Origin of the sequence: Leisingera sp. ANG59 (assembly GCF_013317235.1) — a bacterium.
Taxonomy (GTDB): domain Bacteria; phylum Pseudomonadota; class Alphaproteobacteria; order Rhodobacterales; family Rhodobacteraceae; genus Leisingera.
In genome coordinates, this window is sequence record NZ_WLCM01000004.1 from 1 (window position 1) to 55,737 (window position 55,737).

53 protein-coding genes and 1 tRNA gene (1 of these 54 only partly in view) are annotated in these 55,737 nt (G+C 62.0%); 28 read left to right on the top strand and 26 right to left on the bottom strand.

Annotated features, from left to right (window positions below; genetic code table 11):
• Positions 1 to 213: 213 nt before the first annotated feature.
• On the bottom strand, positions 214 to 864 hold the full coding sequence (locus GKC28_RS04340; protein ID WP_174145383.1) for a PRC-barrel domain-containing protein: 651 nt from the start codon (positions 862 to 864) through the stop codon (positions 214 to 216).
• A gap of 228 nt (positions 865 to 1,092) precedes the next feature.
• Between GKC28_RS04340 and GKC28_RS04345 the strand changes: the two genes are divergently transcribed.
• Complete coding sequence (locus GKC28_RS04345) at positions 1,093 to 2,736, top strand: SulP family inorganic anion transporter (RefSeq protein ID WP_174145385.1); 1,644 nt, start codon at positions 1,093 to 1,095, stop codon at positions 2,734 to 2,736.
• 275 nt (positions 2,737 to 3,011) lie between these two features.
• Here GKC28_RS04345 and GKC28_RS04350 read toward each other — a convergent pair whose 3' ends face one another.
• The gene (locus GKC28_RS04350; RefSeq protein WP_174145387.1) at positions 3,012 to 3,653 is read right to left on the bottom strand and encodes a CatB-related O-acetyltransferase; all 642 of its coding nucleotides are present in this window, start codon (positions 3,651 to 3,653) and stop codon (positions 3,012 to 3,014) included.
• An 8-nt stretch (positions 3,654 to 3,661) separates the two neighbouring features.
• Positions 3,662 to 4,267, bottom strand: a complete 606-nt coding sequence (locus GKC28_RS04355) for a flavin reductase family protein (protein WP_174145389.1) — start codon at positions 4,265 to 4,267, stop codon at positions 3,662 to 3,664.
• 98 nt (positions 4,268 to 4,365) lie between these two features.
• On the opposite strand from GKC28_RS04355, the gene GKC28_RS04360 reads away from it, so the two are divergent.
• From GKC28_RS04360 to GKC28_RS04375, 4 genes are all read left to right on the top strand, one after another.
• Positions 4,366 to 4,854 carry a GNAT family N-acetyltransferase gene (locus GKC28_RS04360; protein WP_174145391.1) on the top strand — a complete coding sequence of 163 codons (489 nt, stop codon included), beginning with the start codon at positions 4,366 to 4,368 and terminating at the stop codon, positions 4,852 to 4,854.
• Positions 4,855 to 4,915: 61 nt separating this feature from the next.
• The gene (locus GKC28_RS04365; RefSeq protein ID WP_174145393.1) at positions 4,916 to 5,689 is read left to right on the top strand and encodes an EcsC family protein; all 774 of its coding nucleotides are present in this window, start codon (positions 4,916 to 4,918) and stop codon (positions 5,687 to 5,689) included.
• A gap of 78 nt (positions 5,690 to 5,767) precedes the next feature.
• Entirely contained in the window at positions 5,768 to 6,274 is a 507-nt protein-coding gene (locus tag GKC28_RS04370) for a DUF1178 family protein (protein ID WP_174145396.1), read from the top strand.
• 28 nt (positions 6,275 to 6,302) lie between these two features.
• Positions 6,303 to 6,944 carry an SDR family oxidoreductase gene (locus GKC28_RS04375; protein ID WP_174145398.1) on the top strand — a complete coding sequence of 214 codons (642 nt, stop codon included), beginning with the start codon at positions 6,303 to 6,305 and terminating at the stop codon, positions 6,942 to 6,944.
• 257 nt (positions 6,945 to 7,201) lie between these two features.
• Here GKC28_RS04375 and GKC28_RS04380 read toward each other — a convergent pair whose 3' ends face one another.
• A complete protein-coding gene (locus GKC28_RS04380; RefSeq protein WP_174145400.1) occupies positions 7,202 to 8,974 on the bottom strand; it encodes a trypsin-like peptidase domain-containing protein in 1,773 nt (590 codons plus the stop codon).
• Between the two features lie 256 nt (positions 8,975 to 9,230).
• On the opposite strand from GKC28_RS04380, the gene GKC28_RS04385 reads away from it, so the two are divergent.
• The 8 genes from GKC28_RS04385 (at position 9,231) to glmM (ending at position 19,966) form a co-directional block, all read left to right on the top strand.
• Positions 9,231 to 10,172 carry a glycine--tRNA ligase subunit alpha gene (locus GKC28_RS04385; RefSeq protein ID WP_174145402.1) on the top strand — a complete coding sequence of 314 codons (942 nt, stop codon included), beginning with the start codon at positions 9,231 to 9,233 and terminating at the stop codon, positions 10,170 to 10,172.
• Positions 10,173 to 10,189: 17 nt separating this feature from the next.
• Positions 10,190 to 10,723: a DUF6446 family protein gene (locus GKC28_RS04390; RefSeq protein ID WP_174145404.1), complete on the top strand. Its 534-nt coding sequence runs from the start codon at positions 10,190 to 10,192 to the stop codon at positions 10,721 to 10,723.
• A 76-nt stretch (positions 10,724 to 10,799) separates the two neighbouring features.
• Positions 10,800 to 12,971 (top strand): glycine--tRNA ligase subunit beta, encoded by a 2,172-nt coding sequence (gene glyS / locus GKC28_RS04395; protein WP_174145406.1) that lies wholly within the window; start codon positions 10,800 to 10,802, stop codon positions 12,969 to 12,971.
• 178 nt (positions 12,972 to 13,149) lie between these two features.
• A complete protein-coding gene (locus tag GKC28_RS04400; RefSeq protein WP_174145408.1) occupies positions 13,150 to 15,726 on the top strand; it encodes a pyruvate, phosphate dikinase in 2,577 nt (858 codons plus the stop codon).
• A gap of 172 nt (positions 15,727 to 15,898) precedes the next feature.
• Positions 15,899 to 16,555 (top strand): cell wall hydrolase, encoded by a 657-nt coding sequence (locus GKC28_RS04405; RefSeq protein ID WP_254604145.1) that lies wholly within the window; start codon positions 15,899 to 15,901, stop codon positions 16,553 to 16,555.
• Between the two features lie 128 nt (positions 16,556 to 16,683).
• A complete protein-coding gene (locus tag GKC28_RS04410; protein ID WP_174145410.1) occupies positions 16,684 to 17,604 on the top strand; it encodes a dihydroneopterin aldolase in 921 nt (306 codons plus the stop codon).
• Positions 17,601 to 18,596 (top strand): dihydropteroate synthase, encoded by a 996-nt coding sequence (folP, locus tag GKC28_RS04415; RefSeq protein ID WP_174145412.1) that lies wholly within the window; start codon positions 17,601 to 17,603, stop codon positions 18,594 to 18,596. Before GKC28_RS04410 ends, folP begins: the two co-directional genes overlap by 4 nt.
• Before the next feature lie 23 nt (positions 18,597 to 18,619).
• Positions 18,620 to 19,966 (top strand): phosphoglucosamine mutase, encoded by a 1,347-nt coding sequence (glmM, locus tag GKC28_RS04420; protein ID WP_174145414.1) that lies wholly within the window; start codon positions 18,620 to 18,622, stop codon positions 19,964 to 19,966.
• 15 nt (positions 19,967 to 19,981) lie between these two features.
• On the opposite strand, the gene GKC28_RS04425 is transcribed toward glmM, so the two are convergent.
• From GKC28_RS04425 to ilvC, 3 genes are all read right to left on the bottom strand, one after another.
• The gene (locus GKC28_RS04425; protein WP_174145416.1) at positions 19,982 to 20,887 is read right to left on the bottom strand and encodes a DMT family transporter; all 906 of its coding nucleotides are present in this window, start codon (positions 20,885 to 20,887) and stop codon (positions 19,982 to 19,984) included.
• A 92-nt stretch (positions 20,888 to 20,979) separates the two neighbouring features.
• Positions 20,980 to 21,888 (bottom strand): DMT family transporter, encoded by a 909-nt coding sequence (locus tag GKC28_RS04430; protein ID WP_174145418.1) that lies wholly within the window; start codon positions 21,886 to 21,888, stop codon positions 20,980 to 20,982.
• Positions 21,889 to 22,128: 240 nt separating this feature from the next.
• A complete protein-coding gene (gene ilvC / locus GKC28_RS04435) occupies positions 22,129 to 23,151 on the bottom strand; it encodes a ketol-acid reductoisomerase (protein WP_027236799.1) in 1,023 nt (340 codons plus the stop codon).
• Positions 23,152 to 23,283: 132 nt separating this feature from the next.
• On the opposite strand from ilvC, the gene GKC28_RS04440 reads away from it, so the two are divergent.
• The 3 genes from GKC28_RS04440 to GKC28_RS04450 all read left to right on the top strand — a co-directional run bounded on the left by GKC28_RS04440 (position 23,284) and on the right by GKC28_RS04450 (position 25,517).
• Positions 23,284 to 23,739 carry an Lrp/AsnC family transcriptional regulator gene (locus tag GKC28_RS04440; protein WP_174145420.1) on the top strand — a complete coding sequence of 152 codons (456 nt, stop codon included), beginning with the start codon at positions 23,284 to 23,286 and terminating at the stop codon, positions 23,737 to 23,739.
• Positions 23,736 to 24,194 carry an Lrp/AsnC family transcriptional regulator gene (locus tag GKC28_RS04445; RefSeq protein ID WP_174145422.1) on the top strand — a complete coding sequence of 153 codons (459 nt, stop codon included), beginning with the start codon at positions 23,736 to 23,738 and terminating at the stop codon, positions 24,192 to 24,194. Before GKC28_RS04440 ends, GKC28_RS04445 begins: the two co-directional genes overlap by 4 nt.
• A gap of 198 nt (positions 24,195 to 24,392) precedes the next feature.
• Positions 24,393 to 25,517, top strand: coding sequence for an aminotransferase class V-fold PLP-dependent enzyme (locus GKC28_RS04450; RefSeq protein WP_174145424.1), 1,125 nt, complete (start codon positions 24,393 to 24,395; stop codon positions 25,515 to 25,517).
• Here GKC28_RS04450 and GKC28_RS04455 read toward each other — a convergent pair.
• The 4 genes from GKC28_RS04455 to GKC28_RS04470 all read right to left on the bottom strand — a co-directional run bounded on the left by GKC28_RS04455 (position 25,514) and on the right by GKC28_RS04470 (position 28,552).
• Positions 25,514 to 26,218 carry a M50 family metallopeptidase gene (locus tag GKC28_RS04455; protein WP_174145426.1) on the bottom strand — a complete coding sequence of 235 codons (705 nt, stop codon included), beginning with the start codon at positions 26,216 to 26,218 and terminating at the stop codon, positions 25,514 to 25,516. The two genes, GKC28_RS04450 and GKC28_RS04455, sit on opposite strands and share 4 nt — an antisense overlap.
• Position 26,219: 1 nt before the next feature.
• Positions 26,220 to 27,416 (bottom strand): UbiH/UbiF family hydroxylase, encoded by a 1,197-nt coding sequence (locus GKC28_RS04460; protein WP_174145428.1) that lies wholly within the window; start codon positions 27,414 to 27,416, stop codon positions 26,220 to 26,222.
• Positions 27,417 to 27,494: 78 nt separating this feature from the next.
• Positions 27,495 to 27,743: a hypothetical protein gene (locus GKC28_RS04465; RefSeq protein WP_174145430.1), complete on the bottom strand. Its 249-nt coding sequence runs from the start codon at positions 27,741 to 27,743 to the stop codon at positions 27,495 to 27,497.
• Positions 27,744 to 27,907: 164 nt separating this feature from the next.
• Positions 27,908 to 28,552: a pyrimidine 5'-nucleotidase gene (locus GKC28_RS04470; protein ID WP_174145432.1), complete on the bottom strand. Its 645-nt coding sequence runs from the start codon at positions 28,550 to 28,552 to the stop codon at positions 27,908 to 27,910.
• Between the two features lie 142 nt (positions 28,553 to 28,694).
• On the opposite strand from GKC28_RS04470, the gene GKC28_RS04475 reads away from it, so the two are divergent.
• Complete coding sequence (locus tag GKC28_RS04475) at positions 28,695 to 29,339, top strand: GntR family transcriptional regulator (RefSeq protein WP_174145435.1); 645 nt, start codon at positions 28,695 to 28,697, stop codon at positions 29,337 to 29,339.
• On the opposite strand, the gene GKC28_RS04480 is transcribed toward GKC28_RS04475, so the two are convergent.
• Positions 29,299 to 31,122, bottom strand: a complete 1,824-nt coding sequence (locus GKC28_RS04480; RefSeq protein ID WP_368041085.1) for a glycosyltransferase — start codon at positions 31,120 to 31,122, stop codon at positions 29,299 to 29,301. The genes GKC28_RS04475 and GKC28_RS04480 overlap by 41 nt on opposite strands.
• A gap of 218 nt (positions 31,123 to 31,340) precedes the next feature.
• Positions 31,341 to 32,501: a glutamine-hydrolyzing carbamoyl-phosphate synthase small subunit gene (gene carA / locus GKC28_RS04485; RefSeq protein ID WP_174145439.1), complete on the bottom strand. Its 1,161-nt coding sequence runs from the start codon at positions 32,499 to 32,501 to the stop codon at positions 31,341 to 31,343.
• A 182-nt stretch (positions 32,502 to 32,683) separates the two neighbouring features.
• Between carA and GKC28_RS04490 the strand changes: the two genes are divergently transcribed.
• Complete coding sequence (locus GKC28_RS04490) at positions 32,684 to 33,157, top strand: GatB/YqeY domain-containing protein (protein WP_174145441.1); 474 nt, start codon at positions 32,684 to 32,686, stop codon at positions 33,155 to 33,157.
• 107 nt (positions 33,158 to 33,264) lie between these two features.
• On the opposite strand, the gene GKC28_RS04495 is transcribed toward GKC28_RS04490, so the two are convergent.
• Both GKC28_RS04495 and ctaD read right to left on the bottom strand, forming a co-directional pair.
• Positions 33,265 to 33,747 carry a DUF2244 domain-containing protein gene (locus tag GKC28_RS04495; RefSeq protein WP_174145443.1) on the bottom strand — a complete coding sequence of 161 codons (483 nt, stop codon included), beginning with the start codon at positions 33,745 to 33,747 and terminating at the stop codon, positions 33,265 to 33,267.
• A 149-nt stretch (positions 33,748 to 33,896) separates the two neighbouring features.
• Positions 33,897 to 35,570, bottom strand: a complete 1,674-nt coding sequence (gene ctaD / locus GKC28_RS04500) for a cytochrome c oxidase subunit I (RefSeq protein ID WP_174145445.1) — start codon at positions 35,568 to 35,570, stop codon at positions 33,897 to 33,899.
• Between the two features lie 235 nt (positions 35,571 to 35,805).
• On the opposite strand from ctaD, the gene GKC28_RS04505 reads away from it, so the two are divergent.
• Both GKC28_RS04505 and GKC28_RS04510 read left to right on the top strand, forming a co-directional pair.
• A complete protein-coding gene (locus GKC28_RS04505; protein WP_174145447.1) occupies positions 35,806 to 36,231 on the top strand; it encodes an HIT family protein in 426 nt (141 codons plus the stop codon).
• A 415-nt stretch (positions 36,232 to 36,646) separates the two neighbouring features.
• Complete coding sequence (locus GKC28_RS04510; protein ID WP_368041086.1) at positions 36,647 to 38,281, top strand: alpha/beta fold hydrolase; 1,635 nt, start codon at positions 36,647 to 36,649, stop codon at positions 38,279 to 38,281.
• Between the two features lie 2 nt (positions 38,282 to 38,283).
• On the opposite strand, the gene lipB is transcribed toward GKC28_RS04510, so the two are convergent.
• On the bottom strand, positions 38,284 to 38,934 hold the full coding sequence (gene lipB / locus GKC28_RS04515) for a lipoyl(octanoyl) transferase LipB (protein WP_174145449.1): 651 nt from the start codon (positions 38,932 to 38,934) through the stop codon (positions 38,284 to 38,286).
• 126 nt (positions 38,935 to 39,060) lie between these two features.
• Between lipB and GKC28_RS04520 the strand changes: the two genes are divergently transcribed.
• From GKC28_RS04520 to GKC28_RS04540, 5 genes are all read left to right on the top strand, one after another.
• A complete protein-coding gene (locus GKC28_RS04520; protein ID WP_174145451.1) occupies positions 39,061 to 40,674 on the top strand; it encodes a peptidoglycan-binding domain-containing protein in 1,614 nt (537 codons plus the stop codon).
• Positions 40,675 to 40,884: 210 nt separating this feature from the next.
• A complete protein-coding gene (locus GKC28_RS04525) occupies positions 40,885 to 42,426 on the top strand; it encodes a caspase family protein (RefSeq protein WP_174145453.1) in 1,542 nt (513 codons plus the stop codon).
• A gap of 170 nt (positions 42,427 to 42,596) precedes the next feature.
• Positions 42,597 to 42,683: transfer RNA gene (locus GKC28_RS04530), tRNA-Leu, on the top strand.
• A 205-nt stretch (positions 42,684 to 42,888) separates the two neighbouring features.
• Positions 42,889 to 43,065, top strand: coding sequence for an AlpA family transcriptional regulator (locus GKC28_RS04535; protein WP_174145455.1), 177 nt, complete (start codon positions 42,889 to 42,891; stop codon positions 43,063 to 43,065).
• 464 nt (positions 43,066 to 43,529) lie between these two features.
• Complete coding sequence (locus GKC28_RS04540) at positions 43,530 to 43,790, top strand: hypothetical protein (protein ID WP_174145457.1); 261 nt, start codon at positions 43,530 to 43,532, stop codon at positions 43,788 to 43,790.
• Positions 43,791 to 44,008: 218 nt separating this feature from the next.
• Here GKC28_RS04540 and GKC28_RS04545 read toward each other — a convergent pair whose 3' ends face one another.
• Positions 44,009 to 44,458 (bottom strand): hypothetical protein, encoded by a 450-nt coding sequence (locus GKC28_RS04545; RefSeq protein WP_174145459.1) that lies wholly within the window; start codon positions 44,456 to 44,458, stop codon positions 44,009 to 44,011.
• A gap of 11 nt (positions 44,459 to 44,469) precedes the next feature.
• On the opposite strand from GKC28_RS04545, the gene GKC28_RS04550 reads away from it, so the two are divergent.
• Together GKC28_RS04550 and GKC28_RS04555 are read left to right on the top strand one after the other, a co-directional pair.
• Complete coding sequence (locus GKC28_RS04550) at positions 44,470 to 45,093, top strand: hypothetical protein (RefSeq protein ID WP_174145461.1); 624 nt, start codon at positions 44,470 to 44,472, stop codon at positions 45,091 to 45,093.
• Between the two features lie 355 nt (positions 45,094 to 45,448).
• Positions 45,449 to 46,681, top strand: a complete 1,233-nt coding sequence (locus tag GKC28_RS04555) for a hypothetical protein (RefSeq protein WP_174145463.1) — start codon at positions 45,449 to 45,451, stop codon at positions 46,679 to 46,681.
• A gap of 220 nt (positions 46,682 to 46,901) precedes the next feature.
• Here GKC28_RS04555 and GKC28_RS04560 read toward each other — a convergent pair whose 3' ends face one another.
• The 6 genes from GKC28_RS04560 to GKC28_RS26810 form a co-directional block, all read right to left on the bottom strand.
• Positions 46,902 to 47,801 carry a replication-relaxation family protein gene (locus tag GKC28_RS04560; protein WP_174145465.1) on the bottom strand — a complete coding sequence of 300 codons (900 nt, stop codon included), beginning with the start codon at positions 47,799 to 47,801 and terminating at the stop codon, positions 46,902 to 46,904.
• Positions 47,802 to 47,820: 19 nt separating this feature from the next.
• Positions 47,821 to 49,896 (bottom strand): type IV secretory system conjugative DNA transfer family protein, encoded by a 2,076-nt coding sequence (locus GKC28_RS04565; protein ID WP_174145467.1) that lies wholly within the window; start codon positions 49,894 to 49,896, stop codon positions 47,821 to 47,823.
• Complete coding sequence (locus GKC28_RS04570; RefSeq protein WP_174145469.1) at positions 49,896 to 50,255, bottom strand: hypothetical protein; 360 nt, start codon at positions 50,253 to 50,255, stop codon at positions 49,896 to 49,898. Before GKC28_RS04570 ends, GKC28_RS04565 begins: the two co-directional genes overlap by 1 nt.
• A 194-nt stretch (positions 50,256 to 50,449) precedes the next feature.
• A complete protein-coding gene (locus tag GKC28_RS04575) occupies positions 50,450 to 51,067 on the bottom strand; it encodes a hypothetical protein (protein WP_174145471.1) in 618 nt (205 codons plus the stop codon).
• 145 nt (positions 51,068 to 51,212) lie between these two features.
• Complete coding sequence (locus tag GKC28_RS04580; RefSeq protein WP_174145473.1) at positions 51,213 to 51,533, bottom strand: H-NS family nucleoid-associated regulatory protein; 321 nt, start codon at positions 51,531 to 51,533, stop codon at positions 51,213 to 51,215.
• 887 nt (positions 51,534 to 52,420) lie between these two features.
• Positions 52,421 to 53,056 carry a Hint domain-containing protein gene (locus GKC28_RS26810; RefSeq protein WP_174145475.1) on the bottom strand — a complete coding sequence of 212 codons (636 nt, stop codon included), beginning with the start codon at positions 53,054 to 53,056 and terminating at the stop codon, positions 52,421 to 52,423.
• Positions 53,057 to 53,577: 521 nt separating this feature from the next.
• Here GKC28_RS26810 and GKC28_RS04590 point away from each other — a divergent pair.
• On the top strand, positions 53,578 to 53,886 hold the full coding sequence (locus GKC28_RS04590; RefSeq protein WP_174145477.1) for a hypothetical protein: 309 nt from the start codon (positions 53,578 to 53,580) through the stop codon (positions 53,884 to 53,886).
• Positions 53,887 to 54,086: 200 nt separating this feature from the next.
• Here the strand turns inward: GKC28_RS04590 and GKC28_RS04595 are convergent, their stop codons facing one another.
• The 3 genes from GKC28_RS04595 to GKC28_RS04605 form a co-directional block, all read right to left on the bottom strand.
• The gene (locus GKC28_RS04595; RefSeq protein WP_174145479.1) at positions 54,087 to 54,488 is read right to left on the bottom strand and encodes a hypothetical protein; all 402 of its coding nucleotides are present in this window, start codon (positions 54,486 to 54,488) and stop codon (positions 54,087 to 54,089) included.
• A gap of 46 nt (positions 54,489 to 54,534) precedes the next feature.
• Positions 54,535 to 54,885, bottom strand: a complete 351-nt coding sequence (locus GKC28_RS04600) for a helix-turn-helix transcriptional regulator (RefSeq protein ID WP_174145481.1) — start codon at positions 54,883 to 54,885, stop codon at positions 54,535 to 54,537.
• A 358-nt stretch (positions 54,886 to 55,243) separates the two neighbouring features.
• Positions 55,244 to 55,737, bottom strand: partial view of a hypothetical protein gene (locus tag GKC28_RS04605; RefSeq protein ID WP_174145483.1) — the 3' portion only. The gene runs 133 nt beyond the window's last position; only the last 494 of its 627 coding nucleotides appear in the window; the start codon falls outside the window, past its right edge; the stop codon is at positions 55,244 to 55,246.

The window sequence follows — 55,737 nt, forward strand, 5'->3', positions numbered from 1 at the left end:
CACCATATGTGCAGCGGATGGGTGCCGGGGGCGGGGGAGCCTCCGCTCTCGGCGGCAAAGCCGCCTGCCGGGCAATGGGACGCGAGTATTTGGGGGAAGATGAAGGGGCAAGGGGGCTGTTCGCGCCGGAGGGACGTGGTCAGCGCCGCCGCACCGGGCGGAAAAAAGAACCCGCCATGCGGCGGGTTCCTTGGATTTACGCTTGTGCAAGGGTCAGCCCTCGTAGTCGGGCATTGCCTTCAGTTCTTCCTCGGTCATCGGGATGTAGACGCGCAGGTCGGAGCCGTCGTCGGCGCGCAGGATGTCGATCTTGGTGAGGTCCAGCTCAACCGGCTTTTCGCCAAGGCCCAGGAAACCGCCGACGTCGATGACTGCGGATTTGACCTTGCCTTCGTCGGTCAGCAGCAGTTCGGAGACCTCGCCGATCCATTCGTCGTTGGCGTCATAGGCGGCGGCGCCGGTCAGTTTATCGGCGGTCAGGTCGGTTTCTTCCGCGGTCATGTAACCGTCGCGCTCAACCGGGGCGCGGGGCTGCATGGCGGCTGTGGTTCCGGTGCCGGACATGGTTTCGGCTGAGCCGGCATCTGCGGTGGCGCTTGCCTCAGCTTCCGCCTCGGCCGCTGCTTCGGCCTCTGCGGCTTCCTGGGCGACCTCTTCAGCAGCCGCTTCGGCTGCCGCTGCCGCTTCGCTGGTTTCTTCGGCAATCGCCTCACCGGCTTGTTCAGCCGCATTTGCCGCGTCGGACGCCAGTTCCGCGCCCTGTTCAGCGGCTGCCTCGGCGGTTTCCTCGATCGTGCTATCGGAGGCAAAGGCGGGGAAGGCGGTCACGGCGGCAAGCGCGGTGGAAAGTAGCAGCTTTTTCATAGCGTTCACTCCTCAGTTATCTGGTTGCTTGTGCGTGAGTACTCATCGGGGAAACGCCCTGCGCGGGGTTCGGTTCCCGCGGGATCTGAGAAAATGCCGCTGCCGGCGGCCAGGCAGAGGCCTGCGGGGCCGCAAAGGCCTGCATGCGCCCCGTGCCCTTGCCCCGTTGGCGGTTTTCCGCTAGGGGCGGGCAGCGAACACTCCTCCTCCCGAGCACAGGTACCTGACATGAGACGCGCAGCCGTGGCTTTGCTGGCCAAGCAGATTTCCCCGCCCAATCTTTCGATCATGCAGGACGAGGGCTTTACCGTGGGCCGCGTGCGCACCGAGCTGCTCTCCGGCCTGACGGTGGCGCTGGCGCTGGTGCCGGAGGCCGTCGCCTTTGCCTTTGTCGCGGGGGTGCACCCGCTGGTCGGGCTTTATGCGGCCTTCATGGTGGGGCTGATCACCGCTGTGTTCGGCGGGCGTCCGGGGATGATCTCGGGCGCGACCGGCGCGCTGGCGGTTGTGATGGTGGCGCTGGTGGCGCAGCACGGGGTGGAGTACCTGTTTGCCACCGTGGTGCTGATGGGGATTTTGCAGATCTTTGCCGGTGTGATGCACTGGGGCAAGTTCATCCGGCTGGTGCCGCATCCGGTGATGCTGGGCTTTGTGAACGGCCTGGCGATCGTGATCTTCCTAGCGCAGCTGACGCAGTTCAAGGTGCCGGGGACGGGCGGTGCGGAATGGCTGAGCGGGATGCAGCTGTATATGATGCTGGGGCTGGTTGGCCTCACCATGCTGATCATCTGGGGGATGCCGAAGATCACCAGCGTTATCCCGGCGCCGCTGGCGGGGATCGGCGTTGTGGCGGTTCTGGTCATTGCGCTGAACATCGACGTGCCGACCGTTGGCGATATGGCCTCCATCAAGGGCGGGTTCCCGAGCTTCCACAACCCGTTTGGCACCGGTGAGGGGCTTTATGGCACAGCGCTGGCGCCGTTCACGCTGGAGACGCTGTGGATCATCCTCCCCTATGCGGTGATCCTGGCCGCCATCGGTTTGATCGAGAGCCTGCTGACGCTGAACCTGGTGGGGGAGATCACCGGCAAGCGCGGCGGTGCTTCGCAGGAATGCATCGCGCAGGGCGCGTCCAACGTGGTGACCGGCTTCTTTGGCGGCATGGGCGGCTGTGCGATGATCGGCCAGTCGATGATCAACGTGAAATCCGGGGGCCGGACGCGGATTGCGGGCATTGCCGCGGCGCTGTTCCTGTTGCTGTTCATCGTGGTGGCTTCGCCGCTGATCGAGCAGATCCCATTGGCGGCGCTGGTGGGTGTGATGTTCATGGTGGTGATCGGGACGTTCGCGTGGAACAGCCTGAAGATCATGACCAAGGTGCCGCTGATGGATGCCTTTGTGATCGTGCTGGTGACGGTTGTGACGGTGATGTCGGACCTGGCGGTTGCGGTGGTTGTGGGCGTCATCGTCTCGGCCCTGGCCTATGCCTGGAACAACGCGCGCCGCATCCATGCCTATACCCGCGAGTCCGAAAGCGACAAGGGCGCCAAGGTCTATGAGATCGAGGGGCCGCTGTTCTTCGGCTCCACCGACGGGTTCATCGAGCTGTTTGACGTGGCGGGCGACCCGGACCATGTGATCGTGGACTTTGCCCGCAGCCGGGTGGTGGACCAGTCGGCGCTGCAGGCGATCGAGGCGGTGGCCGGGAAGTATGAGGCTGAAGGCAAGAAGCTGGTGCTGCGGTATCTGAGCCGCGACTGCCACCAGCTGCTGACCAAGGCGGGCCACCTGATGGTCGATAGCGACGATGACCCGGAATACGAGGTCGCGGTGGATTACTCGGTCAGGACCGGTATCCTGGGCGGCCACTGAGCTTTGACATAATGAACAATGAGGCCCGCGGTTCTGGTGAACCGCGGGCCTTTGATTTGAAGAGGGGGCTTCCGGCTCACCATACCAGCAAACGCTGGCCCGGATCCTCCATCCCCTGATCCGTGCCTGCCACCGGTCCTCGCGCCGCGCCGGCACAATGGCCGTATCCACGCCTGGCGGCGCGGAGCCTCGGCAATTCTGCTGGCCCGCCGCTGCGGGCGGTGCCCGTCCGGTCTCAGGCGGCGGCTCCGGACCAGCAAGTGCCGGGCAGGGTGTCAGTCGGGGGCGATGCTTTCCAGCATGTCGAGGTCGCCGGACAGCAGCGCCGGTTCGGCGCGGGTGATGAGGTCGGCGGGCCAGTCCCACCATTTGAGCGCCAGCAGCCGGGCGATCTGGGGTTTGGAGAAGCGGTAGCTTTGCACCGCGCCGGGATTGCCGGTGACGATGGCATAGGGCGGCACCGTGCCGCGCACCACGGCGCCGGCGCCGATGATGGCGCCGTCACCGATGCGGGCGCCGGGCAGGATCAGCGCGCCGTAGCCGATCCAGACGTCATTGCCCACGATGGTGTCGCGGGTGTCGGGCTGGAAGCCGGCCATCTGATCCGGGTCGAACACCGGGAAGGGGTAGCAGCTGAGGCCGTCCTGGGCGTGGTTGGCGGAGGCGGTGATGAAACGCGCGCCATGGGCGATCTGGCAGAAACGGCCGATCACGAGCCGCTCGCGGGCGCCGGGGAAGAGGTAGGGCGCCAGATGCTGCGCCCAGTCCTGCGGCGGGTCGAAATCCGAGGCATAGGAGTAATCTCCTGCCTTGATGTTCGGATGCTCCAGCACCCGGTTCAGCATCACCGTGCCCGCGTGGGGCGTGCCGTCCGGCAGGCTGATCGGGTTGCGCTTGCGGGGATCGGGCAGGGGCATGGCAGGCCTTATTCTCCGGGGCGGGACAGGGAAAACAGGTCGCGCACCACCGAATAGTCGCGGTAGCCGAGGCGGGCCAGCGGCTGGAACGCGGTGACGTCGAAGGCGCCGTCGCGCAGGCAGTCGTCGCGCATGTGCACGCCGGTCACTTCGCCGAACACCACCTTGTTGGCCTCGCCCGGCAGGGTGACGATTCGGGTGAGTTTGCACTCCAGCGCTGCCGGGGCTGCGGCGACGCGGGAACAGGCGATGGTTTCGCACTCCGCGGCCTCAAGACCGGCATGGTCGAATTCGTCCACGTCCTTGGGCAGCGCGCCGGAGCTGGCGTTCATTGCATCGCGCAGCGCGTAGGAGACCACGTTGACGCAAAAGACGCCGGTGGCTTCGATATTGGCGACCGAATCCTTGGTGCCCTGCTGGTCCGGCTTGCTGCTGGTGGAGGCAAACATCACCTGCGGCGGCGTGTAGGCCACGGCGTTGAAGAAGGAGTAGGGGGCCAGGTTGTTCACCCCGTCGGCGGACCGGCTGGAGATCCAGCCGATCGGGCGCGGGGTGACGATGGCGTTGAAGGGATTGTGGGGGAGGCCGTGGCCGTCCTCGGGCCGGTAGAACATTTCTGTTTCCTGCTCTGGTCATAGATGTTTGCCCAAGGCTTACGCTCATGCTAGGCCAAACGCCAGCCTGCAGGGAAGAATGCGGAGGCAGGGGCGGCGTGATCGAATTGAGGGCAGAGCAGCCGGACGACCGGTGGGAGGTCGAGGCGCTGTACGACCTGTGCTTTGCGCCCGGGCGCGAGGCGCTGTCGTCCTACCGCCTGCGCGAGGGGGTGCCGCCGGTCGAGGGCCTGAGCGAGGTGGCGCGCGACAGCGACGGCATTCTGGCCGCGGCGATCCGTTATTGGCCGGTTCTGGTCGGCGGCGCGTCTGCGCTGCTGCTGGGGCCGGTGGCGGTGCATCCGACGCGGCAGGGCGAGGGGCTGGGCGGGTCTTTGATTCGCGACAGCCTGGCCAAGGCAGAGGAAAGCGGCTGGGCCAGGGTGATGCTGGTGGGCGATGCGCCCTATTACCAGCGGTTCGGGTTCACCAGGCTGACAGGGGTGGAGATGCCGCCGCCGACCAACCCGGAGCGGGTTCTGGGGCTGGCGCTGCAGGCCGGAGCCTGGGACGGCGTGCAGGGGCAGGTGAGCCGCTGGCAGGCTTGAAATTGTGCCTTTCGCTGCCGATCTTTAGGGTCCTGGCCCCAAGAAGGCGGAGGAGACGCATGTGGCAGATGTTCTGACAAACGCGCGGGTCTACACCCCGCAGGAGATCGAGGCCGAGCTGGACGCGCTGGCTGCGCGTTACCGGGCGGCGGGCGGGGTTGGCGTCGACCTGCTGAACCGGCTGGGCAGCAGCGGCGAGAGCCTGCTGGAACGGCTGCCACAACCGGTGCGGGCCGGGCTGACCGGCGCCACTGAGACCGCCCTGCGCCTTGCCATGAAGGGCGCCAGCCGCTCGCGCCGCCTGGTGCCGGATCAGAAACCCGGTGTCGACCGGATGGTGAGCGCGGCCATGGGGGCTGCGGGCGGTGCCGCGGGGCTGCCGGGCGCGCTGGTGGAGCTGCCGGCCACCACCGCCTTTCTGCTGCGCACGATCCAGAGCGCCGCGGCGGCGGAAGGGTTTGATCCCGAGGCCGAAAGCGTGACCTTCGACTGCATCCGGGTCTTTGCCGCGGCAGGGCCGCTGGCAGAGGATGACGGCGCGGATCTGGGCTTTGTCTCCGTCCGGCTGGGGCTGCCCGGGGGGGTGCACAAGCTGATCGCGCAGGTGGCGCCGAAGCTGGGCGCGGTGCTGGGGCAGAAACTGGCGGCGCAGGCGGTGCCGATTGCCGGCGCGGTGGCGGGGGCGGCGGTGAACTATGTGTTTTCCGGCTATTACCGGGAGATGGCGCATGTGCATTTCGGCCTCAGGCGGCTGGCGGTCGAGGCGGATGTGGCGCCGGAGGAGCTGACTGCACGGCTGCTGCAGCGGCTGCAGCGCCCGGATGCGGCACGGTAGCTGCGCGGTGGACACAGAGACCTCTTGCGCTTGCCGGAAAGGCAGATTTAATCAGCTTTTCCTGCTAAGAGAGAAAGCATGATTCAATACAGCCTCAAATGTGCTGACGGCCATGAGTTTGACAGCTGGTTCCAGTCGGCGGCGGCTTTTGACAAGCTGGCGGCGGCCGGGATGGTGTCCTGTGCTGTCTGCGGCGGCACGCAGGTGAAAAAAGCCATCATGGCGCCGCGGGTGCGCCCGGGCCGCAAGGCGGTGTCCGGTGTCGGCGAGCCTGAACCTCAGGCTGCGCCTGCGCCTCGGCCTGCCCCGGCATCTGTTCCTGCATCCGCGGCGCCGGGGCCGGGCATGCTGAGCCGCCCGTCCGGCGAAGTGGAGAAGGCGCTGGCCGAGCTGCGCAGGAAGGTCGAGGAGAACTCCGACTATGTGGGGGACAGTTTCGTGCGGGAGGCCCGTGCGATGCATCTGGGCGAGGCGCCGGAGCGGGCGATCCATGGCGAGGCCAGGCTGGAAGACGCGCGGGAGCTGATCGAGGAAGGCGTGCCGGTGATGCCGCTGCCGTTCCGCCCGGGCCGGAAATCCAACTGACGAATATCAAGCTGAAGGGCAGGGCAGAATGCATGCAGTTGTAACGGGGACCAGCCGCGGGATCGGCAAGGAGCTGGTGAAGCAGCTGCGGGAAGCGGGCCATGAGGTGACGGGCACCTCGCGCGACCATTCCTCGGGCGTCAAGCTGGATGTCTCCGATCCCGGCCAGCAGGCGCGGTTTGCCGCCCAGATCAAGGGCCGCCCGGTGGACCTGCTGGTCTGCAACGCAGGCGTCTATATCGACAAGGCGATGGGGCTGGAGGATTACTCCGCGGAGGTCTGGACCAAGACAATGGCGGCCAATGTGACCGGCGTGTTCCTGACCGTGCAGGCGATGCTGCCGAACCTGCGGCTGGCGGAAGAGCCGAAGATTGCCATCCTGTCGTCGCAGATGGCCAGCCACAGCCGGGCGCCGGGCGGCAGCTATGCCTACCGCGCGTCAAAGGCCGCGGCGCTGAATATCGGGCGCAATCTGGCCACCGACCTGAAGCCGGAAGGGATTGCCGTCGGCATCTACCATCCCGGCTGGGTGCAGACCGACATGGGCGGCTATGACGGCGATATCACGGTGCAGGAGTCGGTCGCCGGGCTGATCAATGAATTTGATGTCCTTACCGTGGACACCACCGGCTGCTTTCATACATGGGACGGCCGCATCCACCCTTACTGAGCGGAGGCTGTCAGGCAGCGGAGCGCTCCCGCGCCCGCAGCGGCCTGGCCCTGCCAGCCCCCTTGGGGGCCTTGCGCGGCGCGGCACCGTGCGCAGGCACGGTGCCATGACCAACGGGCTGAGGGCCCGGCAGGGACCGGTGCCGGGCGGGAGTGCGCCGCTACCTGGGAGATTGCGGGTGCTGCAAAAAGGAAAGCCGGCGCGAAAGCCGCGCCGGCTGTTTTGTGTCAGCAGTTTGCCTGCAAGCGGGGCAGGGGTTACTCCCAGCAGCTGACCAGAACGGTCATGCCGGAGGCCAGCCGGGTGATTGCCGCGTTGGGCAGGCTGCCGCCGGAGGCGGGCTGTGCGGCGGGGCTGAGGCCTGCGTCATTCAAGGCGCCGCGGATCACCTCGGCGTTCACGGCAAAGCTGACGCCTTCGGGCAGCTGCTTGCCGCCGGACTGCTGCGGCAGCAGCATCCCCAGCACCGCGCCGGTTGCATCCAGCACCGGGCCGCCGGCATCGCCGGGCTGCGCCGCCAGCTCAAGGCGCGCGACATTGGTGTTGCCGTCCAGGCTTTTCACGTCAGCAATCTTGCCCCAGGTCAGGCTGGGGGCGCCAAGCACGCCCTCGTAGGAGAAGCCGGAGACCGCGACCTCTGACTGCAGCCGCGGCGAAGCGGTGCTGAGGCCGCCCACAGCGGCAGGCGCCAGAGGCTGTGCGGGTTTCAGCACCGCGATGCCGTCGGCGGCGTTATTGGCGGCGACGGTGGCTTCATAGCCGTGATCCAGGGTGATCCGGGTGCAGCCGGCCACCACGTCCGAGGTGGTCAGAACGCTGCCGTTGCCATCCACGAAGAAGCCGCTGCGCGACAGTTTCGGCTTGCGGATCTCCAGGCCGGAGACCAGATCGACGTTTTGCACCGCGTCGCCGCCCTCAGCCGGGTCCAGAACCCCGTCTAGACGGGTGAAGCTGGACTGCATCGCGGCCAGAACGCGGGCGTGGCGGTCTTCATCGCCGGCGGGCCAGACCAGGGTGAAGCCCTTGATCTCGCCGTTCTTCAGGCTGGCCTGGGTGAAGGAGACGATTTGATTGCTGCGGCCTTCGATGGTGAAGCTGTTGGCGCCGCGTTCGCGCGGGCCGTCCAGCGGCACGATTTCCAGCGTTTGCAGGATGTCGTAGAGACCGAACAGGGTGCGCTTGTCGCCGGGCTGGCTGATCAGCAGCAGCTTGGCGCCCAGATCGCCTTTGCTGGTGTAATGCGCAAAAGGCGATTCATAGCGGTCGAAGGCAACTTCATCTGCCGGGATCTGCAGCGCGATGCCGGCCTTGGCGTCCTCGGCCCGGGCCATGCCGACCGAGATCAGCGGCGCGTTGTATTCATCCATCAGCACCTGGCGCTGGGCGGTGGTCAGCACGCCGGTCGGCTCAAAGCCGCGGGCTGCCTGCCAGTCGCTCATCGAGGCGCGGGTGCCGCGGCCGAAGGCGCCGTCGATGCCGGAGTTGTAAAAGCCTGCAGCTTTCAGCGCGACCTGCAGCTCCATCCGCTGCTCACGGCTGAGCGCGCTTTCGCTGCGGCGCGCCTGGGCCGGGGTCTCATCGGGCAGGGTGGTCTGCACGGCAGTTTGCGGCTGCGGTTCGGGCTGCTGCACCGCGGGTTCCACGGGGGCGGGCGCAGGAGCAGGTTCCGCGGTCTGGGTGGCATCCGCGGCTACCGGGTAGAACTGGCTGCCCAGGTTGCGTTCAAAGGCGATGAAACTGTCGCGCGGGATCTGACCCTCGGCGCGGTAGACCTGCAGCACGCGTTCGGCGTCATCACGGGAATAGGGGCCGAGCACCACCCCGTACCAGCCGCCGCCAATAGAATAGCCGGAGACATCGGGCAGGCGGGCGGCATAGCTGCGGGCCTCGTTTTCAGCCTCGCGCAGGGAGGGGCGGGCGGCGATCTGGATCCAGACGCCATCGCGGCTGCTTTGCGCTGAAACAGGCGCCGTGAACGCAATGGCCAGCGCAATCAGCGGCAGGGCCAGAGCGGCAAACAGTTTTTTCATGGTCAGGGCCTCGTATCCCGGAAGTACTCTTATTCTTTGAGGCGGAGATTAAGCATTTTGCGGCGGCAAAGGGAACTCCTCATGACAGGGGGAATTCCCGGCCCGTTGCCGCATTCCCGCACTTTTGTTGCCGATGCGCTGCGGGCAGCATGGCGGAGGTGCGGTGCAACTGCCCGCAGGGCGTTGACCCTGCCATAAGCCTTGCATAGGAAGATCCCCGCAATTGCTGCCTTAGCTGCCCCCAAAGGGATGAGAGATGACCCAGACCAACGGCGCGCCGCGCTCCTTCCAAGAGATTATCCTGAGGCTCCAGAATTACTGGGCCGCCAAGGGCTGCGCGGTGATGCAGCCTTATGACATGGAAGTCGGCGCAGGCACCTTCCACCCGGCGACCACGCTGCGCTCGTTGGGGACCAAGGCCTGGGCCGCGGCCTATGTGCAGCCCTCGCGCCGCCCGACCGACGGGCGCTACGGCGAGAACCCGAACCGGCTGCAGCATTACTACCAGTACCAGGTGCTGATCAAACCCAGCCCGCCGGACCTGCAGGAACTGTATCTGGGCAGCCTTGAGGCGATCGGTGTTGATATGGCGATGCATGACATCCGCTTTGTCGAGGATGACTGGGAAAGCCCGACTTTGGGCGCCTGGGGCCTGGGCTGGGAAGTCTGGTGCGACGGCATGGAAGTTTCCCAGTTCACCTACTTCCAGCAGGTCGGCGGCCATGACTGCCACCCCGTGTCCGGTGAGCTGACCTATGGCTTGGAGCGTCTGGCGATGTATGTGCTGGGTGTCGATCACGTGATGGACATGCCGTTCAACGATCCGGATGCGATGATCCCGCTGACTTACGGTGATGTGTTCAAGCAGACCGAGGAAGAATACGCCCGCTGGAACTTCGATGTGGCCAACACAGAGGTTTTGCTGCGCCATTTCGAGGAGGCCGAGGCCGAATGCGCCGCGATCCTGGCGCAGGAGCATCAGGACCCGAAGACCGGCAAGCGCATCATCATGGCGCACCCGGCCTATGACCAGTGCATCAAGGCCAGCCACATCTTCAACCTGCTGGATGCGCGCGGGGTGATTTCGGTCACCGAGCGCCAGGCCTATATCGGCCGCGTCCGGGCGCTGGCCAAGCAATGCGCCGATGCCTTTGTGCTGACCGAAGCCGGAGGGTATTCGGCTGAGAATGCGGCCTGAGCAGGAGACGGCACGTTATGGGGAAACTTCTGGCCCTGATCCTGATCGCCTCCGGCCTCGCCGCCGGGGGTGCGATGTATTATCTGCAGGTCTATGGCTTCTATGATCAGGTCGCGCTGCAGCCGGGCCGCGACGTAGTGCTGGTGCCGCTGGAAGGCGGTGAAGGGCAGCCGATTGCCTACTCTGGCTTTGAGGCGATTGACGCTGACAGCTCCCCGATCCGCTACCGTGCCTGTTTCACCACCAAGGTGACGCCGGACGCGCTGGCGCAGGTCTTTACCCTGTCGGACAAGACCGAGCCGCGCAATGCGCCGGACTGGTTTGGCTGTTTCGATGCCGCCGCCATTGGCGCCAAGCTGGCCAATGGCTCTGCCAAGTCGTTCCTGTCGGTCAAGAATATCTCCTATGGGGTCGACCGGATTGTCGCTGTCACCGACGAGGGCCGCGGCTATGTCTGGCATGAGCTGAATGACTGCGGCCAGAAAGCCTATGACGGCACCGTGGTGGGCGAGGAATGCCCGCCGCGGCCTGAGGCGGGTGCAAGCGAATGATGCGCCTTCGCCCCTTGCCCTCCCTTACCAATTATTCCGCTGCGCCCGCCCGCGCGGCCACGCCCGAGGATATCTGATGCCCGATCTGCTCATTGAACTGTTTTCCGAGGAAATCCCGGCCCGCATGCAGGCGCGTGCCGCCGAGGACCTGAAGAAGCGCGTGACCGATGGTCTGGTCGAGGCGGGGCTCACCTATGCCGGAGCCGCGGCGCTGTCGACGCCGCGCCGCCTGACGCTGGCGGTGGATGGCCTGCTGGCGGAAAGCCCCACCATTCGCGAAGAGCGCAAGGGGCCGAAAGTGGGCGCGCCGGACAAGGCGATCGAGGGCTTCCTGCGCGGCGCGGGCGTCACCCGCGAGCAGCTGGAAGAACGCGAAACCCCCAAGGGGGCCGTCTATTTCGTGCAAATTGAAAAGCCCGGTCGCCCGGCGGCTGAGATCATCGCCGAGGTGCTGGAAACCACCGTCCGCAACTTCCCCTGGCCGAAATCCATGCGCTGGGGCGCGGGCTCCTTGCGCTGGGTGCGGCCGCTGCATTCGATCCTGTGCATCCTGTCGGATGAGGCAGGGACATTGGTGGTGGATCTGGACATCGACGGCATTAAGGCGGGCAACACAACCCGCGGCCACCGCTTCATGGCGCCGGACGAGATCACCGTCACGGGGTTTGACGACTATGCCGCCAAGCTGAAACGCGCCTATGTGGTGCTGGACGCCCGCGAGCGCGCCGAGGCGATCTGGCAGGAGGCCACCAACCAGGCCTTTGCCAACGGTCTGGACGTCGTCGAGGACAAGGGGCTTCTGGCCGAGGTCGCTGGTTTGGTCGAGTGGCCGGTGGTCCTGATGGGCGCCATCGACGAGGAGTTCCTGGAGCTGCCGCCGGAGGTTTTGCAGACCTCGATGAAGGAGCACCAGAAGTTCTTCTCGGTGAAGAACCCCAAGACCGGCCGGATCGAGAAATTCATCACCGTTGCCAACCGTGAGACCGCGGACAATGGCGCCACCATCCTGGCGGGCAACCAGAAGGTGCTGTCGGCGCGTCTGGCCGATGCCAAGTTCTTCTGGGAGAACGACCTGCGCACCGCCAAATCCGAGGCGGGCATGAGCGCCTGGGTAGAGAACCTCGGCAATGTGACCTTCCACAACAAGCTGGGCACCCAGGCCGCGCGCATCGACCGGATCGCGGCGCTGGCCCGCGAGATCGCGCCGGTGGTGGGCGCCGATGCGGATCTGGCCGAGCAGGCCGCTCGGGTGGCCAAGGCCGACCTGTCGTCTGAAATGGTCTACGAGTTCCCGGAACTGCAGGGCCTGATGGGCCGCTACTACGCCGAAGCCGCTGGCCTGCCGCAAGACGTGGCAAACGCTTGCGAGGCGCACTACTCGCCGTTGGGGCCGGGCGATGACGTACCGTCCGAGCCGGTGTCTGTTGCCGTCGCGCTGGCCGACAAGCTGGACACGCTGACCGGCTTCTGGGCGATCGACGAAAAGCCGACGGGGTCGAAGGACCCATTCGCGCTGCGTCGTGCAGCCTTGGGGGTAATCCGGCTGGTGCTGGAGAATGACGTAAGGATGAATCTTGCCCGCGTGTTGCTTACTGCGTTGGGGCCCCAACCCTCCGATTGGCTTAAAGAAGCGGCAAAAGGTGCGAAAGCCGAAGCAAAACTCCTGGCAACCAGGTCGTATGAAGAAACTTCGATCGAGTACGATGAGAAAGAAACGGTGCTTCAGGACCTCCTGACCTTCTTCCACGATCGCCTCAAGGTGTTCCTGCGCGATCAGGGCATTCGCCATGACGTGATCGACGCCTGCATTGCGATGGAGGGCAACGATGACCTCACGCTGCTGGTGAAACGCGCACGCGCGCTTGAGGATTTCCTCAAGACCGATGACGGTGAAAACCTGTTGCAAGGCTTCAAGCGCGCCAACAACATCCTCAGCCAGGCGGAGGAAAAGGACGGCGTGGAGTATTCGTTCGGTGCCGACCGCAAATTTGCCGAGGACGAAACCGAAACCGCGCTGTTCGATGCGCTGGAGGCGGGCGGGGCGGCGATCTCCCCGGCCATCGAGGCCGAAGATTTCGCGGCAGCCATGCGGGGCATGGCCGCCCTGCGCGCGCCGGTTGACGCGTTCTTTGAGGCAGTGCAGGTGAATGCGGAGAATGACATCATCCGCCGCAACCGCCTGAACCTGCTGGGCCAGATCCGCCAGGTCTGCGGCCAGGTTGCGGATCTCACCAAAGTCGAAGGCTGAGCACCGCCCCGGCTGCTTCTTTCTGGTCACAAATACCTGCCCCGCAGGGACCGGCCTTTCCGCCAGGGAAGGCCGGTTTTCCGTATCTGCGCCGGCGTTATCCGTCACTGCCCTGTTACAAGACTCTTGCGCCGTCGCATCTTGGCCTTATGGTGACTTGCAAAGGAGACGTGCTGCAGTGCAGAAAGATTTCGAACAGACCCCGCCGGCCTGCCTCATCACCGCCACCGCGCCGGTGGCCACGGCCACCCATGGCGGCCGGGCGAAATGCCTGCAGCGGCTGGTGCGGCTGGACTTGCCGGTGCCGCGCACGGTGGCGCTGTCGTTTGATGCGGTGCATTCCATTGCCGAAGGGCAGATGCCGGACCTGGACGTGGTGCTGGCAGAATTCGACCCGGAGGCGCTGCTGTGCGTGCGCCCGTCCTCGGAAGACCCCGACTGGGGCGGGCCGGGGGCGATCCTGAACATCGGCATGAACGATGCGCGCTATGTCGACCTCTGCGACACCCTGGGGCGGGAGGCTGCGGCGGCGCTTTATCTGCGGTTCGTGCAGTCCTATGCGGTGCATGTGGCACGGCTGGACCCGGATGTGTTCGATGATGTCGAGGACGGCGGCCCGGATGCGCTGAGCGAGATCCTGCACGCCTATGAGGCGGAAACCGACGAGCAATTCCCGCAGGACCCGGGCGAGCAGCTGGCGGCGGTGCTGCGCTCGATGGCGCGGGCGTGGGAGGGCACCTCGGCGCGGCTGCTGCGGCAGGCCAAGGGGGCGCCGGCCGATGCCGGCCTCGGGCTGGTGGTGCAGGAGATGATCCCCGGGGTGGGCCAGGGCGAATGCGGATCGGGCGTGCTGCAGCTGGTGAATTCGACCACCGGCATGCCGCAGCTGACGGGGCGCTACCTGAGCCAGAGCCAGGGGCGCGACGCGCTGGGGGCCGGAGCAAAGGCGCTGTATCTGGGCAAGGACGCCCGCGGGCTGTCGCTGGAGGAGCTGGCGCCGGAGGCCTTTGCCGATTTGAAAGCTCACGCGGCGCTGATGCGGGAGAAGCTGCGCGAGGAGATGCAGCTGGAGTTTGTCGTCGACAACGGCCGGGTGCATATCCTGGACGGGGTGCGGGTGACGCGCACGGCGCAGGCGGCGGTGCGGATTGCGGTGGCGCTGGCCGAGGATGGCGTGATCCCCAAGGAAGAAGCCCTGATGCGGGTGGATGCGCATATCCTGAACGAGCTGCTGCACCGCCAGGTGGCGCCGGAAGCCAAGCGCGATGTGATCGGCCGCGGCATTGCCGCCAGCCCCGGCGCGGCAACCGGCAAGCTGGTGTTTACCGCGGCCGGCGCACAGGCCAGCGCAGCCCGCGGCGAGCCGTGCATTCTGGTGCGCCGGGAGACCTCGCCGGAGGATGTGCGCGGCATGCACGCCGCTGCCGGCGTGCTGACCGAAAAGGGCGGCATGACCAGCCATGCGGCGGTGATCGGCCGCGGCCTGGGGCTGCCGTGCATCGTCGGCGCCTCCAACATGAAGTTCCACAGCAAGCGCAAGATGCTGGAGGCCGCCGATGGCCGGGTGTTCAACGCAGGCGACACGATCACCATCGACGGCAGCAGCGGCCAGGTGCTGGCGGGCCAGCCGCAGATGCTGGAAGCGGCTGAGGACGGGGCGCTGCTGACCCTGCTGACCTGGGCGGACGAGGTCCGCGACATCGGCATCCGTGCCAATGCCGACACGCCGGAAGATGCTGAAATGGCGCGCAAATTCAACGCGCAGGGCATTGGCCTCTGCCGGACGGAGCATATGTTCTTTGAGCCCGGGCGGCTGACCGTGATGCGGGAGATGATCTTTGCCGAGACGTCTTCGGGCCGGGAGGCGGTGCTGGAGCGTCTGCTGCCGATGCAGCGCGACGACTTCCGCGAGCTGTTCCGGATCATGGAGGGGATGCCGGTCTGCATCCGCCTGTTCGACCCGCCGCTGCATGAGTTCCTGCCCGCCACCAAGACCGGCCAGCGCGAGCTGTCGGAGGCCTTGGGCATTCCGGTCAGCGATGTGACCCGCCGGGTCGAGGAGATGGACGAATACAACCCGATGCTGGGTCTGCGCGGGGTGCGGCTGGGGGTCACCGTGCCGGAAATCTACGACATGCAGGCGCGTGCCATCTTCGAGGCCACTCTGGAAGCTTCGAAATGGGGCGAGCCGGTGGTACCGGAGATCATGATTCCGCTGGTGTCGGCCAAGCGCGAGGTGGAACTGGTCAAGGCCCGCATCGATGCGGTGGCCGCCGCTGTCAAATTCGAGCGCGGCGAGGACTTCACCTACCGGCTGGGGGTGATGGTGGAAACGCCGCGCGCCGCGCTGCGGGCGGGGGAGATCTCGCCGCACACGGCTTTTCTCAGCTTCGGCACCAATGACCTCACGCAGATGACCTATGGCCTGTCGCGCGATGACGCCGGGCGGTTCATGTCGGAATATGTGAATCAGGGAGTGTTTCCGGAGGATCCGTTCCATGTTCTGGACACCGACGGGGTCGGCGAGCTGCTGAAGCTGGGGGTCCAGCGCGGCCGGTCGGAGAACGGCGAGATCACGCTGTCGATCTGCGGCGAGCACGGCGGCAACCCCGAATCGATTGCGTTCTGCCGTGATGCAGGCTTTGATTACGTTTCATGCTCGCCTTTCAGGGTTCCGGTTGCGCGGTTAGCCGCCGCCCAGCTGGCGATTGGCAGTAAAACCGGTCAGGTTGCGCCAACTTACACTAAATATTAGGAAAATTCCGGGTACCCAGCCGCCGGAAACGGTGCTGGACCAGCATTTGCGTTAACCCTGCTGTCGCACCTCTGGGCGGCAAGCTGGACGTTCGGGGCCAATTCCATTAAGGGCTGCGATCGCATGTAGCCGGGGAAACCGGTAGCAAGCCGTAAGGACGGGGGAACCCTGAATGAAATTGTTGACTATGATTGCCGTGATGGCTGCCACCATCGCGATGGGTAAGAGTGTTGCTGCCGAAACCGGCCTGGATGCGCTGATCGAGCGCGAGCAGGCCAGTCTCAACGCGGTACCTGCGCGGAAGTTCAGCGGATTTTTCGGATTCCGCGCCAATCCGTTCAAGAGCCGCAAGACCAGGACGCAACAGGTGGAGTACTCAAAAGCCTGGCTGGACTCCCAGCCCAAAGCGACCGGTGGCGAACAGTTCGCCTGCCTGGCCGAGGCGCTGTACTTCGAGGCGCGCGGCGAGACCGTGAAAGGCCAGTTCGCGGTCGCCGAAGTGATCCTGAACCGGGTCCAGAGCGAACAGTTCCCGGACACCCCCTGCGGGGTGATCAACCAGGGGACAGGGCGCAAGTACCAGTGCCAGTTCACCTACACCTGCGACGGCCACAAGGAAGTGATCCGCGAGAAGAAGGCGTATCAGCGGGTGGCCAAGGTGGCGCGCGCGGCACTGGACGGGCTGAAGTCGGAACTGACGGAAGGCGCGACCTACTATCACACCACCGCGGTGCGCCCGCGCTGGAGCCGCACTTTCACAAACACCACGCGCATCGGTGTGCATCTGTTCTACCGCGACGATCGCTACCAAACCGCAATGAGCAACTGATGGCTTGAAGGCGGCATCAAGGTGCCGCTTTCTGCTACTGGCATGGCGTATGCGGGACTGTTAAGAAGCCGCCGAAAGTCTATTGTTGGGACCCACACCTGACACAGCCAGCCAAAGGCCCGTTTCCCATGCCCTCTGAAATCCGCCTTGCCTTTGCGCATCCGTCCGAACGTTCGATGGCCACTGCCGCGCCGGGCCCGCTGGACCGCATTTCGCTGCGCGACCATACCGTCGAGGTGGAGATCGGCGCGTTCCAGGCGGAGCGCGGCACCACCCAGCGGATCTGCTTCAATGTGGTGGTGGAGGTTGCGCCGCTGCCCAAGGACCTGGATGACGACGTCGACCGGATCCTGTCCTATGACAAGGTGACCGAGGCCATCGCCCATGAGCTGGCGGCAGAGCGGCTGAACTTGCTGGAGACCCTGGCGGAACGCGTGGCCGAACGGATCCTGCTGGAGCATCAGGCGGTGCGCGCCTTTGTGCGGATCGAGAAGCTGGACCGCGGCCCGGGGGCTCTGGGCGTCGAGGTGGTCCGCTCAAAAGACCAGATCAGCCATCTGGCTGAGGAACAGGACCGCCCGCATCCGCGGCTGATGTACCTTTCCAACACCGCCATCGACAGTGAGAACCTGACCGGCTGGATCGACCAGATGGAATGCCGCAAACGGCCGTTGATACTGTGTGTCGGCACCCACCCGCTGGCGGTTCCCACGACCGGTCACAAATGGACCCAGCGGCGGATCGACCTTTTGGCGATCGAACAGAACGCCTGGCGGCTGGCGGCCAAGGACGACCGCTGCGTGGTGGTCTCCACCCGGACCGAGCTGGACTGGGCGATGAAGAACGGCCAGATCTGCGTCTGGGCGCCGTCCAAGATCGTGCTGGACGCGGTGGAAGGGCCCTCGGCGCCGCCGTCGAACTCGGTGGCACTGGCTGCCTGGTTTGCCGCTACCTTTGAAGCCGGTGAAATGATTGTGCTTGGCGGGGATTTGCCTGATAATCCCGGTGTCCCCTTGCGGGCCGTCAGCGTGGAGCAAGCACAACTGTGACATATTACCGGCCGTTGGTTCAGCACGGAGAGGCGCGTCCCGAAGGCGCGGTCCCGCTGGCAGGCAGTGCCTTATGGTTCACCGAGGTTGAAATCCTGAGCCGTGATGCGCCGCCGCGGATCGTGCCTGCCGGACTGGTCCCCGAGATGGAGCGCCGCCGCCTGAGCGCGCGGCGCGCGTCGATCGCCGGGCTGGACATGACCCAGCCGCAGATCATGGGCATTCTGAATGTGACGCCGGACAGTTTCTCGGATGGCGGCAGGCATGCCGGTACCGAGGCTGGGAAGGCAGCGGCGCTGCAGATGGTGGCTGATGGCGCCACGATCATTGATGTGGGCGGCGAATCCACCCGCCCCGGGGCTGCTGAAGTGCCCGAGGCTGAGGAAATCGAGCGCACGGCGCCGGTGATTGCGGCCATTCGCGCCGAGTGCCCGGTGCCGGTCTCCATTGACACCCGCAAGGCCACGGTGGGCATGGAAGCCTTGGAAGCGGGAGCGAACCTGCTGAATGATGTCTCGGGCTTCACCTTCGATCCGGCGCTGGCGCCCCTGGCGGCGCAGGCCAGCGTGCCGGTCTGCATCATGCATGCCCAGGGCGACCCGGCGACCATGCAGGATGATCCGCAATACGGAAATGTGCTGCTGGATGTCTATGACTTCCTGAGCAACCAGATCGACCGGCTGGAAGCCATTGGCGTGGTCCGCGAGCAGATCGTGGTCGACCCGGGCATCGGGTTCGGCAAGACGCAGGAGCATAACCTGACACTTCTGCGCAATCTCAGCCTGTTTCATGCGCTTGGCTGTCCCGTCTTGCTGGGGGTGTCGCGCAAGAAGTTCATCGGCACCATCGGTGATGCGCCGCGCGCGGATGCCCGGGCGCCGGGTTCGATTGCGGTGGGGCTTGCGGCCCTGGCGCAAGGCGTGCAATTCCTGCGGGTGCATGACGTGGCTGAGACGGTTCAGGCCCTGCGGCTTTGGCAGGCGGTCCGGTAAGGCCTTTTAGGCAGGAAGGCATAATGCGGAAACTCTTTGGAACCGATGGCGTGCGCGGCACCGCCAACATCCACCCCATGACCGCCGAAATGGCGCTGCGCATCGGTGCGGCAGTAGGGCGTTATTTCCGGCGCGATGGCACCGGGGTGCACCGGGTGGTGATCGGCAAGGACACCCGGCTGTCCGGCTACATGTTTGAAAACGCACTGACGGCGGGGCTGACCTCGACCGGCATGAACGTGCTGCTGCTGGGGCCGGTGCCGACGCCCGCGGTGGGGCTGATGACGCGCTCGATGCGGGCGGATCTGGGGGTGATGATCTCGGCCAGCCACAACCCGTCCGAGGACAATGGCATCAAGTTCTTCGGACCGGACGGGTTCAAGCTGTCGGACGGCGCCGAGATGGAGATCGAGGCGCTGGTGGAGGCTGGGGTCGAACCGGCCCAGGCTGTCAACATCGGCCGTGCCAAGCGGATTGACGATGCCCGTTTCCGCTATGGCGAGCGGGTCAAGAGCTCCCTGCCGCGCAATCTGGGCCTGAACGGGCTAAAAGTTGTGATCGACTGCGCCAATGGCGCGGCGCACCGCACCGCGCCCGAGGTCCTGTGGGAACTGGGCGCGGAGGTTATTGCGGTCGGTGTGTCGCCTGACGGGCTGAACATCAACCGCGGCTGCGGTTCGACCCAGCCCCGGACCGCGGCTGAGGCAGTGGTGGCGCATGGGGCGCATGTCGGGATCTGCCTGGATGGCGATGCCGACCGGGTGATTCTGATCGACGAGACCGGCACGGTGGCGGATGGCGATCAGCTGATGGCGCTGCTGGCCAGCCGCTGGGCCGAAGAAGGTCTTCTGACTGGCGGCGCGCTGGTTGCGACCGTGATGTCGAACCTCGGGCTTGAGCGCTTCCTTGAGGGCAAGGGCCTGGGATTGGAGCGCACGTCCGTCGGCGACCGCTATGTGGTGGAGCGGATGCGCGAGGGCGGGTTCAACCTGGGCGGCGAGCAATCCGGCCATATCGTGATGAGCGACTATGCCACCACCGGTGACGGGCTGATGGCGGGGCTGCATTTCCTGGCTGCGATGGTGCAGACCGGCCAGAAGGCGTCAGAGCTGGCGCATCAGTTCGAGACCGTGCCGCAGCGGCTGCGCAACGTGCGGTTCCAGGCGGGCCAGGTGCCGCTGGAGGATGCGCGGGTGCAGGAGGCGATTGCCGCGGCTGAGAAGATGCTGGACGGCCAGGGGCGCCTGTTGATCCGCAAATCCGGCACCGAGCCGCTGGTGCGGGTGATGGCCGAGAGCGAGGACGCCGAAGTGATGACGCTGGCAGTGGACAGCGTGGTCGCCGCGGTTGAGGCTGCCGTCGCGCAGTGAACCGGCAGAGGGCGCTCAGCGCCCTTTGCTGAACAGGCGGCTGAGCCTGCCGAGCTGGCTGAGGCCAAGGCCGCCCAGGATCATTACCATTGCCAGCAGCATCGAGGGCGGCAGCTCTTCGCCCAGGAACACCGCTCCAAGCACCACCGCCCAGACCGGCACCTGGTAATTGGTGAGGGTCATGAAGGTGGGGCCCGCCTCGCGCACCACGATGACGCGCAGCAGGTTTGCTGCGGCGGTGGGGATCAGGCCGAGGATGGCAGCAATCAGCAGCGTTTTTGTGTCGGGCATCACTGGCGGGCCTTCGGCGGCCCAGGCGGCCGGAAAGATGATGAAACAGCCGATCACCAGGAAGATGGCTGCCAGCCCGACCGGGTCGGCGGGCGGCAGGCGGCGGGTCAGGATGGAGCTGACCGAGTAGCAGGCTGCCGCTGACAGGCAGGCGGCGCGGCCATAGGCCTCCAGTTCGGCGCCGCTGGTTTCAAACGCCTTGCCGCCGATCAGCAGCGCAACGCCGGCAAAGCCGATGCAGAAACCGATGAGGCGGCGCAGGGTCATCTGCTCGCCCGGCACAAAGACATGCGCCAAAGGCAGCACCATCAGCGGGATCGCCGCCATGCTGACGCCGGTAAAGCCGGAGGAGACATGCTGCTGTCCCCAGGAGATCAGCATGAAGGGCAGGGCGGTGCTGAGAATGCCGATGAGGATCAGCGAGGGCCAGTTGGCCTTACCTTTGAATAGCTTGAACCCGCGCCAGCCCCAGACCGCGCACAGCAGCAGCGCGGCAAAGCCGATCCGGCTGGCGGCCAGCCAGAACGGGGTGATCCCGTCCAGCGCCAGCTTGATCAGCAGAAAGGTTCCGCCCCAGACAAAGCCGAGGGTGGCAATCATCAGCCAGTAGCGCGGTGCGATATCGGGCATGGGGTCCTCTTGCCGTTCATCGCGCGACAAGACCCCGCCGGGCGGGCGGGGTCAATGGCAATTGCTTTGTTATCGATCGAAGCGTTTGCGCTTCACGCCACGCGCGGGCGGCGGTTGCGGCTGAGGAGGAGGCCGCCGAGGATCAGCGCCAGCGCGGCAAACAGCTGCGGCGGCAGGGTTTCCCCCAGAAGGGCCGCGCCGAAGATCACCGACCAGACCGGCACCTGGTAGTTCACGGTGGACAGGAAGGCCGGGCCTGCGCTGCGGGCGACCTGCACCAGCAGCACCTGGGCGAGGGCGGTGGGCAGCAGGCCAAGGTAGATCACGGCGCCGAGCGGCAGGGCGGCGGGCAGGTCCGGCACGCCCTCGGCCCAGAGCGCGGCGGGGGTCATCATGGCGGCACCGCAGAGGAGCGCCGCGGCAGAGAGCGACAGCATGTTCACCTGCGGGCAGAGCCGGGTGATGATCGAACCGATGGCGTAGCACAGCGACGCACCAAGGCAGGCGAGGCGGGCCAGTGATTCAAAATCGGTTCCGGCGGAGCGGAAGGCATCCAGACCGATCAGCACCACAACACCGGCGAAGCCGATCAGGAAGCTGATGGTGCGGCGCAGGGTCATATGCTCGCCCGGCACCAGAAGATGCGCCAGCGGCAGAACAAACAGCGGCACCACCGCCATGCAGACCCCGGCAAAGCCGCTGGCCACGTAAGTTTGCCCCCAGCTGAGCAGGGTGAAGGGCAGGGCGTTGGTAAAGAACCCCATGCCGATGGCGCAGGCCCAGATGATCCGGCCTTCCCGCGTGAGGATGGAGGGCAGGCCGATGCCCATCGCATAGACCACGCCCAGAAGACAGAGCGCACCGATGGAGATCCGCAGCGCAGCGATAGTCATCGGCGGGAAGCCCCTGAGTGCCAGCGACACCGCCATGAAAGAGGCGCCCCAGATCACACCGAGGAACAGGAGCTTGACCCAATTGGCAGCGCCGGGGGATTGATTCATTTTTATCTCCTGTCCCGCCCGGCTGAAGGCCGGGCTGCGCCCGACCCTCCCCACGGGAGGGCGCTTCACGCCCACCCAGGGCCGGGCGCTGCCCTTGGCGCATCACATGAAGTTCTCCGCATTCGGGCATATGGTTCAACGAAATTAAATGTGCGCGAAATGGATGCGCCGAAGAAAAAAGGGCGCTCCAAGATGGAGCGCCCTGCAGAGGTAAGGTCAGCGGAGGGTTCCGCGGGCGCCTTAGTTCTTTTCTTTGTCGACCATCTTGCCGGCCGAGATCCACGGCATCATGCCGCGCAGCTTGGCGCCGGTTTCTTCGATCAGGTGCTCGTCGTTGGCACGGCGGGAAGCTTTCAGGGTCGGTTGGCCAACCTGGTTCTCCAGCATGAAGTCGCGGACGAATTTGCCCTGCTGGATGTCTTCCAGAACCGCTTTCATGCGGGCTTTGGTTTCGTCGTACTTCAGGATGCGCGGACCGGTGACGTACTGGCCGTACTCGGCGGTGTTGGAGATCGAGTAGTCCATGTTGGCGATGCCGCCTTCATAGATCAGGTCAACGATCAGCTTCACTTCGTGCAGGCACTCGAAGTAGGCCATTTCCGGTGCGTAGCCGGCTTCGACCAGGGTCTCGAAACCGCAGCGGATCAGCTCAACCAGGCCGCCGCAGAGAACTGCCTGCTCGCCGAACAGGTCGGTTTCGCATTCTTCGCGGAAGTTGGTTTCGATGATGCCCGAACGGCCGCCGCCGATGGCGGAGCAGTAGGACAGGCCGGTTTCCAGCGCCTTGCCGGTGGCGTCGGTGTGAACCGCGACCAGGCAGGGCACGCCGCCGCCCTTGGTGTATTCGCCGCGCACGGTGTGGCCCGGGCCCTTGGGCGCCATCATGATCACGTCGACGCCTTCTTTCGGCTCGATCAGGCCGAAGTGCACGTTCAGGCCGTGGGCGAACGCGATGGCCGCGCCGGGCTTGATGTTGTCGTGGACGTATTTCTTGTAGGTCTCAGCCTGCAGTTCGTCGGGCATGGTGAACATGATCACGTCGCACCAGGCCGCGGCTTCTGCGATACCCATGACCTGCAGGCCTTCGCCTTCGGCTTTCTTGGCCGAGGGGGAGCCTTCGCGCAGGGCAACGACAAGGTTCTTGGCGCCGGAGTCGCGCAGGTTCAGCGCATGGGCGTGGCCCTGGGAGCCATAGCCCAGGATGGCCACTTTCTTGTCCTTGATCAGGTTCACATCGCAATCGCGGTCGTAATAAACGCGCATGATCCACGTCCTTTCGTTTGGTGTTTGAGGGCATCATAGGCATGTGGGCGGGGAAGGCGATTGCTGTTGTGCATGAGTTTCGCAGTTTCTTTGCAGTGGTCATTCGTCATTTGGCCTGATAATGATGAAATCATGCTTGATGACCTCGACCGGCGCATTCTGCGCTATATGCAAAGCGACCCGGAGCAATCGATTCCGGATCTGGCCGAACGGCTGGGCCTCACCGCCTCGCGCCTGTCGCGTCGGCTGGAGAAGCTGCGCGAGGCGCGCGTGATCCTGGGCCAGCGGGCGGTGATCGACTGGCGGGCGCTGGGGTATGAGGTCGAGGTCTCGCTGCGGGTGACGCTCGACAAGACCAACCCGCGCGCCTTTGACGAGTTCATCGAGGCCGCCCGCGGCATTGCCGAGGTGATCGAAATCCAGACCTTTCTGGGCCAGGTCGATGTACGGCTTTCGGTGATTGCGCGGGACATGCCCCATTACCAGCAGATCTACCGCGCAGCCATTTTGAACCTGCCGCATATCACCGATATCGAGGCGCTGATGCATGTCGCGCGGATCAAATCGGATGAGGTGCTGCCGGTATGAGCGCTTTGGATGATCTCGATTTTGCCATCCTGCGGGCGCTGTCGGAGGATGCCACCTTGTCGGCGGGGGCGCTCGGCCGGCAGCTGGGGCTGAGCCAGCCTGCCACCTGGCGGCGGATCAAGCGGCTGCAGGAGACGGGCATCATCGCGGGCCGCAGGCTGGAGTTGGACAAGGAGAAGCTGGGGTTCGGCGTGACCGTCTTTCTGGGGGTGAAACTGGCCACCAAGGGGCGGGTCAGTTTGGAGGACTTTGAGCGCGCGGTTTCCGCCATCCCCGAGGTGCAGACGGTGGAGCATGTGCTGGGCATGTATGACTACAGGCTGCGGGTGACGGCGCGGGACATCTCCGATTTTGAGCGCGTGCTGCGGCGCCGGGTGATGACCCTGCCGGGTGTCGGCAATGTGGAGGCCAATGTGCTGCTGAGCGAGGAGCGGCGGCCGGGGCCGCTGGGCTGACGCCGCGCTTTTGTTGCCGATCCGAAACCGGCTTGGCGCAAATGCAGGGGATTTCTGTCGGGACTGGGCTGTCTTTTTGCCGGGCCGACGTCAATATCGGCCTTCGGAGAACGGCAGTTCCGATGTATGCCAAGTCAGGGTTTGCCAAAGCCTGCAGCACCGGCTAGCCGTTTCAGGAGACATTTCAGGGAGGCCGCAATGGCATTGCTCGATACCGTGGACCCGCAGGGTCTGGATGAATTCTCGGTGGTTTTCACCGACCGCTCGCTCAATCACATGTCCAAGACCTTCCAGCAGGTGATGCTGGACATCAACGCGATGCTGAAAGAGGTCTATAACGCTGAAGCCGTGGCGCTGGTGCCGGGCGGCGGGACTTATGCGATGGAGGCGGTCGCGCGGCAGTTCGCCCGCGGCGCCAGCGCGCTGGTCGTGCGCAATGGCTGGTTCTCCTACCGCTGGAGCCAGATCTTCGAGGCCGGCGGCTTCACCGCGTCCTCGACCGTGATGAAGGCGCGCCGCACCGGCAACGAAAGCGCCTCTCCGTTTGAGCCCGCGCCGATTGCGGATGTGGTTGCTGCGATCAAGGAGCAGAAGCCGGATATCGTCTTTGCCCCCCATGTGGAAACCGCTGCCGGGGTGATCCTGCCCAACGACTATGTGACCGCCATGGCCGCAGCGGCGCATGAGGTCGGCGCGCTGATGGTGCTGGACTGCATCGCGTCGGGCTGCGCCTGGATCGACATGAAGGCAACCGGCGTCGATGTGCTGATCTCTGCCCCGCAGAAGGGCTGGAGCGCCTCGCCCTCGGCCGGTCTGGTGATGTTCTCGGAGAAGGCTCTGGCGCGGCTGGAGGAAACCGCCTCGGACAGCTTTGCCATCAACCTGAAGCAATGGCGCACCATCATGAAGGCCTATGAGGACGGCGGCCACGCCTATCACGCCACCATGCCGACCGATGCGCTGCGCGCCTTCCGCGACACCATGCTGGAGACCAAGGAGTATGGTTTTGAGAAATTGCGTGACGCGCAATGGGCGCTGGGCAACGGCGTGCGGGCGATGCTGAAGGAAAAGGGCATCACTTCCGTGGCGGCGGATGGTTTCGGCGCGCCGGGTGTTGTGGTGAGCTATACCAGCGACCCGGATGTGCAGAACGGCAAGAAGTTCCTGGCGCTGGGCACCCAGATCGCCGCGGGTGTGCCGCTGCAGTGCGACGAGCCTGCGGATTTCCGCACCTTCCGCTTGGGCCTGTTCGGCCTCGACAAGCTGTATGACGTGGATGCCACCATTGCGCGGCTGAAAAACGTCGTGGATCAGGTGCTTTAACGCAAAATCCGGATTGGGCTGCGCAAGGGGATATTGCTTGTGCGGCCCAGCCCATGGCGCAGGGTGAGCCAGATCACCCCGAGGCTGATCGCCAGCCAGATCCCGCCCCACAGCATGGTTGCGCCGCCGAACTCCTCGGCCATCATCCGCGCGTCGGAGCGCAGGTTGGAGCGCGCGATGGTGTCGTCCCAGATGTCGAGGGGCGCGTAGATCATGCTGCTGACCCCGATCACCCGCAGGATCATGTCGTTGATGTTTAGGCTGAGGTAGCGCGATGCGGCGAGCATCAGCGCGCCGGTGGCCAGGGTGAAGCCAAGCGCAAAGAGGTCCCGGACATAGACGGCGGCAACAGCGAGGGTGATTGCGCCGAAGGCGGCCAGAACCCTGCGGTCCCAATCGGTGCGCAGGGCAATCACGAACAGGGCAGAACCGATCAGCAGTGATCCGGTGTAGCCTGCGGACAGCCCCAGGAAACGGCTGCCGCCGCGGGAAACCACCATGCCGCCCTCGTAGGGGTCGATGGTCAGGCTGACCACATCGCCGCCGGTCAGCAATGTCATGGCCGCATGGGAGACCTCATGCAGGAACACGGTCAGGATGCACAGAGGCAGCAGTGCCGGGTTTTGCCAGAGGGCGGCAATTGCCATGGTCAGGCAGAGAAGCTGCCAGTGGCCTTTGAGGAAGCGTCCGGCAGCCTGCATGCTATTTGACGCCCAGCCCCATCTGCATCAGCGTCTTACGCACCGGCGCCAGGGAATAGAGCGCATTGAGGCCGAAGGCGCGCAGGTCGCGCAGCGGGCGCGGTGCCAGCATGGAAGTGCGGTTCAGGAGGTCGATGCCTTTTACCCGCAGCAGGATCTCGTTGTGGCGGGCCTTGTGGTAGGCAGCCAGCATCTGGGCGTCGCCCAGGCCTTCGGGGCGGGCCTCGGCCAGCTCCAGCAGGCTGCGCAGATCGCCCAAGGACATGTTAAGGCCTTGCGCGCCGATCGGCGGCACCACATGGGCGGCTTCGGCCATGAGTGCCAGCCGCTCGCCGTTCAGCCGCTGGGCGGACTGGCTAATGATCGGCCAGATGGTGCGGCGGGAGGCCAGTTTCAGGTCGCCGAACAATCCGCAGCTGCGCTCGGTCATTGCGGCCTCAAAGGCTTCCGGTGCCAGGTTCAGGAGTTCCTGCGCCCTAGGGCCGCGCTCCATCCAGACAATGGCTGAGGACGGCTGGCCCTGGTAATCGGGCAGCGGCACCAGCGTGAACGGCCCGCCGGAGCGGTGGATCTCGGTAGAGACGTTTTCATGCGGCACCGGGTGGGTGACGGCAAAGGCCAGCGCCTTTTGCCCGTAGCGGGTGGTCTTTACCGGAATGCCTGCGGCCTCGCGCATCGGGGAGTTGCGGCCGTCGCAGGCAACCACCAGTTTTGCGGTCACTTGGCTGCCGTCGCTGAGGCCGACGCGGGCCTCATCCGTGCGGGTGAAGAGGCCCGTGGTGCCGGTGCCAAAGCGCAGGTCCACGTTGGGCAGTTCAGCCAGCCGGGCGATCATTTCACGCCGCAGGAGCCAGTTGGGCAGGTTCCAGCCGAACGGCTGGTCGGAGATATCGGCGGCGTTGAAGTCCTTGACCACCCGCGGTTCGGGCCGGGCGCCGCCGGCGTCGACGATGCGCATGATCTGCAACGGCGCAGCGTGCTCTTCCAGCCGCGCCCAGATCCCGCATCGCGCCAGCAGTCCCTGCGCGGGCTGCAGGAAAGCGGTGGTGCGCAGGTCGGAGCCTTCGGCGTCGCGTTCGGTCACCGGCGGGGCCGGGTCGGCGCAGATGACGGAAAAGCCGCTGGAGGCAAATGCGGCGGCTGCGGTCAGTCCCGCAATGCCGCCGCCGGAAATCAGGATGTCGCAGGTCTCGGCCATGGTCTCAGCCCTCCGTTGTTGCCCTGAAATAGGCCCTGACGGAGGGGGAAGACAAGCGGCAACCTGCTGCGCGGGGCATTAGCCGCGGGTGATGGAGAGCAGAACCAGGAACATCACCGGCACCATGCACAGCGCCGGGATGTACAGCCCTGGAATGCCGAACAGCATGATCGAGCAGCCCCACAGGCTGACAAAGGTGGCAAGGGCGTAGCCGATGTTCTCTTCCGGGCCGTAGGCGACCTCCTTGATCATCCGTCCCAGCAGCGGCACGGCAAACAGGATGCGCTGCCACAGGGTCAGTTGGGCGGGGAGTGTATATGCGCTCATCGGTCGGGCTCCATCAGGTCGTTTCGGGGCGCATATAGGCAGGAAAACATGCGTCAAACAGGTATATTTTGCCGCAGTTGCGAAGATTTGCCGGAATGCAATTGCACACATTCTGCGATGCGGCAAACGGCTGCGCAAAAGCGTCCCGGCGCAGGTTCTGCGGGTCAGGTCAGGGCGGCCAGAAAACCTGCCAGATCGTCCGAGTGGTGATGGATATGGTCCGCCCGGACCGGCTCCGGCGCCACATGCACGGTGCGCATGCCCATCTCATGCGGGGCTGCCAGGTTACGCGGGTCGTCCTCGAACATGGCGGCCTGCTGCGGGGCGATCCCCGCACGGGCAAAGACCCGATCAAAGGCGCGGCGTTCGGGCTTGGGGTGGTAGTCCGCATGTTCGACGCCATAGACCTCATCGAACAGTCCGGACAGCCCGCGCGCGGCCAGCACCCGTTCTGCATAGGGGGCAGAGCCGTTGGTGTAGACGATCTTCTTGCCGGGCAGGTTGCGGATCGCGGCCGCCAGCGGCGCATCCTCTTCCAGGTGGTCCATCGAGATGTCATGCACCGCGACCAGGTAGGGGTCCGGGTCCAAGCCGTGCTCGCGCATCAGCCCGGCCAGGGTGGTGCCATGCTCGCGCCAGTAATGGCTGCGCAGGCGGTCGGCCTCTGCCTTATCCACCTTTAGCGCGTCCATGACATAAGCCGTCATCTTGACCTCGATCTGGTCGAACAGCCGCGCGGACGGGTGGTAGAGGGTGTTGTCCAGATCGAACACCCATTGGCTGACATGGGAAAAGGCTTGTTTGGGCATGACGCCCAAGTAGGCGCCCTTTGTCGCTTTTGCAATGAAAAGCGCATTTTGCCTGCGGGTTTTCAGCGCGCTGGCGCCATCAGGGTTGATTGCTGGGGGATGCGCTGTAGAGATTGTCGGATCAAAACAGACAGGAACGACCATGAGCCAGAGCCGCAGCAACCAGAAAGATGCCTATGCGCTGATCCTCGAGGCGATCGACTCCGGGATCTACAAGCCGGGCGACCGGCTGGTGGAAAGCGATCTGGCGGAACGCTTTGGCGTGTCGCGCACCCCGATCCGCGAGGCGCTGCAGAGGCTGGAGACGCAATCGCTGCTGGAGCGCGACGGGCGGTCGCTGATCGTGGCGTCGCTCGATCACAACCAGATGGCCGAGCTTTATGTGGTTCGGCGCGAGCTGGAGGGGCTGGCGGCGCAGCTGGCGGCGCGGCATGCCACCGAGGAAGAGATCAAGGTGCTGAAGGAGATGGTCGAGTCCGACGACAAGCTGATCGGCGATCCGACGGCGCTGTCCAAGGCAAACCGCCGGTTCCATGAGCAGATCCACCTGGCCTCGCACAACCGCTATCTGGTGCAGCAGCTGGATCTGGTGCACCGGACGATGGCGCTGATGGCAACCACCTCGCTGGCTGCCGAGGGCCGCAGCGAGATTGCCCAGTCGGAGCACAAGGGCATTGTCGACGCGATCAGCCGCCGCGACGAGGCGGCGGCAGGCGAGGCTTTGAAGGAGCACATCTCGATTGCCTTCATGACCCGGCTGAAGCAGGACGCCAGCGGGCGGGGATAAGCCGCCACGGCCAGCGCCGGGGCCGGGCCGCGGGTTTGATGCCGTGGGCGGTTTTGTCCCAGAAAAACGGGCGGGCGAGCAGTTCATGCGCAGCCTTGGTGACAGCGATGGCGCCCATCGGAAAGTAAAGGATCATCGCGGGCGCCCAGGCGGCCAGCCAGGGCCGCCCCATGGCAAAGGCCGCGGTGATGCTGATCACCAGCCCAAGCCCTTCAAAGAACACCAGCGAGGCCGCCGCCAGGGTCAGCAGCAGCGGAGGCAGGCTGTCTGCGCCCGGGGGCGGCAGGCCCAGCGTGAACAGCCAGAAAGACCAGAGAACCGGGGCAAACAGAAACTGCCCGATGGTGCCCAGAAAGAACGCCTGAAAGCCCAGGAAGCGCTTCCAGCCCAGATCGGCCAGCAGCCGCAGCGGCCGGCGAATATGCACCAGGTAGGTCACCATGAACCCCTTGAGCCAGCGGGAGCGCTGCCTGATCCAGGGCCAAGGACGCCAATTGGCCTCCTCGTAAGTGGTGCTGGGCAGCATTTCGGTACGGTATCCCGCCCGGTACAGGCGGACGCCCAGGTCGGCGTCCTCGGTGACGTTATGGGCATCCCAGCCGCCCAGTTCCTCCAGAACCGTCCGGCGCACGAACATGGTGGTGCCGCCTAAGGGGACCACCAGGCCAAGCCTCGCAATACCGTGCAGGACGATGCGGAACCAGCTGGCATATTCCAGTGTGAAGCAGCGCGAAATCCAGTTGGTGCCCGGATTGTAGTAGTCCAGCACCCCCTGAAAGCAGGCGGTGCGGTCACTGGCGGAGGCAAAGGCCTTCGCCACCTGGTTCAGCTGGTCTGTCTGAGGCGCATCTTCCGCGTCCCAGACCCCGATGATATCCCCCCGGCAGAAGTTCAGCGCATAGTTCATCGCCCGCGGTTTAGTGGTCAGCCCGCCGAAAGCCGGGACCTCCACCACCCGGATCCAGGGCGGAAGGCGGGTGTTCTCCAGGGCGGCCCGGGTGACGCTGTCGTGCTCCTCCAGCACCAGAATCACGTCCGTCTGCGCCCGCGGATAGCGGAGCTTCCGGATCCGGGTGAGCAGGGCATGGCTGATCTCGGCCTCCCGGAAGAGCGGCACCAGGATCGAAATCATCGGGTAAGAGGTGCGGGCGGGCGGGGCAGCGGCAGGCACAGCGGATGTCCTGTCCGCCCGTGCCTGCCAGTAAGAAGCGAGCCCGAAGAGTTTGAGCGCTGTGAACAGGAAAACAGTCAGCAGGGCGATCGCGCTGAGGGCGGCGGGAACTGCTGCCGGTGCGTGCCAGGACAGAAAGAGCGCCGGCGCGGCCAAGGCCGCCAGAAGGGCACGGCTCCGGGCGGGCCGCAAGGTGCGGCAGCTCAGGCGCGGGGGCACGCTGCAGCTTGCCTGCCGCACCAGTGCCGGGCTGAAGTGGGCGGTCAGTAAAGCCGTAATCTGCGCTTCACTGGCCAGAACCGGAGTGACCCGTTCGAATTTGTGCTGCAGCTCCTGTTGCAGGGCCTCAAACCGGTCGGGGTGGGCCACGGCCAGGGTGACGGTCCGGCCCAGTTGCATCCAGGGAACAGCGCAGTGGCGGAGCCAGAAAGCTGCGGGTTTGCGCGCCAGCAGCCGCGCGCTGGCCACCTGGCCGGATAAATCGGCGCGGGGCATCCGGTATTGGCGGGACAGTGTCTCCAGCACCTGGTCTTCGCTGGCCAATCCCTCGGCGATCAGCACCCGCCCAAGCGCGGCTTTCTGATGCTGGCGCAGCACCAGCGCCTTCATCATGCTGCTGCTGTCCAAGGGGGGCGGGGCAGCCGAAGGCAGGCCCTGCTGGCGGGGCTTTCCATGCTCCGGCGGCCGGAGCTGCCGAAGCGGCTGTGACACAGTACCCATCGCCCGTCCGCAACACTGAAACCAGAGGCATTCAGGCTGCGGGCAGGGGGTTAAGAGTTGGTAAACACGGTGTTAACCATGCCGCCAGCGCGGCATGGCCAGGCAATTTTTTACGCAGGTTTGCGTTCTGCCATAGCTTCGGCAAAGCGCTCAAACAGATAGAAGCTGTCCTGCGGGCCGGGGCTGGCCTCGGGGTGGTGCTGCACCGAGAAGACCGGCTTGCCGGCAATGCGGATGCCGCAGTTGGATCCGTCAAACAGCGAGACATGCGATTCTTCGACGCCTTCCGGCAGGGTCTGCGCATCGACGGCGAAGCCGTGGTTCATCGAGGTGATCTCCACCTTGCCGGTGGAGTGCTCCTTGACCGGGTGGTTGGCGCCGTGGTGGCCGTGGTTCATCTTGACGGTCTTCGCGCCCAGTGCCAGCGCCAGCATCTGGTGGCCCAGGCAGATGCCGAACACCGGCAGGTCAGCCTTCAGCACGTCCTGGATCATCGGCACCGCGTATTCGCCGGTGGCTGCCGGGTCGCCCGGGCCGTTGGAGAGAAACACGCCGTCGGGGTTGTGCGCCAGCACCTCCTCGGCAGTGGCAGTGGCGGGCAGCACGGTCACGTCGCAGCCGGCCGAGGCCAGGCAGCGCAGGATGTTGCGCTTGGCGCCATAGTCGACGGCGACAACCTTGTGCTTGGGGGCTTCCTGGCGGGCATAACCATCAGGCCAGGCCCAGCGCATTTCGTCCCAGCGGTAGCTTTGCGCGCAGGTCACGTCCTTGGCCAGGTCAAGGCCGACCAGGCCGGACCACTCCCGCGCCTTGGCGACCAGCGCCTCGACGTCGAAATTGCCCTCGGGGTCATGCGCCAGAGCAACGTGCGGTGCGCCCTGCTGGCGGATCGCGCGGGTCAGGCGGCGGGTGTCGACACCGCCGATTGCGATGCGGCCGGTGCGGGTGAGCCAGTCCTTCAGCTCTTCGGTCGCGCGCCAGTTGGAGGCCAGCGTCGGATCCCATTTCACCACCATGCCCGCGGCGACAGGATCGCCGGTCTCGTCATCTTCGGGGGTGACCCCGGTGTTGCCGATGTGGGGGAAGGTGAAGGTGACGATCTGGCCGGCGTAGGAGGGGTCGGTCATGATCTCCTGGTAGCCGGTCATTGCGGTGTTGAAGCAGAGCTCGGCCACGGTTTCGCCGGCGGCGCCGAAGCCGGTGCCGTAAAAGACGGTGCCATCAGCGAGCGCCAGGCATGCGGTGGGCTTGGTCGGGGCGGAAGCGGCCATTGCGCGAGTCTCCATGCGGGTGAAATTCATGGGCTTGTAAGGGGAGCGTTCATGCGGGTCAAGCCTGCACAGGCTGCCGAAGCTGACGCTGGGGCCGGAATGGAAAGTTTACTGTAAACTTGCACAGCTGCATAAGAATGGATAACCATCGGTGTCCGGCAACCATGGGGATGCTTTTGAATATGGATACGCGCACACGGGTCAATCAGGCCCTGAAGCAGGCGATGAAAGACAAGGCCGCCGACCGGCTGGCCACGCTGCGGCTGATCAATGCCGCCATCAAGGACCGCGAGATTGCAGCCCGCGCCGATGGTGAGGAAAGCAGCATCGGCGACGGCGAAATCCTTGCCATTCTGGGCAAGATGACCAAGCAGCGCAAGGAAAGCGCCCGCGCCTATGAGGAAGGCGGGCGGCTGGACCTGGCGGAGCGGGAACTGGGTGAAATCGCCGTCATCGAGGAATTCCTGCCGCAGCAGCTGAGCGACGAGGAAGCCGCCGATGCGGTGAAGGCGGCGGTTTCGGAAACCGGTGCCGAATCGATTCGCGACATGGGCAAGGTGATGGCCGCGCTGAAGGCGAAATACACCGGCCGGATGGATTTCGGCAAAGCCGGGCCGATGGTCAAGGACCAGCTCTGCAGCAAGGGCGACTGCTGATCTGCAGCAGCCGGGCTGATGCCGCGCTGACGCGCGGTGCCTGCGGCGCGAGTATTTGGCCAAAGAAGAAGTGGTGAGGCCCGCAGCGCGGGCCTTTCTCTTGTCTGCTAACCGGACAAGGCGGTTTTGAGGTCGCCGTAGAGCGCCACCCGTTCCTCCTCAGACAGGAAGGCGCCGATCTCCACTTCGCGGCCGCAGCCCTGCAGGGTGACATAGTGGGGCACCGGGCCGTCATGGTCGTGCATTTCGACGCGGGCCCAGTACCGGTTGCAATGCCAGCTCTGGCGCCTGCCGTCAGGGTTGATCCGCTCCAGATGGGCGTCGTCCTGGCTGATGGTCAGAACCTCCAGGATCTGATGATCGCGGCGGCTGCGGTCCAGTGCCCATTTCATGCCGAACAGTGCCAGCAGCAGAAAAGGCAGCAGCCCCCACAAGAGTACGGAGCCCAGCACCGGGATCAGCGGCACGCAGATCAGCGCTGCGGTGAGGCCGAGGAAACGCGCATAGCCCTTGGGCGGCAGCGATTGATGCGGCCACAGGTGCAGTTCGCGCTCGGCGCCGGCTTGCGGCTGGGTCCAGTTATAGGGCATCGGTTCGGGCCTGCTGTGGGAGAGCTTACTATAAATGATGTGCTGGAAACGCAGGATTTCCACTTCCGCTTTCTAACCGGCGCAGGCTGCATGAAAAAGGCCCCGGAGCATCTGCGCCGGGGCCGTTTCCGAATTTTATGCTCAACCGCTTAGTGCGAATGCGAGCGGTCCCACTCTTCCTGCTTGGGCAGGATTTCGAAGGTGTGCTCCGGCGGCGGAGAGGGCAGGGTCCACTCCAGGGTGTCCGCGTATTCGTTCCAGTAGTTGTTCTGGGTGACGCGGGCGCCGCGCAGCAGCGAGTAGATCACCACGCCGAAGAACAGCAGGAACGAGGCAAAGGACAGGAACGCGCCGTAGGACGAGATCTTGTTCCAGTAGGCAAAGCCTTCCGGGTAGTCGATGTACCGGCGCGGCATGCCCTGGCGGCCCAGGAAGTGCTGCGGGAAGAAGGTCAGGTTGGCGCCGATGAAGAACATCCAGAAGTGGATCTGGGCGCCCAGCTCGTTGTACTGGCGGCCGGTCATCTTGCCGAAGTAGAAGTAGATGCCCGAGAAGATCGCGAACACCGCACCAAGCGACATCACGTAGTGGAAGTGAGCAACCACATAGTAGGTGTCGTGATAGGCACGGTCGACAGCCGCCTGCGACAGCACCACGCCGGTCACACCGCCGACGGTGAACAGGAACAGGAAGCCGAAGGCGAACATCATCGGTGCTTTGAACTCGATGGAGCCGCCCCACATGGTGGCGATCCAGGAGAACACCTTCACGCCCGTGGGCACCGCAATCACCATGGTGGCCAGCATGAAGTAGGCCTGCTGGTTCAGCGACATGCCGACGGTGTACATGTGGTGCGCCCACACAACAAAGCCCAGAACGCCGATGGCGATGATCGCCCAGACCATCGGCAGGTAGCCGAAGACCGGCTTGCGCGCGAAGGTGGCGATGACGTGGGAGATGATGCCGAAGCCGGGCAGGATCACGATGTACACTTCCGGGTGGCCGAAGAACCACAGGATGTGCTGGTACAGGATCGGGTCGCCGCCGCCTGCCGCGTCAAAGAAGGTGAAGCCGAAGTTGCGGTCCATCAGCAGCATGGTGATGGCGCCGGCCAGAACCGGCAAGCTCAGCAGGATCAGCCAGGAGGTTACGAAGATCGACCAGGAGAACAGCGGCACCTTGAACAGGGTCATGCCCGGGGCGCGCATGTTCAGGAAGGTGGTGATCATGTTGATCGCACCCAGGATGGACGACGCGCCGGAGACGTGCACGGCGAAGATCGCCAGGTCCATCGAGTAGCCGCCTTCGTTCACGGACAGCGGCGGGTACAGAACCCAGCCCACGCCGGAGCCCAGCTGGTCATTGCCGCCCGGGGAGACAACCGAGAGGACCGCCAGCGAGGTGCCTGCGACATACATCCAGAACGACAGGTTGTTCATCCGCGGGAACGCCATGTCCGGCGCGCCGATCTGCAGCGGCATGAAGTAGTTGCCGAAACCGCCGAACAGCGCCGGAATCACCACGAAGAACATCATCAGGATGCCGTGGGCGGTGATCATCACGTTCCAGAGGTGGCCGTTCGGAGTACATTCCGCAGCGGCGTCTGCGAACAGGCGCGCGCCTTCCAGGCACATGTACTGAACGCCGGGATCCATCAGCTCCAGCCGCATGTAGACGGTGAAGATGACGGAGATGAGACCTGCAATCGCCGAAACGATCAGGTAAAGAATGCCGATATCCTTATGGTTCGTGCTCATGAACCAGCGGGTGAAAAAGCTCCGCTCGTCCTCGTGGCCGTGACCATGAATGGCTGCGTCTGCCATTTAGGTGCCTCCTGCTGCATAACGAAAGGCCCCCGGAGACGGACTCCGGGCGGCCTGGATTCCTTGCGAGTTTTAGTGTGGCCTGCCGGGGCCTTCAATGGCGGAGTTTGATCTGGATCAAGATTTATTGCCGCAGGGGCTTGAACGCCCAAGGAATTGCCCGGTTCAGAGCGCTTGACCTAGGGGCGGGGGGCGCGCACAACCGGGGGAAAGCCAGAACAAGGAGCCCGGACGCATGCCTGCCTATGACCCCGACAACATTTTTGCCAAGCTCCTGCGCGGGGAGATCCCTTCCACCCGGGTCTATGAGGATGACGAGACCCTGGCCTTCATGGATATCATGCCGCGTGCGGACGGGCACCTGCTGGTCATTCCCAAGACGCCTTGCCGCAATATCCTGGATGCCAGCCCGGCGCAGCTGGCGGCGGTGATGCAAACGGTGCAAAAGCTGTCGCAAGCGGTGATCACGGCGTTTGGCGCGGATGGTGTCACCGTGCAGCAGTTCAATGAGGCGGCAGGCGGACAGGAGGTGTTCCACCTTCACATGCATGTGCTGCCGCGGCACGAGGGCGACCAGCTGCGCCCGCCGGGAACCATGGGTGACATGGAGCTGATCCAGGCGCAGGCCGAAAAAATCCGTGCGGCGCTGGCGTCGGACTGATCTTTCCTGCCCGTCAGTATCTTTTGAAATGTGAAAACACCGCGGCTTTAAGCTGCGGTGTTTTGGTATGCGAATTTATGCATCTGAAATAAATGTTGAATTTTAGTTGAATTTGATCATAGCTGTTTCGCAAATTGGTTGTAGGTCAGAGAGGGCGCCCGCGCCCAAGTGTTTGGGGCCCCAAGAATTGGGGCAGGCCGGCATGGTATGCCAGCCCGGTTCCGGGCGGCATCAGCCGGGTATTTTCTGTTTACAGGCAGGCTGCCTGAAACATGCGGGCCAAAAGGTCTGCGTTCCCCCTGCGCTTGCTGCGTGCTTGCCGGGGGCAGTGCCTCTTTGACGTCATAGAGCTGTATTGGAGGGGGCAGGGGTGACACTCTTGTGCCATGGGCAGGCCTTGTCTCAGGACCAGGTCGTGGCCGCCATTTACGAAACGATGATCCGGCCGGAGCAATTCGACCGGTTCACTTCCGGCCCGGCGGACTGTCCGGGTGCGCCGGCGGCGGACGGGAAACAGCAAGGACGGCTTAGGGCTGCACCTGTGCTGCAGGCGCATTTCGCACGGGCGGCTGAGATCCAGGAGCAGCAATGGCAGCGTGCGGGGCGGCCGCACCCGGGGGCGTATTCAGGCAATTGCAGCCGGTTCTGGCTGCTGGCGGAGGCGCGCGCGGACGGTGGCCTTCTGAACGCCTCGCAACGGGCCGCGCGCCAATTGACGGGCCGTGTGCCGCTGCCCGCAGCACTGGGGTTGACGCAGGCCGCAGCGGAGCTGTGGCAAGGGTACCTGGAGGATGTGCGCGCCGGAAACTTCGCCCGGCAGGATGTGCTGCTGCTGGCCTCCCGCAACCCTGGAGAGCAGTTCCTGTGCCGCCCGGTGCGCCTGAGGGGCGCGGGTGCATCTGTTGCGGTTATGGCAGAGCGGCTGGACGGGGGGTGCCCGGCGGAGGCGGCGGTCCCGGTTGCCGCTGCGCTGGGTCTGCAGGAGGCGGATTTCGAGCCTTTGAAGGAAACGGTGGACGGCCCGGGCGGCAAGGTGGATGGCAGGCTGGAGCAGGCCGCGGTCCGGGCCGGCGCACCGGGCCCCGCGGAACTGATCCGGCTGGCGGTCTTCCTGATGAATGAACATAGCCGGGACCTGGCGGTGTCCCGGGGCGAGGTGCTGCCGCCGTCCGGAACATTTGAGGACAGTGCCGGTCAGCGCTCTCAGTACTTCCGGCTGGGGGCGGAAACCGGCCAGCCGGTGATTTTCGTGCATGGCATGCTGGACGGGATTGCGCCGCTGCAGCGCTTGCAGCCGCAGTTGCGGACACTGGGGTTCAGGGTCTACGCGCCGATGCGCCGCGGCTATGGCGCTTCGGTGCCGCTGAAACGCGGGGAGGATACCGCTGATGCCTTTGTGGATCAGCTGGTTGCGCTGATGGCGCATGAGAACCTGCAGCGGCCGGTGCTGCTGTGCCATCGCGGCGGGGCGCTATACGGTTTCCTCGCAGCCAGCCGCCTGGACAGCAGGATAGCCGGCCTGGTGGCGGCAGCCTCAAACTGCACCATCAGTTCGCCGCGGCAGTTTTCCGGTCTCAGCGGCTATGCGTGGCTGGTCGCGCTGGCCGCCACCAGGGCCAACTGGATGCTGCCTGCATTGATGAAGGGCTGGGCGGCTGCGCTGCGCTGGTACGGGCACAAAACGCTGCTTCGGATGCAGACCCGCAGCGGCAGCAAGGAGCGGGCCCGGCTGTCGCAGCTGGACCTGCTGCAACTGCTGCAGCAAAGCCAGGTGCTGTTCCAGGAGCAGGGCGGCGCGGGGTTCCTGGCGGATGTGCAGATGCTGCGGCAAGGGGCCCGGACAGTTATGCCGGCCCGGGTTCCGCGGTCGGTCTTCGTGCACGGAGGAGAAGACCATATAGCGCCGCTCTCCGCAGTTCGCGAGATGCTGAAAGGGCTGCCGGATGCCCGTCTGTGCATCAGCCAGGATGCCGGGGCGCTGCTGTTTTACAACTTCCCGGAACTGGTGCTGACGGCGCTGCAGGACCTCACATCTGTTTCAGACGGCTGAGGTCAGCTCCCGAAGACTTTGGCGAAGCTGCGCTTCAGGGCAACATCCACGTCCGCCATGGTCACCGGCAGGCCCAGGTCAACCAGGCTGGTCACCCCGTATTCCGTGATCCCGCAAGGCACGATGCCGGTGAAATGCTCCAGCTCCGGCTCGACGTTGATCGAGATGCCGTGAAAGCTGACCCACTTGCGCAGCCGGATGCCGATAGCGGCGATCTTGTCCTCGGCGATGCCGCCTGAGATGGTACGTGGCTTTTCCGGGCGTTCGACCCAAACACCGACCCGGCCTTCGCGGATGTGGCCTTTGATATTGAACTCATCCAGGGCGGAAATCACCCAGGTTTCCAGTTGCTGCACAAAACGGCGCACGTCATGGCCGCGCTTGCCCACGTCCAGCATCACGTAGACCACCCGCTGACCCGGCCCGTGATAGGTGTACTGGCCGCCGCGTTTGCTCTCGTAGACCGGGAAACGCCCGGGATCTGTAAGGTCTTCACGCTTGGCGGAGGTGCCGGCGGTGTAAAGCGGCGGGTGTTCAACCAGCCAGATGCATTCCTCCGCCGATCCGGCAGCAATTGCCGCAGCGCGGTCTTCCATGAAGGCAACTGCCTGATCATAATCGACTAAACCGTCTGAGGTGATCCATTCAACCATGCCTGTTGCATTCCTTTTCCAACCCGCCAGGGGCTTGCCGGCGGAAGCGGCGGGAAAACCCTAGGTGCCAAAGCCGCCTGTGGAGTATCCTGATTCCGTAGCGAGTATCCATAGGGGGCGAGTATCATGTTTTCCAAACCGCTCAAACCGGCCCTGACAGCCGCATTCCTGGCGGCATCCGTAACCGGACCCGCAGCCGCGGACGAATTGGGGGCCGCCATAGCCGGCGCCGTGATCGGCGGCGTCATTGTCAACGAAGTCCATAAGAACAAGCAGCGCCAGCGTGCCGCCACCACGTACCGGCGGGCACCGGCCTATTCCGCGACCCGGGCCGAGAACCGCGAAACCCAGGTTGCGCTCAACTATTTCGGCTTCAACGCCGGCTCACCGGACGGGGTGCTGGGGCGGCGCTCGCGCGCGGCAATCACCCAGTACCAGGTCCACATGGGATATCCGGCCACTGGCCATCTGGCGCCCTATGAACGCAATTTCCTGGTCAGTTCCTATAACCGGGCCCAGATCGGCGGCCCGCAGGTCATCAAAGCGATGCAAGGCCCGCAGGGCGTGCGCGGGGTGCTGCACACATGGCGGGATGAGGCCGCCGGTGTCCGCACGGCAGGCAGCAGCTATGCCGGCGGCGGCTACGGCGGCCTGCCGCCCGAAGTCAGCCATGCGGTGGATGAAATTGCCGCAAGCTCTGAACCAACAGGCGAGCAGCTGCTGCAGCGCACCGGCTTCATGCAACTGGCAGACCTGAATGGCGACGGCCGTAATGATTACGTGCTGGACACCTCTGTCTCCGGCAGTTCCTTCTGGTGCGGCGCCTCCAATTGTTCTGTCATGGTCTTTGCCTCGACTCCGCAAGGGTATCAGCGCAATGACTTCCTGGCCCGGGGCGTGACTCCGGCCAGTTTTGCCTGCCATCAGGGCGCCTGCCGGATGACGGACACGGAAACGGATGAACCGGTGCAGACGGCCCAGCAGAACCGGAGCACGGTAATGGCCTTTGCCGGGCAGGACAGCGCGGGTCTGGGCGGTATCACCCTGTTCGACCAGCAGGAGCAGAGCGCCTCTCTCACCAGCTATTGCAGCAAGGTGAGCCTCCTGACCAGTTCAAACGGCGGTTTCATGACCGCTGACAACATGACCGACCCGGAGCTGGCGCTGGGCGAGCAGTTCTGCCTGGCCCGCACTTATGCCATTAATGCAGGTGAAGCCCGGGCAGGCAAGGTCGCAGGCGCGTCGCAGGCGCAGATCGACAGCCAGTGCGATGCCTTTGGCCCTGCCTTGCAGCCGTATCTGGCCAAGCTGGGCACCTCTGGCAGCGGCGAAGTGATGGGTGATGTGCAGAAGTTCGTTCTGCAATCCGGCATGTCGCTGGACCAGCTTTCCAATACGGCCGGTATCTGCCTGTTCTCCGGCTACCGGCGCGATGACATGGATGTGGCTCTGGGGGCTGCGCTTATCCTTACCGGCACCGGCCAGCGGCCCTATGCGGAGCTTATAGGCCATCACCTGGCACTGGGCTTCGGCGCGCCGAATGCGGTGAAGAAGGCGCAGGAATGGTACAGCATGGCAGTGGTTGCGCTTGAGAGCGGCGCTGAGCCCGTGTTTGCGCCAGGCCAGGCAGGCCGCGCGGAACTGATCAAGGCAGCGTCGGCAGACCTGGCAGGCGGCCGGGTGCAGCCGGTGCAGGCTTCAGGAGGGGCAGCCGCATTGCCCTCTTTCAGCAGCGAGTAAGAGGCTGAACCTCACATCATGAAATGAATGGAAGGCTGGCAGTTCTGCCGGCCTTCTATTCTGCCCGGTTCCGGGAGGCATGAAACAAGGTGCGGAAATCAATCGGTATTGAGTGGTTTTTCATGCTGCTCTCACGGTATTCGGCGTTCCCTTAAGCCTGTTTTAACAGTATTAGCGCGATCATTGGCTGCCTGGTTTTAGGGGGTACTTATGCGTTTCAAGCTGCTTTTCACATTTGCCATCAGCCTGCCTCTGGCTTTCGCGCCAGCTTCCCGCGTTGCTGCTGACGCAGGGGATTTCGCGGCCGGTGCGATCATCGGCGGGATCATTGGCAATGCTTTAGGTAAAAACCAGCAGCGGCGCTCTGCCGCTAAAGCGCCCCGGCGTTCCCGTTTGCCGTCGACGCAGGAGGGGCGCCAGATTCAGCAGTCGCTGAACTATTTCGGGTTTCCGGCCGGCGCAGTGGACGGGCAGCTCGGCCGCAAGTCGCGGGAGGCGATTTCCACCTACCAGGCCTATCTGGGCTACCCGGTCACAGGCCAGCTGAATGATTTTGAGAAGGATCTGCTGGTCTCGTCATTCCAGCGGGCGCAGGCCAGCGGTTATCTGGCGACCCAGCAGGCGATGGCGCATCCCGACGGCCCGCGCGGCCTGCTGAAGATTTATTTGGCAGAGCGCGTGGCACCGCAGCCGCAGCAGCCGTACGGGTTGCCCCAGGCGACCATGGCCGGAAACACTGCAGGCACCTATGGCGTTCCCCAGCAGTACGGCCAGGCGGCACCGCAGCCGCAATTCGGCCAGCAGCAGATGGGGTTTGCGGCCTCGAGCCAGTCTTACGGTGCCGTCCAGCAGCCTCAGGCCCGGACACAGCCGGGGCAATACGTGCCGCAAGGCCAGGTCCTGGCAGCAGCCCAAGGGCAGACCGTGATCCAGAACGGTGACATCATTCAGGGCACGGCGTCTGCCGCGGCTCCAGTGCTTTTACAGCAAAATGACCAGGCTGCGATGCCGCAGATCAGCCGCCGCGCGCTGGTGATCGGGGTGGATGGCTACCAGAACCTCGCGGCGCTGCAAAAGGCGCGCAACGATGCGCAGGCTGTCAGCAGTGCGCTGGCGGCGCTGGGCTTTGATGTCACCACGCTGTATGACGCCAGCCGCCGTGACATCAACAGCGCTGTGTCCACCTTTGCCAACCGGATCGAGCCGGGCGACGAGGTGCTGTTCTATTTCGCCGGCCACGGGGTGGAGGTCGACGGGCGCAATTACCTGCTGCCGTCCGACGTGCCGGTGGTGAATTTTGGCGACGAGAGCTTTCTGACCGGCGAGAGCATCGCCGCCGACCGGGTGCTCGGCACCTTCCAGCGCAAGGGCGCGCGTTCGACGATCATGATCCTTGACGCCTGCCGCAACAACCCGTTCCCGCGCGACGGCCAGCGTTCGGTCGGCGGCAGCCGCGGGCTGGTGCGGATGGAGCCGCCGGAGGGGGCCTTCATTCTCTACTCCGCGGGAGCAGGCCAGACTGCTCTGGACCGGCTGTCGGACGATGATGCCAACCCGAACTCCGTCTTCACCCGCGCCTTGCTGTCGCGGCTGAACGAACCGGGCATGACCCTGCACCAGCTGGCCAAGCAAGTGCGCCGGGATGTGCAGGATCTGGCGGCAACGGTGAACCACGATCAGTTCCCCGCGTATTATGACCAGATGTCAGGCGAGATGGTGCTGCGCCGGCAGGTGGCCGCCCAGGGTAACTGAAGGCGTCCTTTGATCTTCTGCTGACCGCAGGGCAGCCGGAAAAACCGGCTGTTCTCCGCCGGTTGGCAGCTTGGGTATGGACCTGCGATATTCTGTGCAAAAAAGATGATTTTCGGCTTCACATCGCATCCGGGCTGGTCTATACGCCGCTACACCAAGCCTAAGACAGTGCGGTCGTGGCGGAATTGGTAGACGCGCAGCGTTGAGGTCGCTGTTCCTTAACCGGAGTGGAAGTTCGAGTCTTCTCGACCGCACCATTTTCTATCACAAGTCATTGAAATGTATTTGAAAATTGAATTGCTGAATTTTCAGTCCACCGTTTGGTCCACCTTTGAAAACGCCTTGCCTGATGTCACGCAAGCTGCACCTAGTCAAACTGAACCTACAACTATAAGCTGATTCGGCCTGGGTATTGTCGTAACCTAGGGCATCGCGATGCTCTTCAATCATGGAGACATCGTGATGAGGATTCTTTCGAAACTCCAGCTGAAGAAGTTGGTTCTGTACTCGCCGCAACACGTTGCTCGCCTGGAGAAGGCAGGCAAATTCCCCAAGCGGATACAGCTGGGCCCGAACCGGGTGGGCTGGGTTGAGAGTGAAGTGCTGGACTGGCTTCAGTCGCGGCTGGACAATCGGTAATCCCTACCGGCACTCCTGATACAGGAGCGGGGTGGCCGGAGGTGCACACTTCGGTCACCCTTGATACTCTGCTAGAAGTTCGGCTGTCCGGGTACCATAGTTCTCAAGCTCTCAAGGGGTGATGGCAAGGTTGCGCTTGGACGACCTCCCGAGTTAGCTGTGTTTGCGCGTCTGGCAAGCGTGGCTGCGGAGCGGCGCGATGTGTCCGGAGCGGGGGCTGCCCTAACCCGCTGCACTTGCGGACGCAGTAGGCCGGTCGCAGCCCCGGAGCGGCCATTGGAATGGGGCGACTCGCCAAAGATGCTGCCGGTGCAAAACCCTCTGTCCATCTCACCGAATGCAGCCATCCAACCGCCCTGGCGCACCACGTCCAATGCTGCGGGTAGTACCAAGGGCCGCGAAGCGCAGGAAGCGGACTTTGCAAATTTCTACGCTCTGCCACTTTTGATCTGATGGATGCCATCATGGCCATTGGTAGAAAATTTGTATTGATACCCGAGACGGCTGAGCTTAGCGGAGGGCCTGTCGTTGATTTTGCTCACAAATGCAAACCCTCCATGATACTGAGCGAACATTACCGCCAAGTTCTTTTGGGAGTTGCATTGGAATTTACAGCTGAAGTTTTGGTCAACCAAGTTCTTCTTGGTGCTCATCGAAAAACTAGGCCCAATGCTATGAAGCGCTTGTTCGAACTCACCGTCGGGATGCATAGCGTTCGTAAGTAGACTAATATCAATAGTGCTGTGATGTGACGCAATTGTACCGATAAACCTATACCACATTGCAAGTGATTGCTTTGCTGCCCACAAAGCGAGGCTGGTTGCTGCTTGGTCAGTATATTCAACGTGTCGAGCCGATTTCCAAGTTTGCGTCGTCTCATCGTAAACTGGAACCGAGTGCCCTTGCTTGTATGGAAACGGAAGGTTGTTTCCAAACCCGTTAATCAACTTTTGCTGATGACTGGATAGCGGCGTGGAATGTAAAATTGCATCGGGCGCTTGGCTGTACGCAACATAAGCAGCCAGTGTATCGTTGGAGGATGCCCCGTTGTTACATCGTTTGCAAGACGGAAACTCCCATCCTTTCGGGCGTGTTTGTCCAAGGAAAAGAACTTTTGGTGGTGCGTGTTCACAGTCTTCGGCTGGTCGTTGACCACCGCAGAGAACGCATTTTTTTCCTTGCCATACCTTGCGATGATTTCGCGCCACACTTTTGCCTTTGCTAATCCGAACAGATTGTTAACTATATAACCTGAGACAATTTTTTGATCAACGAGCCCTCTTGAATTGTCCGCTTTGGGCTGGAGGCAACTTTGCCGCAACGCGTAAAGCCTCCCATCGCTCCTATCCTTGGCAGAATGATCTCTTTGTGTCAGTGTCTGGCCAAAGTACAAGAGAGGTTGCTATGTTCAAAGCGTTCCTTGACAGTCTACTCAACGCAAAGAAGCACGCTGAGCACGCAGCAGATCCGTTCACTGGCGTGAAGGAAGTTCTAAATTTCAACCCGGACAACATTGTCAACGATGCCATTGACGAAGCCATAGAGCACCTTGGCTTATTAAAGCCGTCCGCAAAACCATCTATCCAGGCCCTTATCCCGCGTTGCATGGCCGAAGGTTTCAAAGCCGTTTCTCTGTCACATCGAAAAGACGGCGAGCAATTGAGCAAAGAGGAGAAAAAGGCGCTAAGGATAAGGTCAAATGGTTTCATGTCCAAGACTGCAGCAAGTGAGTTGTCGGAAACGGGCAGGCTGAAACCACTAGAGGCGCACTTTCTAACACTATGGAGGGCAGACTTTACTATAGATCGTGCCAAGAGCATTGTGGCTGCTTCTAGCCAAGAGTTTGGGTGCATAAATCAGCTAGGGGGGCATCGCGACGGCTGCGCTCTTTGTGCTGAGAACTACGATAAAGCTATTGACCCTTTTAAAGCATCGCCTTTCCCTCCTGTAGAGTGTCCCAATGCAGCATGTGGCATGATGTTTCGTGTATCTGTTGACTGGGTAGCGGTACACAAAAAACAACGCTAGGACTTGCACGTTTCAGGCATTGCCTATGCTTGAACGGTGTTCATCGCAGCAAATCTGTCAACGGCAACAGCTTGTGGCTTCGAACGGCCGCTTCGGGCTGACTGCGGTCACCTGCGACAGCGAAGGCAACCGTCCAGGGCGGTGATCAGCCCTTTTTTGACATTCACCGTGATGCCGGTCCCACTTGGTGGTGCCGTCGGGAAAGCGAAAAGCCGCCCCTCAAACACCTAGCTAAACCCGAGTGTGGATCAATGTCCACAAGATACAGGTAATACATTGACATGGTTTGACGAAATAGGTTCGCATGCGTGAGCATATTTTTTAAGCAACCAGAGAGCTTACGAGGTCAGGGGTTATGTCAAGTAGCTTTATGTTGAGCATGGATCACCCATACGTCTTATCAGAAATTGAGAGAGTACCCTCGGGCTTGCTGCCTTTCGAAGGGCTACACGGACACCCACACAAGCTCGTCATAAAAGCTTCGAAAGAGCTAATTTTAACCGCGCTGCAACGGCGGGAGTTTTTTATGTACTTAGCGCCCGTTGAAGTTTCAGGAATTAGTTCCTTTAGCATCTTTAGCGCGTTCTTCGACGACCCAGATGAGCCACTATTTATATTCACTCCCTTTGTCGAAGACGCAAAACTTGCGGAAGATGTTTTCAGGATAATTCAGAGTGAAAATTTCGAGGTTTTTTTCTTCGATCAACTTAACAGAGAAAGGCTCGGATTCACGGCAAGCAGCACTATTCCTATTTCAACATCAAATCGCATTTCCAGTGTCCAGAGCTTTGTGCCGATGTCGCAACTTCGCGAAGTTCACTCTCAATGTTATAATTGGTTTTCCACTCGAAATGAAGGAGATGACAAAGCTGCAATAAAGATAAAACTTCAAGAGGAGCTTTTCCCAACTGATGCGATGATGTTGGATCTACGCAATGACGGCGCGTCCGGACCTATACATGTCAGCAGCCTTGAACGCCATACCAACCCGGGCGACATGCAAGAGTTGGAAATTTCAGAATGCCTGCAAAGAATCATTGGTGATGGGGAAATATCCATCGGACCTTTGAGGATCGACACCGACAGGGAGTTGGCAGATGTCGTGGCTGTTACCGAAAAAAGTGTGTTCATCGTACAGGCGAAAGATATTGAGAACACCAAACGGTCGATTGATGCTAATATACAAAGGAAAATCTCCAAATCCATCAAGAAAGTCAAAGAAGGGATGGTGCAACTAAAGGGCGCAATTAAGTTTTCTCAGCGAGACCGGTATCTTGTGATAAAAGATAAAGAAACTTCAGAAGTCTCGAAAATTGACCTCCACGGCCGGACGATTTATGGACTAGTTATCGTGACTGAGCTGTTTGACTATGAATATGGGGACTATACCAAACTGTCATTGCGGGTAGGGCAAGATTTGGGAGTTTCTTGTGTGCCGATGTCATTCCCGCAATTGGCTGAATACACCTTCGAGCTGCCGGAAGAGGGCAGATTTATTGATGCCTTATGCACAATCTATTGGCAAGGCATCTTGAACGGTTCGTTTCCCAAGCTCCGGTTTAATTACCCCGCTGATGACGGTGGCTAATTAATCTGAGGTTCAGCGCTCCGTTCCTGTGGGGGCTATCTTCATCAAGGTCCACTTCGGCGGCGCGATGGCTTACTGCACTGAGGACTTTGCAAAGTCCGCTACCTGCAGCGTAGTTAGTTGCCGGTCAAGCCGTCCAGGGGTGCACGTGCGGCGAATGACCAGAAGGTTGGCCCAGCTGACGGTGAAGCACGGCGCGGCCAATCCCAAGCCCGGCGGATCAAGCAGCAATTGAACACGGACCACCCGCTGCCCTTCGCCAGTCAGCGGCAAAGAGCGAAGTATCGGGGTGGTGGCCTAGTGCCTGAAGATCAACCGATTTCGTAAGCACAGTCCGCTGAACTACATCCGAGCATCGCGTCAGTAGTTCGAGAAACCTCTGTTCGTTGCTGTGCGAATTGAACACCCAGAGTGCCAGAAGGTTCGCCCTCAACCCGTAGTGCGTTTTGTGGAGTCCACGGTCGATGGCCTCCGCGTATTGCGTGATGGACCGACTATAAGATTTGCGGGCGAAGGCCGACGTTATCGGCTCCGTTCCCCGGTCGGCTTCAAGTGCGAAGGCGCGGTAGGTGCCGCCGTAGTTGAGGGCAAAGAGCTGATCCGGAATGAGCTTGCTCTGCCCCACCGGTATCGCCAGCGGGGTGTTCTTGATTGCCAGAATTTCGTGAGCTGGAATGTACCGAATACCTTGCCGCGCGGAAGCCATGTCGATGGTGCTGGTGGCGCAGGCGACGTTGTAGCCGTGCCACCAATGGCCGGTAGGGCGCATTGTCGGCTCAGCGATACCTAGGTCGGCCAGGTGAACTTCAGCTTTCCGGGTGAGGTCGTAGATGTAGGGGTTGAACTCCGCCCGCTCCGTCGCCCGTTGCTGAGGTGGCAGCCGGAGAAATCCCGCGGCACGCAGCTTTTGTAACTGGCGCAAACTGGTGTCTTTGCAGCGATGCGTGTCCCGTGTCAGCTCGTGCAACGAGACCGACGATTGCGGCCCGTGCCGTTCGATGTGTTTAAACCAGCGCAGCTCCCGTACTGTCGGGCGGACATTGGCTTGTGCCGGAATATGATGGAAGGTTGCCCGGCCCAGGGCGTCTGATGTTTTGGGGTCTTGAGGGGAGTTTTCCATGACGCCAGCGTACCGAGGCCTATAACTCTGGCGAAGGATTTGTGGGGTCATCGTCGTCGTTTTTGTCCGAAGGAATTTCCTCGTCATAATTTGATGTTCCGTCCTGATCGGAAGTGTTCTGCCATGGTTCCGCGTAGGCGGAGCGGCTGTGTTGCCGGATGGCATCAAGCTCTTCATTTGTGGCCTTCGGCCTCTTCTCCAGCACAAAAAACGGGAAGCTGATCGGGACGGCGCGGTCGGTCAACCCCCGGATATAGGTCGCGAAGGTACCCTTGGGCTGGCGCTGGATAATGCCAGGGTCAGACGACATCTGCCCGGCAAGAGATCGGGCGTCGCGCGCCGATACGCCACCGGCCAGCTTGATGGAGGTGTTGGCCTCAAATGCTTCCTGCAGCCCGCCCGAGAGCTGGCCAAGGTACTGGTTTGCCATCACCATCCCTACCTTATACTTGCGGGCTTGGCTTAGGATCACGCCGATATTCTGGTCAAAGTAGTCCTGCGCCTCATCGATGTACACCATGGCTGGCAGGCGGTCTTGCTCTGGCAGCGTGGCGCGTTCCTGGGCGGCCTGGGCAATGAGCGCGATGAAAAACCGCCCGAAGATCTCGGTGCCTTGTTCCTTAAGAAGTGACTTGGATGTGTTGATCAGGATCAGTTTGCCTGCATTCAATTCATCGAACATGTCGAATTTGGAAATTGGGTGCGAAAACATCCGCTCGAAGGTTTGGTTCTCCAGAACGCCATAGAGGCGCCGCAGGACCTGCGTCTTGGTTTTTCTAAATTCGCCTTCGTCGAATTCGGTTTCGAAAAAGCGCCGGGGAGTGCCATCGAGCTGTTGAATGTACTCCCGGTATTTTTCCGTGCCGCCAGGTTCCATTAGGTCGCGGAGCGTATGAATGGTTGCGTCCGGGATGTGGAACATTAGCCGGGTCACATAACGGAAGACGACGCTCTGCTTGGCGGTCATGCCCGCTGAAAGCAGCGATCCGAGCACAAAGTCGTAGAGTTCGATGATGGAATTGGTTAGGCGCTCCCGTTCCAGCGGATCATATTGCTCCAACCGGTTTTGGCCGACGGAAAACAGATTGAGGCTGACTGGATAGCCAATGTCTTCGGCATCGATCAGAACGATATTTTTCGGCCGGAGAAACCCGGCCCGCAGGATCGTATTGATAAGGTCGCCTTGGCTGTCGATCACAACGACTGATTTGTCCCCGCGCTGCACATCCTCCAAATCACGGGCAATGAAGTATTGCAGGGTCTGGGTTTTCCCGTGACCAGACCCGGCCACGATATGAGTGTGTTCAAAGCGGCGTTCTTCGGGGATGGAAAATGGCGTGCGCAGACTGAACAAATTTTTGAGCCGTGTCCCGGCCAAATATGTTTCCACCACATCTTCACCTTTGTATTCGCGGGGGAAGACGGGATTGCTGCGGTGGGATGCCTGAAAGTTTGTGTCGAGCCGATCACGAAGTGCACGGAAATGATTGTATCCGGTGTCATGGAATATTGGGGTAATCACGTTTTGCACCGCGTCGCCCAATGGGTGCAGGAATTGCGTAACTTCGATCAGCACGTCACCTTCTGTGGGAGGAACCGCCTTGGCGATGGGCGCCAGGCATTGCGAAATTGCATCGAGCGCGGACATCACCATTACCCGGTCGCTGCGGGCCTGTCCGGCGTGAGCCAGCCAGTCTCGGTAGCGGGCGCCTTCGATGGAGTTGCAGAGCGCAGGTAGCGGCGGGATCTCCGGCGTCAGCCCTTCGTCCGCAACGATTGCGCGGCCGATCTCCAGGAGCTGGATCTTGAGCGGTTCTGGCGTATCTGGCGGCCAGTGCCGGGCTATGGCAGTGTCAATCTCTTCGCCTGAGAGTTGTACGGTGCCGGAACGGGCGTGACGGTATAGCGCTTCAGTCTCGGCACGGGCCAGGCGCTCTAGGCGCCGGGGGCTTTCCCGGTAAAGGCGATAGAAGACATATGACGGAATGCCAACGAGCGCGATGGGCGTGAGCACAAAGGCAAACAGAATGAAGAAGCCTACAATGAAGATCGAGGCATAGAAACCAATAAACTCTTCTACCACCGAGCGCGCCATCAGAACTCGACCACCGTTCGGCCAGCGGTTTCGGCATTGTCATCAAGCCAGAGCTTCATTTGGTGACAAACCGCCAGAAGGCGTTCTTCGTAAATCTTGGCTTGTGATGGCGTGGCGCATTGGAAACGGTCGGTGCGGCCATCCATCAGATGCTCAACGCGCAGTTCAAATTTCTCATCCCGGTCATCGACCTTGGCTGTTGCCGGACGGCGATCAAGGAGTTTGGTTGTGAGCAATCCCCTTTGACGGATGATCTGTTTTTCCTCGTGGGTGAAGGCGAGGGAGAGATGAACTTCGTAGAATGTCTTCTTGAAGAGGAGACCCTTCCTGACCGTGTGATGGGAGATTGAAACCCGCATCGGTCAGTGCCGATAACGTTGGCAAAGAAGGGATTGGGAGGGTGGGGTCAGGAGCCGTACAGGCGGATGAAGTCGCGCTGCAAAACTCCTGGAAACGGTTCTGCTATGTTCAGTTATGTACCACGCTCGATCCCCATACTGGATACCCATAGGGGTTGGGGGCTCTGTATGGGGGTATTTCAGCGGTTGAACCATCAGGTGACCCCGGAGAACCGGTCGATGTAGTTGTGTGCCTTTTCAAGGCTGTCGAAGGGAATGCCGCTGTATTTGTATGCCCCCTTGGAGAGGCGAATGGTTTTGCCTTTGTATGTGTACAGCTCTTCCTCTTCTGGTGAATTCTGGGGCGGCGCGAGGCTTGCCGGTTGTGTGTTGTTGCTGTTTCCGGCGATCTTGTTGGAATGCTCCGCGTTGGCGGCACTTGAGGCATAGGCCGATGGTTTCTGTTCCGGTTCTTTTTCACCTGCCAGCGCGGCGAAGGACTGGTCGAGCCCGCTGGATTTCTCGAGGGCCTGTTTCGAAACCTCGAGCTGATCACGGGCGACCTGCAGCATTTGCTGTCCGTATTCGGCGGAATCGACGGTAGCACGCCCGTTTTGTACCGATGCCAAGCCGAGAAGGCCGAGAAAGCTCACGAAGAGCCCGGGCAGGGTTCCCATGAACGACGTTAGTCCTCGGGCGCCCATCCCATAGCCTTTGGGGGCACCAAGGGTGTCCGCGCCAACCAGCGCGATCAGGCCTCCGGCAATGATCACGCACCAGGAAAAGAAAGCGAGAAGGCTAAACAGCGATCTGGCGGCTTGGTATGACCTCATGACAACATCCTCCCTGATCAACAGATTGCAACCAAAGGTTGCGTCATGTCAATCAGGGGGGGGATGCTACTGGTGTTTGATCTGCTAACGGCGCCCTAACCTTGCAGCCTGAGTATTCGCTGCAGTAAGGGCTGGAGGATGATAGTTAGATTTCAAGATCCTCAGGTTTGGCACCGGCCTCCAGAGCAGCCTTGAACCAGTCTGGTTTGCGGCCCCGGCCGGTCCAGGTCAACTCTGGATTTTCCGGATGACGGTACTTGGGCGGCACAGATTTCTTGGCTTTCTTAGTTTTCACGCCTTCGACCAAGTCATCGAGCGCGAAACCCATTTCCGCAGCCTTTTCTTGTACTGCCGCCAGAGCCTCTTTTCGTTTCCGCTCTTCAAAAGTCTTGATGGCCTTCTCGACATCTTTTTGCAGTGTCTTGAGTTCGTCAAGAGTGAAAGAGCTAAGGTCGATTTCGGTCATTAGAATCACCTGCCTTATTTTCGCTTGGAGATGGCGTTGAGTGGCGTTTTGTTTTGTGGTTGTCAACTGGGAATTTCTAAGCGCGTTCTTTGATTGAATAACAGATTTCACCTGAAAGTCGTGTAACTGTATCGAAAAAATAGAAATTGTTGAGGTGAATGCACTTAGTCTCCGGGACACTAATTGCCTTGCGGCCATCCCTGATACGGGGTTCGTGTGGCCCGAAAAACAAGGGTGTAAAAATCAATCTTTCCTGGCTGGCTGATTGATCGCTGACCGGGTCTATGACGCCGGCTGGTTTTGCGAAGCGGTAAAGGACAAGAGGTAGAGCGCGTGTACACCCGGCCAGAGATCGTGAGAAAAGCTCTCCCGCTGCGGCAGGCGCAGATACTACCGGCGCAATCGCATTGAGGTTATGTTCGGCCGCTTCAAGGACTAGCGGTGTGCCGCCGACCGTTATGACAGTCGCTCAAAGGTACTCTTGTTAGCCATTGTATTCGCCGCAGCTGTCATATTCTGGTTCTGAATTCAATGAGCCTGGAGCTTGAGGGATGGTCTGAGTTTTTGAACCATTTTCAACCTCATTCACGGCCGCGGAAATTCTTTGAAAGTATATATGTGTTTGCTTAGGCTCGATGCCAGCCAGATCACAAACTGCTCTGAAGTCACGACTTGGGAATCCCCCAATCCAAGCTATTGCGTCCTCTCTCCTGCTGCGGTTATGCACGCTTGTGGTTTGTAGATCTGCCAAGACTGCTAGAAGTACATGCTGCCAAAGTTTTTGCTCAGGTGTATTTCTCACGCTCTTATGCCTTTTAGGAGTGTTTGTACGGGTCGTGCCGGTCATAAACATTTTTTAATTTATGGACCGGTGCATGCGGTGTGCCTTAGTTTGGTGTTAGATTTAGCAGAGTGCAGTCATTGCAGGAAATGCGTTTGTATAAACAGTGGCGAAAGGGGGCGCAGTTTTCATTTAGCGATGGATATTGCCTCACCAGCGCGGATCGTGTGGTTTTATCCAGAAATGGCATTTGACTGGCTGAAGGCCAATTGCTCTCAATGGGTAATCCCGAAGCATTGAGAATCTCATGGTTATCAAAACAGAAGTTATAGAATGGGCCCAAATTCTTGCCGTGCTCGAGCCATATCCCAACGCTGGTTCCTAGAAGCTTGTATGCAGGAACAAGGCCTGCCGCCCCAGGCAGATCCTTTGCGAAGAGATAAGCCGGTAAGAGCACATTCTGGGCAGGCGCCAAAATCAATAAACTTGTCGGCATCATTGGTCTGATGCTGCGCTTTGAGATTGAGACGGCCACGTCGTCAGAGGGGTTCTTGCTTGCTCCGGGGGTGGTTTTCCAGATTACCCGCACAGATTGTAAACCGCTGTCGTGCGTGACGATCAGATCTCCGACGCGTATGGATTCGGCACGCCGTAGCCCGCAAGGGGTGCGAATAAGCGTGGAACCGCTTATGCCTGTTAGCGCAGTAGGCCGTAGATTCTCGTGAGCCTCCAAATCTAACATCTTGCACCTTTCTGAAAACCCTTCCCTCCGTCGTCACGCCCGCTATAGCGCCGCCGCCTTCGCATTATGGCCTTTTAAGCGAAAGCATTGAAATACGGCAAAAGTTTGGCAGCCCGCGAAGCTTCTCGGTCTAGGTCGGTGTATGAGCTTGTCTCCACCTGAAGTAGTTAGGTTGCATTCACCGTTCCAGCACAGATGCCCGGTGGCGGCCCTAATGACCGGCAAATCAAAGTGCGGTGCGCGTTCAATTGACGCATGATATTTGACGGGGGCTGGAAGCCCGGAACGTCTTTCAGTCAGATGCAGGACAGCAACACGTCGATATATTTTTGTAATCATCCTATGCAAAAGTAATAATCTCCAAAAAGTGTACAAATGTCTGTCTATCTTTGCTATGGTGCCGCGGTCTTGAGGTTTGCGCAAACGCTGGGAGGCTCGGTTTCGCGGTTCGGGCTGTTTATGCTGAATGTTTGATTGCAGCAGCACGGTCCGCCAGAGATTTGTTTGAAGGGTGAGGCAACATGAACATGAAGGCGCAGGAGATCCGCTGCGATCATTATGCCAGCTACCATTTTGTGAACCGGAAATTCCGGGAAGGTGCTGCTGACACGGAGATTCTTGCAGAACGCTTCGGCTATGTGGTGGAGCTTATTAGTGACTGGAGGAAACTTCATAAGGATTCGGCCAGGGAGTTAAAAGTTTCTAACTTCGTTCATCCGAACGTTCGTGATGTGTGTGCGGCGATAGAAAAAATGCAGCAGGCAGCTATCGAATTTGTGGAGATACGCAGAAGCGTACCTCCCGAGCTCAGACCTGATATCGAAGTATAGGCACAATCAGCCTGGCGGTGTTTTTCTGGAAGGTGGTGCTGGATGCTAGGATAGAGTATATACGCTCTCTGGCACTATTTCGCAGAATTTCACTGAGGCGGTCACTTTGCCATGCTCTTTTGGCGCCAACGCCGTCGAAGTCTGTATAGGAAAACCGCAGCCCCAGGCTGCGGCTATGACCATCTGGATTGCACTACCAGCTACTCTCCCAGCCCCTGCAGAGCAAGCGCGAGTGCTTCAAAGTAGATTACCCCCCGCGGTTCATCTTCCCAGCATTTCGGTTTCCGGGGGCATTTGCCCTGAAGTGCCGGATAACGCTTGGCAAGGGCTGTAGCTTCTTCGTAGAGATTATTGAACCGCTGAGCGCGGGTAACCAGAATGCCATGCACGTCGGCGTCCTCGATTGCTCGTGCGATGGCGGCGAGGACTGCTATTGTGTCCGCACCCTTGCGTCCTGGCACATCGGGGTTCTGGCTGATCACGATCTCTGGTTTGTATCGGTTGAACCAAGTACGCAGAGCTTCAATCGCTGACTCCGGTGACTGTCCAGCCTTCTCGGAAACTTGCCAGTCATAGAGCTTTATCCCTTGCAGGTAGAGCATGCAGACCCGCCTCCGGCGCACTGCCAAGGCCAGAACTGAGCGGCCCTCACGTGTCATACTCCGCGCTGGATTCTGTGGCTAACCGCCGCGCTAGGGCGTCGAGAGTGTGTTTCCGGTTGAAAGTGGCGGCATGAGGCGCCTCGGGTTCGGGCAAATTGGTCAATTTTTCAAAAAGCTCTCTCCGGCAATGCGCCATTAGGTCACCAAATAAAGACTCGAAGCTACGCCCGAAGATCAGCGACAGCGTGCAGATTTCTGTCAAAGTTGGCAGCCGGCTGCCTGCCTCCAGCTGTTTGATGGCGCTGCGTGAACCGCCGAGAAGGTGGCCGCAGTCTTCCTGGGTTAACCCCGCCTTGCGCCGGGCACTGCGTAAGTCGATGGCAAAATTATGATTCATATGAAATGTACTTATGTGCTTTTAACGGCTTCCAGCATATAAGATTTGCGGCAAATGCCATACGGACCCGATTGGTCAAATTCCTGAAAACGGGTTTTGCCGGTGGTCGTCGCGGAGCTGGCGGGTCGTTGGAGAGCGAAACAGATAACTGTTTCGCCTGGCTCCGCACCGCCATCGCAGGCAAAACCCGTTTTCAGACTTTCCATAGAGGAAATTTTATCTCCAAGGAAGGCCCGCGCAAGAGGCCGCGCAGGCCACCTCATACTATCCGCCCGTTACTCCCCGCGCTTCGCCGACCGTGCCGCAATCAGCTTAGCCAACATCATCTGCTTTGCCCAACCCGGCCGTAAGGCAGATGTCATTTGGGTAAAGCTACATCGTGAAACTTCCAAACCAGTCCATCGCGACCCTTGTAGTAACAGTTTTCAGCGACGTATCCGTCGAACCCGGTGTATTGAGCATACGCATTCGCAATTGGGCTGCCATCTTTCTCCATCCAGGCCCTGTACTTTACTTTCCATTGGCAGTCATGACGATTGATGCTCTCACTCCATATTACGCTGATGACGTCATACACGCCGACGAAGAGGGTTGTGAAATTACCGTTGGTTTTTAGCACCAGCCAATCCGAATCCGTTGCCGCTAAATAAGTTTCTCGTGCTCCACCTAGTGGCGGAACCTTATGCTCCTGGAGCGTTATGCAAAAAGCAGCACCTGGCTCGCATTCTTTTGATGAATTTTGTGCCGGGTTTTCGGTTTTCTGGGGGATCTCTTGTATCAGTACTCCTTCGGATACGAGGTGTTGAACAAATCTGTAGTGGTGCTTCCAAGCGCGCCGGTCGTCATTATTGT

Bases quoted from the DNA above. Each gene is read 5' to 3' on its own strand.
- GKC28_RS04385 (WP_174145402.1), top strand. From the start codon at position 9,231: ATGACCCAGACCAACGGCGCGCCGCGCTCCTTCCAAGAGATTATCCTG.
- GKC28_RS04595 (WP_174145479.1), bottom strand. From the start codon at position 54,488: ATGCTCTACCTGCAAGGGATAAAGCTCTATGACTGGCAAGTTTCCGAG.
- GKC28_RS04445 (WP_174145422.1), top strand. From the start codon at position 23,736: ATGAGCGCTTTGGATGATCTCGATTTTGCCATCCTGCGGGCGCTGTCG.
- GKC28_RS04340 (WP_174145383.1), bottom strand. From the start codon at position 864: ATGAAAAAGCTGCTACTTTCCACCGCGCTTGCCGCCGTGACCGCCTTC.
- GKC28_RS04380 (WP_174145400.1), bottom strand. From the start codon at position 8,974: ATGAAAAAACTGTTTGCCGCTCTGGCCCTGCCGCTGATTGCGCTGGCC.
- GKC28_RS04475 (WP_174145435.1), top strand. From the start codon at position 28,695: ATGAGCCAGAGCCGCAGCAACCAGAAAGATGCCTATGCGCTGATCCTC.
- GKC28_RS04535 (WP_174145455.1), top strand. From the start codon at position 42,889: ATGAGGATTCTTTCGAAACTCCAGCTGAAGAAGTTGGTTCTGTACTCG.
- GKC28_RS04425 (WP_174145416.1), bottom strand. From the start codon at position 20,887: ATGCCCGATATCGCACCGCGCTACTGGCTGATGATTGCCACCCTCGGC.
- GKC28_RS04390 (WP_174145404.1), top strand. From the start codon at position 10,190: ATGGGGAAACTTCTGGCCCTGATCCTGATCGCCTCCGGCCTCGCCGCC.
- GKC28_RS04570 (WP_174145469.1), bottom strand. From the start codon at position 50,255: ATGCGGGTTTCAATCTCCCATCACACGGTCAGGAAGGGTCTCCTCTTC.
- GKC28_RS04540 (WP_174145457.1), top strand. From the start codon at position 43,530: ATGGCCATTGGTAGAAAATTTGTATTGATACCCGAGACGGCTGAGCTT.
- lipB (WP_174145449.1), bottom strand. From the start codon at position 38,934: ATGGTTGAATGGATCACCTCAGACGGTTTAGTCGATTATGATCAGGCA.
- GKC28_RS04370 (WP_174145396.1), top strand. From the start codon at position 5,768: ATGATTCAATACAGCCTCAAATGTGCTGACGGCCATGAGTTTGACAGC.
- GKC28_RS04460 (WP_174145428.1), bottom strand. From the start codon at position 27,416: ATGGCCGAGACCTGCGACATCCTGATTTCCGGCGGCGGCATTGCGGGA.
- ilvC (WP_027236799.1), bottom strand. From the start codon at position 23,151: ATGCGCGTTTATTACGACCGCGATTGCGATGTGAACCTGATCAAGGAC.
- GKC28_RS04575 (WP_174145471.1), bottom strand. From the start codon at position 51,067: ATGAGGTCATACCAAGCCGCCAGATCGCTGTTTAGCCTTCTCGCTTTC.
- GKC28_RS04375 (WP_174145398.1), top strand. From the start codon at position 6,303: ATGCATGCAGTTGTAACGGGGACCAGCCGCGGGATCGGCAAGGAGCTG.
- GKC28_RS04555 (WP_174145463.1), top strand. From the start codon at position 45,449: ATGTCAAGTAGCTTTATGTTGAGCATGGATCACCCATACGTCTTATCA.
- glyS (WP_174145406.1), top strand. From the start codon at position 10,800: ATGCCCGATCTGCTCATTGAACTGTTTTCCGAGGAAATCCCGGCCCGC.
- GKC28_RS04350 (WP_174145387.1), bottom strand. From the start codon at position 3,653: ATGCCCCTGCCCGATCCCCGCAAGCGCAACCCGATCAGCCTGCCGGAC.
- GKC28_RS04465 (WP_174145430.1), bottom strand. From the start codon at position 27,743: ATGAGCGCATATACACTCCCCGCCCAACTGACCCTGTGGCAGCGCATC.
- GKC28_RS04405 (WP_254604145.1), top strand. From the start codon at position 15,899: ATGAAATTGTTGACTATGATTGCCGTGATGGCTGCCACCATCGCGATG.
- carA (WP_174145439.1), bottom strand. From the start codon at position 32,501: ATGGCCGCTTCCGCCCCGACCAAGCCCACCGCATGCCTGGCGCTCGCT.
- GKC28_RS04410 (WP_174145410.1), top strand. From the start codon at position 16,684: ATGCCCTCTGAAATCCGCCTTGCCTTTGCGCATCCGTCCGAACGTTCG.
- GKC28_RS04590 (WP_174145477.1), top strand. From the start codon at position 53,578: ATGAACATGAAGGCGCAGGAGATCCGCTGCGATCATTATGCCAGCTAC.
- GKC28_RS04495 (WP_174145443.1), bottom strand. From the start codon at position 33,747: ATGCCCTATAACTGGACCCAGCCGCAAGCCGGCGCCGAGCGCGAACTG.
- GKC28_RS26810 (WP_174145475.1), bottom strand. From the start codon at position 53,056: ATGTTAGATTTGGAGGCTCACGAGAATCTACGGCCTACTGCGCTAACA.
- GKC28_RS04440 (WP_174145420.1), top strand. From the start codon at position 23,284: ATGCTTGATGACCTCGACCGGCGCATTCTGCGCTATATGCAAAGCGAC.
- GKC28_RS04355 (WP_174145389.1), bottom strand. From the start codon at position 4,267: ATGTTCTACCGGCCCGAGGACGGCCACGGCCTCCCCCACAATCCCTTC.
- GKC28_RS04505 (WP_174145447.1), top strand. From the start codon at position 35,806: ATGCCTGCCTATGACCCCGACAACATTTTTGCCAAGCTCCTGCGCGGG.
- GKC28_RS04480 (WP_368041085.1), bottom strand. From the start codon at position 31,122: ATGATGAAGGCGCTGGTGCTGCGCCAGCATCAGAAAGCCGCGCTTGGG.
- GKC28_RS04550 (WP_174145461.1), top strand. From the start codon at position 44,470: ATGTTCAAAGCGTTCCTTGACAGTCTACTCAACGCAAAGAAGCACGCT.
- GKC28_RS04565 (WP_174145467.1), bottom strand. From the start codon at position 49,896: ATGGCGCGCTCGGTGGTAGAAGAGTTTATTGGTTTCTATGCCTCGATC.
- GKC28_RS04450 (WP_174145424.1), top strand. From the start codon at position 24,393: ATGGCATTGCTCGATACCGTGGACCCGCAGGGTCTGGATGAATTCTCG.
- GKC28_RS04600 (WP_174145481.1), bottom strand. From the start codon at position 54,885: ATGAATCATAATTTTGCCATCGACTTACGCAGTGCCCGGCGCAAGGCG.
- GKC28_RS04525 (WP_174145453.1), top strand. From the start codon at position 40,885: ATGCGTTTCAAGCTGCTTTTCACATTTGCCATCAGCCTGCCTCTGGCT.
- GKC28_RS04430 (WP_174145418.1), bottom strand. From the start codon at position 21,888: ATGAATCAATCCCCCGGCGCTGCCAATTGGGTCAAGCTCCTGTTCCTC.
- ctaD (WP_174145445.1), bottom strand. From the start codon at position 35,570: ATGGCAGACGCAGCCATTCATGGTCACGGCCACGAGGACGAGCGGAGC.
- GKC28_RS04580 (WP_174145473.1), bottom strand. From the start codon at position 51,533: ATGACCGAAATCGACCTTAGCTCTTTCACTCTTGACGAACTCAAGACA.
- GKC28_RS04520 (WP_174145451.1), top strand. From the start codon at position 39,061: ATGTTTTCCAAACCGCTCAAACCGGCCCTGACAGCCGCATTCCTGGCG.
- glmM (WP_174145414.1), top strand. From the start codon at position 18,620: ATGCGGAAACTCTTTGGAACCGATGGCGTGCGCGGCACCGCCAACATC.
- GKC28_RS04455 (WP_174145426.1), bottom strand. From the start codon at position 26,218: ATGCAGGCTGCCGGACGCTTCCTCAAAGGCCACTGGCAGCTTCTCTGC.
- GKC28_RS04470 (WP_174145432.1), bottom strand. From the start codon at position 28,552: ATGCCCAAACAAGCCTTTTCCCATGTCAGCCAATGGGTGTTCGATCTG.
- GKC28_RS04490 (WP_174145441.1), top strand. From the start codon at position 32,684: ATGGATACGCGCACACGGGTCAATCAGGCCCTGAAGCAGGCGATGAAA.
- GKC28_RS04345 (WP_174145385.1), top strand. From the start codon at position 1,093: ATGAGACGCGCAGCCGTGGCTTTGCTGGCCAAGCAGATTTCCCCGCCC.
- GKC28_RS04560 (WP_174145465.1), bottom strand. From the start codon at position 47,801: ATGGAAAACTCCCCTCAAGACCCCAAAACATCAGACGCCCTGGGCCGG.